This window comes from Dehalobacter restrictus DSM 9455, from assembly GCF_000512895.1.
GTDB lineage: Bacteria > Bacillota > Desulfitobacteriia > Desulfitobacteriales > Syntrophobotulaceae > Dehalobacter > Dehalobacter restrictus.
In genome coordinates, this window is sequence record NZ_CP007033.1 from 57672 (window position 1) to 115342 (window position 57671).

At 45.0% G+C, this 57671-nt stretch carries 58 protein-coding genes (1 of these 58 only partly in view); 15 read left to right on the forward strand and 43 right to left on the reverse strand.

All coding sequences use genetic code 11. From position 1 onward, the window contains the following. A protein-coding gene (locus DEHRE_RS15105; RefSeq protein WP_025204898.1) for a hypothetical protein crosses the window boundary here: on the forward strand, window positions 1–454 show its 3' portion. Its footprint begins 359 nt before the window's first position; only the last 454 of its 813 coding nucleotides appear in the window; its start codon lies beyond the left edge, outside the window; it ends in the stop codon at window positions 452–454. Between the two features lie 50 nt (window positions 455–504). Here DEHRE_RS15105 and DEHRE_RS14225 read toward each other — a convergent pair whose 3' ends face one another. The 16 genes from DEHRE_RS14225 to DEHRE_RS00375 all read right to left on the reverse strand — a co-directional run bounded on the left by DEHRE_RS14225 (window position 505) and on the right by DEHRE_RS00375 (window position 13527). Further along, window positions 505–1035 carry a prepilin peptidase gene (locus tag DEHRE_RS14225; RefSeq protein WP_345787579.1) on the reverse strand — a complete coding sequence of 177 codons (531 nt, stop codon included), beginning with the start codon at window positions 1033–1035 and terminating at the stop codon, window positions 505–507. A 14-nt stretch (window positions 1036–1049) separates the two neighbouring features. Further along, entirely contained in the window at window positions 1050–1574 is a 525-nt protein-coding gene (locus tag DEHRE_RS00310; protein ID WP_025204899.1) for a TadE/TadG family type IV pilus assembly protein, read from the reverse strand. 11 nt (window positions 1575–1585) lie between these two features. Further along, complete coding sequence (locus DEHRE_RS00315; RefSeq protein WP_242836991.1) at window positions 1586–1996, reverse strand: TadE/TadG family type IV pilus assembly protein; 411 nt, start codon at window positions 1994–1996, stop codon at window positions 1586–1588. Window positions 1997–2097: 101 nt separating this feature from the next. Beyond that, window positions 2098–2274: a hypothetical protein gene (locus DEHRE_RS14935; RefSeq protein ID WP_015042108.1), complete on the reverse strand. Its 177-nt coding sequence runs from the start codon at window positions 2272–2274 to the stop codon at window positions 2098–2100. Window positions 2275–2294: 20 nt separating this feature from the next. Then, complete coding sequence (locus DEHRE_RS00320) at window positions 2295–2474, reverse strand: hypothetical protein (RefSeq protein ID WP_025204900.1); 180 nt, start codon at window positions 2472–2474, stop codon at window positions 2295–2297. Between the two features lie 14 nt (window positions 2475–2488). Beyond that, the gene (locus DEHRE_RS00325; protein WP_025204901.1) at window positions 2489–3391 is read right to left on the reverse strand and encodes a hypothetical protein; all 903 of its coding nucleotides are present in this window, start codon (window positions 3389–3391) and stop codon (window positions 2489–2491) included. A gap of 6 nt (window positions 3392–3397) precedes the next feature. Then, window positions 3398–3964: a type II secretion system F family protein gene (locus tag DEHRE_RS15110; protein WP_242836993.1), complete on the reverse strand. Its 567-nt coding sequence runs from the start codon at window positions 3962–3964 to the stop codon at window positions 3398–3400. A 386-nt stretch (window positions 3965–4350) separates the two neighbouring features. Then, window positions 4351–5775: an ATPase, T2SS/T4P/T4SS family gene (locus DEHRE_RS00335; RefSeq protein ID WP_025204903.1), complete on the reverse strand. Its 1425-nt coding sequence runs from the start codon at window positions 5773–5775 to the stop codon at window positions 4351–4353. Continuing rightward, a complete protein-coding gene (locus DEHRE_RS00340) occupies window positions 5772–6599 on the reverse strand; it encodes a CpaE/TadZ family protein (protein ID WP_025204904.1) in 828 nt (275 codons plus the stop codon). Before DEHRE_RS00340 ends, DEHRE_RS00335 begins: the two co-directional genes overlap by 4 nt. A gap of 20 nt (window positions 6600–6619) precedes the next feature. Further along, a complete protein-coding gene (locus tag DEHRE_RS00345) occupies window positions 6620–7381 on the reverse strand; it encodes an SAF domain-containing protein (RefSeq protein WP_025204905.1) in 762 nt (253 codons plus the stop codon). A gap of 25 nt (window positions 7382–7406) precedes the next feature. After that, window positions 7407–8042, reverse strand: coding sequence for an EAL domain-containing protein (locus tag DEHRE_RS00350; protein ID WP_242836995.1), 636 nt, complete (start codon window positions 8040–8042; stop codon window positions 7407–7409). 81 nt (window positions 8043–8123) lie between these two features. Further along, window positions 8124–10052 (reverse strand): C40 family peptidase, encoded by a 1929-nt coding sequence (locus tag DEHRE_RS00355; protein ID WP_025204907.1) that lies wholly within the window; start codon window positions 10050–10052, stop codon window positions 8124–8126. Window positions 10053–10097: 45 nt separating this feature from the next. After that, complete coding sequence (locus DEHRE_RS00360) at window positions 10098–10505, reverse strand: DUF6075 family protein (RefSeq protein ID WP_025204908.1); 408 nt, start codon at window positions 10503–10505, stop codon at window positions 10098–10100. Between the two features lie 70 nt (window positions 10506–10575). Next, window positions 10576–12912: a VirB4-like conjugal transfer ATPase, CD1110 family gene (locus DEHRE_RS00365; RefSeq protein ID WP_025204909.1), complete on the reverse strand. Its 2337-nt coding sequence runs from the start codon at window positions 12910–12912 to the stop codon at window positions 10576–10578. Beyond that, window positions 12905–13270, reverse strand: a complete 366-nt coding sequence (locus DEHRE_RS00370) for a PrgI family protein (RefSeq protein ID WP_025204910.1) — start codon at window positions 13268–13270, stop codon at window positions 12905–12907. Before DEHRE_RS00370 ends, DEHRE_RS00365 begins: the two co-directional genes overlap by 8 nt. A 59-nt stretch (window positions 13271–13329) precedes the next feature. Further along, entirely contained in the window at window positions 13330–13527 is a 198-nt protein-coding gene (locus DEHRE_RS00375) for a hypothetical protein (protein WP_025204911.1), read from the reverse strand. A 240-nt stretch (window positions 13528–13767) separates the two neighbouring features. On the opposite strand from DEHRE_RS00375, the gene DEHRE_RS00380 reads away from it, so the two are divergent. Both DEHRE_RS00380 and DEHRE_RS00385 read left to right on the forward strand, forming a co-directional pair. Continuing rightward, on the forward strand, window positions 13768–14022 hold the full coding sequence (locus DEHRE_RS00380; protein ID WP_015042122.1) for a helix-turn-helix domain-containing protein: 255 nt from the start codon (window positions 13768–13770) through the stop codon (window positions 14020–14022). Between the two features lie 89 nt (window positions 14023–14111). Further along, window positions 14112–14390 carry a hypothetical protein gene (locus DEHRE_RS00385; protein ID WP_015042123.1) on the forward strand — a complete coding sequence of 93 codons (279 nt, stop codon included), beginning with the start codon at window positions 14112–14114 and terminating at the stop codon, window positions 14388–14390. A gap of 11 nt (window positions 14391–14401) precedes the next feature. Here the strand turns inward: DEHRE_RS00385 and DEHRE_RS00390 are convergent, their stop codons facing one another. The 22 genes from DEHRE_RS00390 to DEHRE_RS00500 form a co-directional block, all read right to left on the reverse strand. Continuing rightward, window positions 14402–15241, reverse strand: a complete 840-nt coding sequence (locus tag DEHRE_RS00390) for a VirB6/TrbL-like conjugal transfer protein, CD1112 family (protein WP_015042124.1) — start codon at window positions 15239–15241, stop codon at window positions 14402–14404. A 63-nt stretch (window positions 15242–15304) separates the two neighbouring features. Beyond that, window positions 15305–15532 carry a hypothetical protein gene (locus DEHRE_RS00395; protein ID WP_025204912.1) on the reverse strand — a complete coding sequence of 76 codons (228 nt, stop codon included), beginning with the start codon at window positions 15530–15532 and terminating at the stop codon, window positions 15305–15307. 5 nt (window positions 15533–15537) lie between these two features. Continuing rightward, on the reverse strand, window positions 15538–15789 hold the full coding sequence (locus DEHRE_RS00400; protein WP_427846247.1) for a glutamyl-tRNA amidotransferase: 252 nt from the start codon (window positions 15787–15789) through the stop codon (window positions 15538–15540). Window positions 15790–15873: 84 nt separating this feature from the next. Beyond that, a complete protein-coding gene (locus tag DEHRE_RS00405) occupies window positions 15874–17637 on the reverse strand; it encodes a VirD4-like conjugal transfer protein, CD1115 family (protein ID WP_025204914.1) in 1764 nt (587 codons plus the stop codon). Continuing rightward, window positions 17624–17815, reverse strand: coding sequence for a hypothetical protein (locus DEHRE_RS00410; RefSeq protein WP_025204915.1), 192 nt, complete (start codon window positions 17813–17815; stop codon window positions 17624–17626). The genes DEHRE_RS00405 and DEHRE_RS00410 overlap by 14 nt, the downstream gene beginning before the upstream one ends. Window positions 17816–17827: 12 nt before the next feature. Beyond that, the gene (locus tag DEHRE_RS00415) at window positions 17828–18727 is read right to left on the reverse strand and encodes an ArdC-like ssDNA-binding domain-containing protein (protein WP_025204916.1); all 900 of its coding nucleotides are present in this window, start codon (window positions 18725–18727) and stop codon (window positions 17828–17830) included. A 6-nt stretch (window positions 18728–18733) separates the two neighbouring features. Further along, window positions 18734–19564, reverse strand: a complete 831-nt coding sequence (locus tag DEHRE_RS00420) for a PcfB family protein (RefSeq protein WP_025204917.1) — start codon at window positions 19562–19564, stop codon at window positions 18734–18736. Beyond that, entirely contained in the window at window positions 19515–20912 is a 1398-nt protein-coding gene (locus DEHRE_RS00425) for a relaxase/mobilization nuclease domain-containing protein (protein ID WP_025204918.1), read from the reverse strand. Before DEHRE_RS00425 ends, DEHRE_RS00420 begins: the two co-directional genes overlap by 50 nt. Further along, window positions 20872–21243, reverse strand: a complete 372-nt coding sequence (locus tag DEHRE_RS00430; RefSeq protein ID WP_025204919.1) for a plasmid mobilization protein — start codon at window positions 21241–21243, stop codon at window positions 20872–20874. The genes DEHRE_RS00425 and DEHRE_RS00430 overlap by 41 nt, the downstream gene beginning before the upstream one ends. After that, entirely contained in the window at window positions 21240–21650 is a 411-nt protein-coding gene (locus DEHRE_RS00435; RefSeq protein ID WP_025204920.1) for a DUF3849 domain-containing protein, read from the reverse strand. Before DEHRE_RS00435 ends, DEHRE_RS00430 begins: the two co-directional genes overlap by 4 nt. Window positions 21651–22168: 518 nt before the next feature. Beyond that, window positions 22169–23392 (reverse strand): ATP-binding protein, encoded by a 1224-nt coding sequence (locus DEHRE_RS00440; protein ID WP_025204921.1) that lies wholly within the window; start codon window positions 23390–23392, stop codon window positions 22169–22171. 151 nt (window positions 23393–23543) lie between these two features. Beyond that, the gene (locus DEHRE_RS00445) at window positions 23544–24491 is read right to left on the reverse strand and encodes a DUF3991 and TOPRIM domain-containing protein (RefSeq protein ID WP_025204922.1); all 948 of its coding nucleotides are present in this window, start codon (window positions 24489–24491) and stop codon (window positions 23544–23546) included. A gap of 12 nt (window positions 24492–24503) precedes the next feature. Continuing rightward, complete coding sequence (locus DEHRE_RS15585; RefSeq protein ID WP_025204923.1) at window positions 24504–32372, reverse strand: DEAD/DEAH box helicase family protein; 7869 nt, start codon at window positions 32370–32372, stop codon at window positions 24504–24506. A 205-nt stretch (window positions 32373–32577) separates the two neighbouring features. Continuing rightward, window positions 32578–32877, reverse strand: coding sequence for a hypothetical protein (locus DEHRE_RS00455; protein WP_025204924.1), 300 nt, complete (start codon window positions 32875–32877; stop codon window positions 32578–32580). 12 nt (window positions 32878–32889) lie between these two features. After that, window positions 32890–33498 carry a hypothetical protein gene (locus DEHRE_RS00460; protein WP_025204925.1) on the reverse strand — a complete coding sequence of 203 codons (609 nt, stop codon included), beginning with the start codon at window positions 33496–33498 and terminating at the stop codon, window positions 32890–32892. A gap of 97 nt (window positions 33499–33595) precedes the next feature. Beyond that, window positions 33596–33745 (reverse strand): hypothetical protein, encoded by a 150-nt coding sequence (locus DEHRE_RS14940; protein WP_167539420.1) that lies wholly within the window; start codon window positions 33743–33745, stop codon window positions 33596–33598. A 175-nt stretch (window positions 33746–33920) separates the two neighbouring features. Next, the gene (locus DEHRE_RS00470; protein WP_015042142.1) at window positions 33921–34100 is read right to left on the reverse strand and encodes a hypothetical protein; all 180 of its coding nucleotides are present in this window, start codon (window positions 34098–34100) and stop codon (window positions 33921–33923) included. A 92-nt stretch (window positions 34101–34192) separates the two neighbouring features. Continuing rightward, complete coding sequence (locus tag DEHRE_RS00475; protein ID WP_025204927.1) at window positions 34193–35137, reverse strand: ParB/RepB/Spo0J family partition protein; 945 nt, start codon at window positions 35135–35137, stop codon at window positions 34193–34195. Beyond that, window positions 35088–35912, reverse strand: coding sequence for a ParA family protein (locus tag DEHRE_RS00480; RefSeq protein ID WP_025204928.1), 825 nt, complete (start codon window positions 35910–35912; stop codon window positions 35088–35090). The genes DEHRE_RS00475 and DEHRE_RS00480 overlap by 50 nt, the downstream gene beginning before the upstream one ends. 63 nt (window positions 35913–35975) lie before the next feature. Continuing rightward, on the reverse strand, window positions 35976–36524 hold the full coding sequence (locus DEHRE_RS00485; protein WP_025204929.1) for a helix-turn-helix domain-containing protein: 549 nt from the start codon (window positions 36522–36524) through the stop codon (window positions 35976–35978). Beyond that, a complete protein-coding gene (locus DEHRE_RS00490; RefSeq protein WP_025204930.1) occupies window positions 36517–37095 on the reverse strand; it encodes a hypothetical protein in 579 nt (192 codons plus the stop codon). Before DEHRE_RS00490 ends, DEHRE_RS00485 begins: the two co-directional genes overlap by 8 nt. A gap of 428 nt (window positions 37096–37523) precedes the next feature. Continuing rightward, a complete protein-coding gene (locus tag DEHRE_RS00500; RefSeq protein ID WP_025204932.1) occupies window positions 37524–38930 on the reverse strand; it encodes a sensor domain-containing diguanylate cyclase in 1407 nt (468 codons plus the stop codon). Window positions 38931–39215: 285 nt separating this feature from the next. Here DEHRE_RS00500 and DEHRE_RS00505 point away from each other — a divergent pair, with 285 nt between their 5' ends. Together DEHRE_RS00505 and DEHRE_RS00510 are read left to right on the forward strand one after the other, a co-directional pair. Beyond that, window positions 39216–40490 (forward strand): hypothetical protein, encoded by a 1275-nt coding sequence (locus DEHRE_RS00505; RefSeq protein WP_019224888.1) that lies wholly within the window; start codon window positions 39216–39218, stop codon window positions 40488–40490. 182 nt (window positions 40491–40672) lie between these two features. Further along, the gene (locus DEHRE_RS00510; protein WP_019224887.1) at window positions 40673–42280 is read left to right on the forward strand and encodes an L-lactate permease; all 1608 of its coding nucleotides are present in this window, start codon (window positions 40673–40675) and stop codon (window positions 42278–42280) included. A 158-nt stretch (window positions 42281–42438) separates the two neighbouring features. Here the strand turns inward: DEHRE_RS00510 and DEHRE_RS00515 are convergent, their stop codons facing one another. After that, a complete protein-coding gene (locus DEHRE_RS00515; RefSeq protein WP_019224886.1) occupies window positions 42439–43800 on the reverse strand; it encodes an MATE family efflux transporter in 1362 nt (453 codons plus the stop codon). 263 nt (window positions 43801–44063) lie between these two features. Then, window positions 44064–44267, reverse strand: a complete 204-nt coding sequence (locus tag DEHRE_RS00520; protein ID WP_015042261.1) for a helix-turn-helix domain-containing protein — start codon at window positions 44265–44267, stop codon at window positions 44064–44066. Between the two features lie 220 nt (window positions 44268–44487). Between DEHRE_RS00520 and DEHRE_RS00525 the strand changes: the two genes are divergently transcribed. Then, the gene (locus DEHRE_RS00525) at window positions 44488–44856 is read left to right on the forward strand and encodes a helix-turn-helix domain-containing protein (protein ID WP_019224885.1); all 369 of its coding nucleotides are present in this window, start codon (window positions 44488–44490) and stop codon (window positions 44854–44856) included. 284 nt (window positions 44857–45140) lie between these two features. Next, on the forward strand, window positions 45141–45782 hold the full coding sequence (locus tag DEHRE_RS00530) for a hypothetical protein (RefSeq protein WP_019224884.1): 642 nt from the start codon (window positions 45141–45143) through the stop codon (window positions 45780–45782). A gap of 146 nt (window positions 45783–45928) precedes the next feature. Here the strand turns inward: DEHRE_RS00530 and DEHRE_RS00535 are convergent, their stop codons facing one another. Together DEHRE_RS00535 and DEHRE_RS00540 are read right to left on the reverse strand one after the other, a co-directional pair. Continuing rightward, the gene (locus tag DEHRE_RS00535; protein WP_025204933.1) at window positions 45929–47182 is read right to left on the reverse strand and encodes an ammonium transporter; all 1254 of its coding nucleotides are present in this window, start codon (window positions 47180–47182) and stop codon (window positions 45929–45931) included. 308 nt (window positions 47183–47490) lie between these two features. After that, a complete protein-coding gene (locus DEHRE_RS00540) occupies window positions 47491–48738 on the reverse strand; it encodes a CapA family protein (RefSeq protein ID WP_019224882.1) in 1248 nt (415 codons plus the stop codon). A 116-nt stretch (window positions 48739–48854) separates the two neighbouring features. Here DEHRE_RS00540 and DEHRE_RS00545 point away from each other — a divergent pair, with 116 nt between their 5' ends. The 3 genes from DEHRE_RS00545 (at window position 48855) to DEHRE_RS00555 (ending at window position 52147) form a co-directional block, all read left to right on the forward strand. Further along, window positions 48855–49535: a polyphosphate polymerase domain-containing protein gene (locus DEHRE_RS00545; RefSeq protein WP_019224881.1), complete on the forward strand. Its 681-nt coding sequence runs from the start codon at window positions 48855–48857 to the stop codon at window positions 49533–49535. 98 nt (window positions 49536–49633) lie between these two features. Then, window positions 49634–50359 carry a DUF4956 domain-containing protein gene (locus DEHRE_RS00550; RefSeq protein ID WP_019224880.1) on the forward strand — a complete coding sequence of 242 codons (726 nt, stop codon included), beginning with the start codon at window positions 49634–49636 and terminating at the stop codon, window positions 50357–50359. A gap of 51 nt (window positions 50360–50410) precedes the next feature. Further along, window positions 50411–52147, forward strand: coding sequence for a CotH kinase family protein (locus DEHRE_RS00555; protein WP_019224879.1), 1737 nt, complete (start codon window positions 50411–50413; stop codon window positions 52145–52147). Window positions 52148–52329: 182 nt separating this feature from the next. Here the strand turns inward: DEHRE_RS00555 and DEHRE_RS00560 are convergent, their stop codons facing one another. Beyond that, window positions 52330–52998 carry a hypothetical protein gene (locus DEHRE_RS00560; protein ID WP_019224878.1) on the reverse strand — a complete coding sequence of 223 codons (669 nt, stop codon included), beginning with the start codon at window positions 52996–52998 and terminating at the stop codon, window positions 52330–52332. Between the two features lie 252 nt (window positions 52999–53250). Between DEHRE_RS00560 and DEHRE_RS00565 the strand changes: the two genes are divergently transcribed. The 5 genes from DEHRE_RS00565 to DEHRE_RS00585 are packed head-to-tail and all read left to right on the forward strand — an operon-like array spanning window position 53251 to window position 57645. Next, window positions 53251–54039, forward strand: a complete 789-nt coding sequence (locus DEHRE_RS00565; RefSeq protein WP_019224877.1) for an efflux RND transporter periplasmic adaptor subunit — start codon at window positions 53251–53253, stop codon at window positions 54037–54039. Next, window positions 54032–54946, forward strand: a complete 915-nt coding sequence (locus DEHRE_RS00570; RefSeq protein WP_019224876.1) for an ABC transporter ATP-binding protein — start codon at window positions 54032–54034, stop codon at window positions 54944–54946. The genes DEHRE_RS00565 and DEHRE_RS00570 overlap by 8 nt, the downstream gene beginning before the upstream one ends. Beyond that, window positions 54947–55870: an ABC transporter ATP-binding protein gene (locus DEHRE_RS00575; protein WP_019224875.1), complete on the forward strand. Its 924-nt coding sequence runs from the start codon at window positions 54947–54949 to the stop codon at window positions 55868–55870. It abuts the gene before it with no gap. 15 nt (window positions 55871–55885) lie between these two features. Further along, window positions 55886–57001: an ABC transporter permease gene (locus DEHRE_RS00580; protein WP_019224874.1), complete on the forward strand. Its 1116-nt coding sequence runs from the start codon at window positions 55886–55888 to the stop codon at window positions 56999–57001. Window positions 57002–57018: 17 nt separating this feature from the next. After that, window positions 57019–57645, forward strand: a complete 627-nt coding sequence (locus DEHRE_RS00585; RefSeq protein WP_019224873.1) for a TetR/AcrR family transcriptional regulator — start codon at window positions 57019–57021, stop codon at window positions 57643–57645. Window positions 57646–57671: the final 26 nt, after the last annotated feature.

Here is a 57671-nt window from a genome sequence, read left to right on the forward strand (position 1 = left end):
AGTTGACCCAGTATCGTATGCAATTTCGTTTTTGGTTGAAGCATTTGATGAAGTAATAATAAGCAAAGATCACGTGCCGTCGTATGATGGCCCACTTTATGCATTTTCTAAATCTGGAACAGCGGAAATAATAACATTTAAAGTTCTAAAAAGTGAATATGAAAAAGAAAATTATGAGATTGCTGACGAAATAAAAGAAAAACTATCTGGAAAGCGTTTAGCCTTATTAAATATAAAGTCATGTGATGATGTGCGTGTATGGCCTAAGGAGGTAATAACTAAGGCTGTTAAACGCGCTTCTGGAAATATGCTTTATGCTTCTTGGTGTTCTTTATTTGGTCAAAGCATTGGTAAAAGAACATGGGTAACAGTTATTGTTTCAGATTTAGATAATAAGGATAATAGCTATAATGGCCCCAAAAATAGGACTTTTTTTCAAGGTGGACACTTATGATAACAAAACCTTCATTTCTTTCCTTATAGGAATACTCGTAAAAAATAATTTTAATATTTAAACAATAATGAAGTAACTATATAGCATAAAGAGATCAAAGTGGCACCGCCACCGGGAAAAAATCTGCTTTTTACGCCATTAGCAAAGAAATTGTTATTTTCTCCGATAGCGATCAAAACAAGTGAATCTGTTTTTATATCATTAATAGTTTGGGTTAAGCCTTTAACCCGTACAGTTTGAAAAAAGAAATAAAAGAAAGCTGAAAACATGAAGAGAGCTGAATTAAAGAAGAAGGCTCCGGGTGTTAAAAACAGGCTCAGAGCCAATAACAATTTAACATCACCTCCCCTCATCGCCCCGTGGGAATAGACGAATAAGAGAATTAAGAAAAGGAAAAAGAAAGAAACGCCATAGCTTACGGAATATGTTTTGGCGTATATGACATAAATTATCCCGAGAATAAACCCGGGTATTGTCACCCAATTATATATTTTCCGCTTCTGCCAATCCGTCAGAACACAAATTGACAGCATCACTAAAGGTATCAGCAATGCTAAATAATTGACCATACATTTAATCATTCCTTACATTCAAATTATGGTGAGATTTTTAAAGCAGCGTCTTTCCCTATTTTAATTGTCCAATAAGGGGTTGGATTTACGATTTGGGTAAGGCCTCGCCTTACTCTGACTTCGATATAAACCACATAGGACGGCTCAGTGATAGCGTGATTGTCAATCGGGCTTACTGCCGGCAAAACATCAGAATTATAGGTTTTATAATAAAGCGTTGCTTTATTGACATAAATAACCGGCGAGCCCGGTAGCGGATTGAGGTTATTGTCTAAAGATAAATTTTTCTTTACCATTTCTAAAAAAACAACATCCGCTTGCGCTGGGTCTATAGCTAAAATACCTTGATTTAATTTGGCCTGGTCGGTTTGCTGGCTGGCTGCTAAAGCGGCAAATTTTACACTGTCCGTTATTCCCCGTTTTATGTTTATGGCGTGGTAGTAATCCGTCCCCCAGCCAATAAGGGCAAGAGAAATGCCCAAAAAAATCAGCAGTTCAATTAAAGATGAACCCCGATCGTCTTTTATTATTTTATATAGCTTCTTCATAAACACCTCATTTAAGGCAAATATTGACTCATGATCGTTTTGGTTACCGTAACCGTCTCCGATTTAGAAACCGGGTGTCCGCTTGACCAATCGGTAAATTTCCGGGGTCCGGTTATGGAAATTGTTATATATTGTCCGTAAGTAACGCGGCTAGCATCACTGCCCGATCCGGTAACCACAAATAAACCGGTATCGACGCCGGTGTGTTTCAGCTGATCTTTCATCAGATTTCGGACCTCTGTCGTAGTTCCTCCGACAACGGCAGCCCTTTCCAACCCGAGATTCACGGCGTTAACCATGGATCCCTGCAAGTTATTAAGGAAAAACATCGATATGAATGTGAAGAATATCGCCATCCATAATGCAAAGACAATTAAGAATTCAATCAAGGTAGATCCGCGTTCATTATCAGGGTTTTTCATTAGTTTTTTTGTAAATTCAGCATAATTTTAAGCGGATAGCATACGTCTGAACATATACTATCCGCCATCTCCCTTCCTCCTCACGGTGAGGAATATTTTCATTAAGGAGTGGTGATATTAGTTATACTGGTATTCATATCCGTCAATTTGCCGCGGATTGTAACAAACAACACCGATACGGCTGCAACCGTAGCCAGAACACCGCCGAAGATCCAAATAATATTTTGAACAAGATCTCCGCCTTCATCTTTGTAAAGGTTTTTTAGAAAATTTCCCATAAAAAAATAACCCCCCCTTCTTAATTAAGTTTGCTCATTCCGGCTGAGTCATTTGCTATTTTGGCTGTTATTGTATTGTAAAGAATCACAGCAATGCCTATTGTTGCCAGAATACCACCAAACAGCAAAACAATATTTTGAACAAGATCCCCCCTTTCATCATGCAACAATGTTGCCAGATAGCGGACAATTTTTTTCACATATTGCTACCTCCCTACATTATTTGACCAAGGCTTTGATTAGCCTGGTATAGCAGCGGGACAAGAATGATTACCGGGATCATAATAAAAGGAATTGCGGTTAATGCTTCGACAAGCATTTTTTTGTTTTTATACCGCCTTATTTCTTTTAATCCCTCAATATATTCAATATCCCGGGACCGGCTTGCCATATACGCAACCATATTAGAACTATCAATGGTGATAGATTGCATTAGAATATCCGCTAAGTTTTTCAATTCATCGATATCCGTTTCTTTACTCAATTTAGCAAGTGCCGGTTTTGGCCCTGTTATGGACATATCCTGCAGGAGTCTTTCTAAGTGAGGCCGTAATTTATTTGTCGCGAATAAAGCCCCGCGAATAGAATCGGCTATGGTTTGCCCCGCTTTTCTTAAATCAACAATATAGGTCATGATTTCCGACAACTCATTGATGAGAGCATTTTTGTACTGGTTGTAAAAATACGCAAGAATGGCTGTGGGCGCTATGGTCCCCACAAAAAAGCCTACGCAGATTAACCCTATTGCCATCAGCAAGTCTTTTGTGGAAAAACCCGCAAAGCCAAAAAGAATGGCGAATATGAATGGGGATAATTTTTTAAAAATCATATATTCCGCATATCCCATCGGCATTGTTCCAGGCTGTCTGAGTATTTCCAGCATGTAAGCCGAACGGTCATGCCTTCGGGTTTTGCTTAATAATTTAGAGATATATTTTGCTGTCTTTTTGCGAAGTTTTTCTAAAGGAGTCTCCTGAGCTTGTCTATAAGAAAGCTTGGTAGTGCCAAGAGAATTTATTCTCTTGAACTCCTTGCGGTTAGTCTTAATAAAAAACGCTGCTATAAGCAGCATCAACCCCAGTGATAATCCTATAGAACAAATCAAGCGTATACTCATACTTACCTAATCCTCCATTGATAAAAATTTCAGCAACAGCGCAGCCTCAATTAAGACAGAAATAATGATGGCATTCGTATAAAGGTGCCCAAATGAAGATTGTTTTACCAGGGCCAATGAATCCGGCCAAAAAAGACTTACGCCTAGATACGTAAGAATCATTACCAGCGTAAAAGCCACAGCTTTGGAGATTAGCGGATTAAGATCCTCTTTAATTGATTGCGCCCTGTTTTTTCTTGATCTGATTTTGTCCGTAAGCCTGTATAAAAGCTCTTCTGTGTTGCCCCCTGCCATCCTCGAAGAAACGATAACGTTGTAAAAATCCCTGAAAGACTGCAGTTTCAAAATTATAGATATTTTATATACAACCGCATCGAATTCTTCCCCATTATTCACCCTGGACTGGATTCGGCTAAACAATGAGCGCATTTGAGAAGGCATGGCAGCGATTGAATCCCAGGTTGCAGCTTCAAGATTATTACGGACAATATAATTGTTTAAGATAAGACTGAAAGTGTTCAATGCCTGTTTATTCAGCCTTCTTCGCGTACTGTGATAGATTAGATTTATCATTACCCAAGGAATTAGTAAGCCTATAACCGTAAAAATAATAGTGCCGAGAACATTATGGGTTACGATTACAGCCCCCGGATTCTGATAGGTTGGATTCGGAATTTTTCCCGAAAGGATCACTATTGACAGGAGAAAAGCAATAAAACAAAACCCTATACTAATAAAAAGAAGAGCTTTTAAGCTCAACTTCAAATTTGTAATATAGATTCTTTGATTGTAATATCTTGCGAAATTACTTATCCTGTTGTTATTTTTAACTTTGTCTTGCAAATAGTTTATCCTTTTATTTATGAAACCAGATATTTGCTTCTTTTCTTTTTTCCCGAGAAACCATACAATTACAGACAATAAAAGCCCAATGCTTATTCCATAACAAAGAACAAGCGTCATACCAACCACCTCTTAACATCACTGGCATTTTTTCTGCCTTTGGCAATAAGACGATAAGCAAGTTTTTTGCTTATGGGGTTAAAGATCATTTTCCCGTCGCTATCTCTTTTAAAAATATCTTTAATAACAATATTACACTCCGAATCCAGATCTAATTCAGCGACTTGGGTAATTTCAATTTTTCTATCCACTATCCCTAACTGGATAATAATATCCACTGCCGTGACGATTTCTGTGTTAATTACCTTGTCACTGACATTGGAGATAGATTGAACCTTGGTTCTTAATTCCTGACAGCATGATTCAGCGTCATAGGTATGAATTGAGGCCATTGTATTGGCGTGACCGGATCGCATGGCCCTAAGCGTATACATTGCCTCAATCGGAAAACGGATTTCACCAACCAAAATTACATCCGGGTCCATTCTCATAACCTGCGGGTAGATTTCCTCTACCCCTAAAGGATTGTATTTTGTGTCGCGTTCAAGCATTTCAACTACCTCAAGACCAGGGTAGTATTTTACCAGCTGCAGCTCCGGGCCATTTTCGATAGTTATTATCCGCAAACCGCTTTCGGGATCGCCCGGATCGTTTTCATCCGGAATAAGATCTTGAAAAATTGAGGCCAAGGTACGAATCAAAGTTGTTTTTCCGGTGTGAGTCCCGCCGCTGACTATGATTGTAGCCCCCGCTCTTACAACATCCCGAATAAAATCAACCTGTCGATAAGAATGTTCTTTGCTTGGAATACTTTTGATCACGTCACGCTCTTTATTTAGAGAATTTAGAGATCTGCTTTTTTCAGCTATTTTTAACGTCCCGATCTTTTCAAGTTCTTCCAAGGAAAAGTTTTTATCCCTAAATCTCCGGATATTTAATGTAATTCCGTGGCTAGGGACTATCGAGCTTTTATTAATTACAACCCTGCTTCGATCCGGAAGCCAAGCATTATCCACCATAGGGCTGCCCTCATTAGCTTCTGAGTGGCAGGTGAGCAATATGCGTTCTGTTATTTTTTCAAGATGAGCCAGATCTGTAAACTTAATATCCTTTGCTAAATACCTGATTCCATTCTTTTTATACGTGATTTGATACGGACCATTTACGCATATTTCTGTTATCTCAGCATCAAGAAGAAGGTCATGGATAACATCATACCCAATGATGTATTTATATACCTCCCAAGCAATTTCATCGATACTCATATCGGGTACATCTAGTTTCTCATGACGAATAATATCTTTTATAACATTGCGGATTTGTTCTTGACATTCACCTACCCCATAAATAGCATCGTTAAGCAATTTAGGGTGGTTTTCAGTTAATATTGTCTGAATAATACTTGTTGTTTGATATAGATGATTTTTGCTTTCTGTGTCATACGCTTTTTGTTCAACAGCTTTAACTGAACTGATTCTCATTTAAATATCCTCCAATTCGAATCCCGCAATATACGTCGTTTTTTTACGGCTTTAGTTAAATGAAGCCGCAGCAGAATATTTTCAATTGCTTTATCAAATTTACCGTATTTTAATAAGGGAACCAGCGAGACAGTGGAGTTATCATAATTCACCTTGGAAACGCCCGGTACTGTTCCAAGCAGGGGCAGCGAAAGATTGCCCTCAATTTTATTTTTCGTGTACACTGCTTTATTGGAATATTGGTTGATGATTAATTGGAATTTATTCATATCCATATTTCGGGCATGTAAATTATTAAGCCATTTAGCAGTGTTCTCAATCGTGTTTCTGTTCTGGTCTACAACGACCAACACATCTGTTGCTGTTTTCAGCGCTGCGTCGGTGGAAATAAGCAGCGTATCGCTTTGGACGTCAATAAAAAGAATATCTACGAGATCGAATAACTCGTATATTATTGTACGGGTTTGAATATCTCCCAGCTTATCAATTAATTGGGGGTTTTTAATTAATCCCGTCCAACATAATAAATTTGGAAGGTTCTTCGTTATGTGGGCGTTTTCCTTAAGCAAATCGTGATAAGAATAATTATCCTGCCAGGACTTAAGGATATATTCAATTGAGCTTTCTTTATCTTCCAGATCTAAAAATAAGTGGAGGCAGGGCGTTATTAGCGAAAAATCCAACAACCCTATTTTTAAGTTTGTTTCCTTTGCCAGTTTCCGGGCCAAATTGCATGCAAGCGTCGACTTTCCTACACTGCAGACACTCCATAAGGCGATTATTTTCTTCGCCTGCTCATTAACCGCTTTATTTTCATCAACCATAAGATTTCCTCCAATAACTCTTACTTTTGAAGCTGAAGCAATGAAACAATAAAATCTTTGCCAATATTCATCTGTGAATTTTCGATAACATCGTTTATATTGTATAGATTCTTGGCATTCTTATCGCGCTGCCCCAACGAAATAGTTCCCATTGTTTCGGCCTGTTTTATTACTAAAAACTGTTTAGGAGTAACCTTTGCAATAATTTCTACCGGGATACCGGTTGTTTGTTCACTGCCTGATAAACTCACAACAGATGATGAACCATTCAAATACGGGATATCTGCAGAAGATAATATCCTGCCCGATGAATCAGCAGTCGCTTCAATAAATAAATCAGTGACAATATATCCGGCAAGCGATAAATTACCCGTTTGTTTTGGGTCAAGAGTTAAAACAAGGTCAACGGTTTGTCCGTATTTAGCAAGGCCGGCAATGGATCCGTTGTAATCTGTTTTGAAGGCGATTAATCTCGAATTTTCAACCTCCGCCTTTGTGTTTTGTTCTATTTTATCCAACCGCACCGGATCGCCTTCTTTTAAAGGCCAATTCAGAGACTTGTTTGCTACCTGGTTGATACTTGCTGCAACTCCCGAAGGCACACTTTCCCTTGGAACACTCTTAACTTTCAATTGCTGTGCCCTTATTACGGTATCTTCAGGAATATTTGTGGCGGCATAAACCACAGGAATTAAACCCTTTGCATTATCCATATAAAAATAAAGGCCTATGCCGCTCCCAAAAGCGATAACCAAACCTAAGATAAAAAAAACTTTTCTCAAAAAAAACACTCCTCAATTTATTATTTTAGAAACCGGGAAATAAAATTTCAGGTTTTCCGAGGAAGTAACCTTGTCCATAGTGAGAACCATTTATCCTTGCCGCCCGCAATTGTTCATGGTTTTCTATGCCTTCAACAATTACCTTGGTATTCAGTCTTGTCGCATGTCCAACAAAAGCCATTACCAAACTGTCACGGCTTGCAACATTCTTTGATTGAATAAGACTTTTATCAAGCTTAATATATTCAGGCTCAACAAGGCACAAAGATTCCAATGTAGCCGAGCCGGTACCAAAATCATCTAAAGCCAAAATAAAACCTAAGTCTCTTAGGACATTTAAAGACGGAAAGCAAATTCTATCCGATTCAGTTATTTCCAATACTACATTTTGACCTTTTAAACATTCCCAAAAATAAGGATCGGGCAAGCTTGGATGAACGTTAATAAACGTCTTTTTTTTTGTGCTTTTTCCGATCCGGCATATTTCCGCCAAAATTAAAGTTTCCAATTCCAGCACTAAATTTTTTTTGGCAGCCTCTAAAAAAACTTTGTCAGGCCTAAAATTTTCCCATCGGGCTAAAGCTTCAAAGCCGAATACCTTCATTTTCTGTAAATCCCAAATTGGCTGAAAAGCTATTTCTGTTTTTAATCTTCCGGACAAAATATTGTCCAGAAAACAGGATGAGCTTTTTGATTGGCTATTCGTGATAATCACCTGCCGTTACTTTCAAGATGGAGACAGCTATTCAAAAAACTTAGGTCTGCCAATCGTATAGAAGCCTGATGAACTTGAGCCGGAAACACTGGTTACCGCTACATTGTTTTCTCCGGCATTGCAATTGGCAATCAACAGATCTCCGTTTTGCTTACCTACAACTATGCCTACATGGCTTAAATTGGAATAAAACGCCAGATCTCCCGGCTGTGCCTGATTCCAACTTACCGCAGTACAGGCAGTATACTGACTGGAGGTACCAAATCCGATTCTATCCGCGACATCTGAATTTTCCGTAGCATTAGCAAACACCCATGCCACATAGCCCGAGCAGTCCAATCCGAAAGGCCGTACTGTTCCGGTGGTAGGACTTCCCTCGGCTGTTACCTTGGTAAGTGTTCCCCACCGGCTGTCCCAGCCGATAATTGTGGATTTGCCGCCCCAAAAATAGTTTACTTTGCCGAGAAGGGAATAAGCAGCCAGCACAGTATTTTTCCGTTGTTCATCCAAATCTTCCGGCAGGTTTTGCGTAATAACCGCGATTTCCTGCGGGGAAAGGGTAATATCCATATAGCTGCCGATAAGCCTCATAAATAGCTGCTGGTATTTGTCCTGCATAAGCTCGTTCAACATTCCCACTTGCTGCGGATTGAAATGGTATTCGACGATTATGTTCGAATAAAATTTAGAGGTGACATGAATATGCAAGACTGTCTCGGTGCTGGTAACCGTTTCTTCGCTTGTGTTGCCGTCCTTATCCGTGGTGATTGCCGTTCCCTCATGCTCAATTGTTTCCAGCCAGTAGTCGATTTTGTTCATATCCCAAAAAATATTCCGCAGGATCCCAACTTTTGTGTCGTCAAGGGTGGCAACTTCAATGCCGTTTTCCGGATCAGAGGCCACTTTTACCGCGTAAACCGCCAGGATGTCCCGCCAGTTACTGACCATATTGCTACTATCGTTGTTGGATAAATCCAGCGTGTCATGCGGGTTTTCCTTCTCTATCTGATCAAGTTTTGTCGCAAATTCTCCGTTCAGCTGGCTAACGGCCTCTGTCATAACCGGCGTATTCTTACCGGTGTCTTCATTGGAAAAGAAAACCCCGAAAACTGACTCTGACATGAGCCCTACCAGGCATACCAGCAGGATGATAACAACCGCTGCCCAGCCGCCTGCGGCAATCATTGCAAGCAGGCTCTTCAACGCCGCAATGATTGTTTTAATTGTGATCTGCATTGCTTTTACCGCCGCTTTTGCTGAGACAGCCGCCACTCTTGTTGCCGCCTGCGTAGCCCTTTTAGCGGTTTGGGCGGTCTTAACGGTGTTTTGGGCTGCTGACCGTGAGATCTTAATGGCTGTCTTAGCACTGCGTTCGATGGTCTTAACTCTTCTTTGCGCCGTTTTTACCGTGCCTTTAGCCGCTTGCTTTACGGTTATACTACTCTCTCTGGCAGATTGTTTGATCCTGCGTCCTGTTTGGCCGTGAATTTTACCGCCCTGCAATGCTGCTTTTTCTGCGGACTGAAAAACTGAATTTTGGAAGGTCTGTGCAGCTTTTCTTTCAGCCGCTTGCTTCGCCGTTAAAGTTGCTTTGCCCTGAACATATCTCTGTTTTGATTTTGGGACTTTAGCGCCGGGATAGGAGGTATGCCCCGACTGATCCCCGCGAGTAATAGTGTTAGAAGTACCCGTCCCGCCTGCCCGCCGTTCCTTGATTTCCCACACCGCGTTTTTACCGTGTTCTCCCACAGTTAGCGCTTTTTGAGCAACTGTTTCCGTACCGTCTTTTACTCCACTCACTGCCTTATCCACATAGTTACTGTCTTCGTTATGCCCATTTTGCTCCGTCTGCTCCTTTGTACGGATATAGGCGTTTTTCATCCTATGAGATACATCCGAAGCCTTATCCAGTACCTTAATATCTCTGATAACAGATTTTGTCCTTATTTCTCTCATCAACCCACACCTCCTCCCCGACTGGACATAATCTATCTGAAAGGTTTACAGTTCCTTTGCAGAGAGCTGCCGATCAGGATGCTCCGTACCCCGGCAATACTCGGGATAGCGCAGCCGGATAGCTTCAAAAAAGTAAGGAGCAAAACGGCAGTCAAACAGTTCATACGGCGCGGAGTACCTCTCTTTCCCCCCCTCTGTCCACCCGTTCCAAAGGTTAAAAGCCAAGCGGCATAGACGGATGGTTCCTCCCGTCTGCCAGGCTGCCGCAAGATTTTGCGTCTCGATGCAATTCTCTTCAAAATCAAATAAGGAATGAATATTCTCCCTTGTTTCCTTACTAATCCCCATCGTGTAAAAAAACGCCCTGTGATACACGTCGGTATTACCTGCCGCTTTAAGCATATTGTAATAAAAGGCCTCATGCTCTTTGCCTGCAAATCGGATATTTTCCATTGAATTTCCTCCTTCAATATGATGAAAAAGCCGTCATTACGTACCGGCTTTCCCCAATGAACATATAGGATTAGATTTCAGCCTGTTCGCCAGGTTTTGTAGTCATCAGGCGATAGAGCCTGGTGTTGCGCGGAAATTGATCGGCAAAGGGGACAAGGGAGCTTCCCACCTTAATCAACCCGTTCCCGGCGTCCACGTTGGTGATGTAGCTGAGCTGAAGGTCAGAAATGTTCAAAAGCCTGGCCAGCTCCATTCTGTCGGTGCTAGCCTGATTGAGCATGACGATAAATTCACTGTTGGCCAGCATGGTCCTGGCTGTGTGACTCTGCAGCAAATCATCAACATTTTGGGTAATGCCTGTGCAGAACGCCCCGTACTTCCGGACGCGCTTCCACAGGGTAAAAAGGAAATTGGCCGAATACTCATGCTGAAACATCAGGTAAATTTCATCAATAATTATAAAAGTATTTCTACCCTTGGCCCGGTTCCGGGTAATCCGGTTCAGGATGCTGTCCAGCACCACCAGCATACCGATGGGCAAAAGCTGCTTGCCCAAGTCCAGAATGTCGTAGCAAATCAGGCGGTTGTTGACGTCCACATTAGTCGGTTTTGCGAAAGTGTTCAGGCTGCCGCTGGTGAACAGCTCAATAGCCAGGGCAATTTCCTGCGCTTCCGATTCATCCTGTTTTAAAAGCTCCGCATGAAAATCCTGCAAGGTGGGCGTTATCCCCTGAAAGTTGCTTTGCAGATACTTCCGGTAAACACTTGCGGTGCAGCGATCGATCAGGGACTTTTGTTTAGCCCCCAGGTTTTGGCCACCGATCAGCTGCTCACATAAGGAAAGGACAAATTCGGATTTTAGGATGACCGGATTAGCCCCGTCGCCGTAATCGCGGTTCATGTCCATGGCATTGATATGGTTCGGTGAAGTTGCGGAAATATGGATGATCTCACCGCCCATGGCTTTGACAAGGGAAGAATATTCTCGCTCCGGGTCGATCAGTATTATGTCGTCATCGCTGGACAGGATCTGGTTGACAATCTCCCGCTTGGCTGTAAAGCTCTTGCCGGAACCGGATACGCCCAGGATGAAGCTGTTACCGTTTAAGAGCAGCTTGCGGTTGGCGATTATCATGTTCTTGGATATGACATTCTGGCCATAATAGATGCCGCCGCTGTGGGAAATTTCCTGCGCCCGGAAAGGAATAAACACCGCCGTACTCTCGGTGGTTAGCGTCCGGATAGCTTCGATTTTCCTTAGCCCATAGGGCAGCACGGTATTTAATCCGTCCATCTGCTGGAATGTCAGGGTGGAAAACTGACAGAGATGCTTCCGCGCAGTGGTCAGCAGGGTTTCGGTATCGCTGTCCAGCTGCTCCTTACTGTCCGCAACATGCACCATGGTCAGCACCGCAAACATCATCCGCTGGTCGCGGGTTGTCAGGTCGTCGAGGAATTCCTTACTTTCTTTGCGTTGCTGTTCCATGTCGTAGGGAACAACGGCGGAAAAGTTATTGTTCTGGTTTTGCCGTCTCTGCCAGTTTGTGATGTTGGTTTCCACCCCAAGCAGTCTATTTTCCACCTCCCGTACCGCTTCATCCGTGGGGATGGGGATAATATCCAACGACAACATCATGCTGCGGTTAAAATCGCAGAGTTCGGATATCATGCTGTCTTTGATATAGCTGGCGTATTCCCTTAAGAAAATGACGCGCCCGTACTTGTTTCCCATGCAGAAGTGGTCTTTTTCAAATTCAAAGGTGTCTGGAGAAATATAATCCTTGAAGTCGTGCCCCTTTTGCATTGTTTCGGATAGATCGAACCGGAAATCCGTTTCTTCGCAGGGACGAAAAAAATCATGCAGGATGCGCAGGCGGTCCATAGTATCCAGTTCCACACACTTGGAGCCAAGATGGGAAAAGTGGGTGATCAGGTCGGCTCCAATGCGAGAGAAGTAGTTCCGTGATTCCTCAATATTCTTTTTCAGCACCGATACGGTTACATATTTATCCTGGACAATCCCGTTAGCGCCGGTGGCCTTGTCCAAAAGCATCCGGTTGTATTCCCCACGGTAATCGTCCAGCCCGTCCCCTTTATGCGGGATGAGAATAGAGCTTTCAAAGTCCGTTTTGTTCAAGCGGCGGTTGTTGATGGTGATTTTGGTGGTCGCTCCGCTGTCCAAAGAATTGAGCAGCTCCGAATAAGACAGGAACATTGCTTCCTTGTCTTCTTTGGAGGCCACCGCGTAATTAATATCTGTAAAACGAAAGGACTTGGAAAATTTGTTGCCCACCTTAAAAATCCCGTCAGACCAAATGGCCTTAATCGGGATAACCTGCTGGACGCCTTTGGGGACAACAAACTTCTCCTTATCCTGCTTCACGATTTTCTGCAGGGTCTTAATCATGTCGTTTCCATTCCTCCTTTTCCTTGTTTTGAATGCTCTGCTTCAACGCTTCGAAATACACGTTTGTCGGATAAAACATCAGTTTTTTGGGCAGGATAAACTCCGATTTGAGATACGCCCAGAAAAACTGTTCCGCTGTCATGCCGTGATAGCGGATAAACCCCATGACGGCAAAGGGGAACGCACCCAAAATGCACACCCAGCTCACTGTTTCCGTGCCTAAGACATTCCGCAGGCCGAAGTAGATTCCGACGGCAACGCCAACAGCCAGGAGAGAAAAAACAAACTGTCGCATTGACAGTCCAAAGAACAAGCTTTCCGTGTAATCCCGGATTTCCCGGTTGATTTTAACTTCCAAAGTACATCCACCTCCGTAAAAAAACAGCGCCCCTCAACGAAGCGCCATCAAGATTTTTTTTACCGTTCCTGCCGGTTTTTTTTATGCTTTTCTTTTTCGATTTGGATCTTGACCACCAATTCGTCAACCTTACGGTTCTGTTCCATAAATGCCTCATCCTCTATAATGCGAATACCGTTTTTTAAAGCTTTATTACCAAGTCTGTTAAGTTTTTTCTTCTCTCTTTCAAACTCGTCATAGAGAGACCCCTTTTTCATTCTCTAATCTCCTTTGTCTGATTTTAAGCCGGATGACAAAAGAGTGTTCTTCATCATCCTCATAATGCAGCTTGATGTGTTTACGTACCATGAAACAGCAGATTTCTGTCTCATCTTTTAGAAGGACTCCTTTCGGTTTTTACTGCGATTATCGACTTATTTTTATATTTTACTGCGATTATCGCATTAAAACCATTGTCCCTTCACATAAAATTGAGAAGAATAGTGAGGTGCAAGGGTATGAAACCACGACAGAACCCGCCCGGCAATAAAAACATGATTGGAGCCAAGGTTGTTGCCCTTAGGAAAGCAAAGAAAATTAAGCAGAAAGATTTTTTAGCGAAACTGCAAACCGTGGGCTTGGACATCAGTGCGACAAGTCTTTCACGTCTTGAAGGGCAATACCGCCTTGTTCAGGATTATGAGATTGTTGCGATTGCGAAAGCATTGGATATTTCTATTGAAGATTTGCTGGGGAAAAGACGGAATGATTAATAAAGGTACGCCGCTAAAATAGTCCGTGCACAGCCTTCCATTTCCTTCCTTGATACTTAATAATAGGGATAGGAAAGGAGGGTTCGTTTGTGTTGTATACATCCATTTTCTTATTTTTACTGATGCTGGCTCTAAACTTCATCTTTAAGATTGCGTCGGTTTTTCGCTTGGGCGTGCCGTTGCTTTATGTTCTTTTGGTGGGCGCTTTGTTCCCAAACTTTGTACAGGAACATGAAATGCTGACAACTCTAATCTTTTTAGCCCTGCTTGGCCTTGTGGCTCTGAGTTGGGTTGCGGCCATCCGTCGAAAAATCCGGCACAGGCGGGAGCAGAAGGAAAACCAATATTATGAGGACATAAACACCTGAGAGTATTAAATTTACAACCCCATCATTTCCCGCACCACCCGGTCAGCCATTTTTACAGCCCCGACCAGCACCAGCATATTGAAAATCGACTCCCCGATATAGGACCATACCATTGTGACGGCGCTGGCACCGGTGTCCACCATCGGTGGGGAGGACGCAAAGACGGAAAAGATTACGCAGGCCAGGACGATAATGGCTCCTTCCAGACACACGGCGGCGTAGCCTTTCAGAAAGGCTTTGCCGATGCTTTGGCTCGGCTCTCCGGCGAAGGAGGCCAGAGGCACGGGGGCAATGGCGGTGTATAAAAATATTTTAAAAAAACGGGCGTACACCGTAAGGATCATAATGAAGGAAAGCACCGTAATAAATAATCCGCCGATAAGCGTCACCGCCCACAGTGGAATACTCGCCCAGAAACCGCAATTCTCAATGGCCTGCACAATGGTGTCGGGCAGTACGGTCTGGGTGGTCGTCCCAAAGCCTGCAGCGCTCATGATGGTGGAGATAATCCCCTGCACGATATTGAACAGAGCCATCATTAGGTCCAGTCCATAAGTCACGACGCCTTTGGCCAGGGCAAAACGGATGAAAAGCTTCAAGGCGTGCTCCGGCTTTTTTACTTCGGCGAAGCTGCCGCAGGTTTTCACTACGCCAATGACAAAAAACAACACCAACAGGGCCATGCCAACGGCCTGCAATGCGCCATGAATATTAACGATAACATTCCAAATACCGCCGCCTTTAAATTCAGTTGGCGATTGGGTAATAATTTGCAAAATCTCCGCCAGCTTTGCATTCCAGGTTGCCAGGGCGTTATTGAGATTGTCGATGACCCAGTTGCCGTTTGACAAATAAACTCACCTCATTTCCGAGACAAAGCCCGCGTACGAAACGAGGGCTTATCTTTGTAATCGTTACCGGCATGGTTCATCCCTGCTGGGCATTTTGTCCCTGATGACGGCATATTTGTTATCCACGTAGAATTTATTGACAAACGGGTTATAGATCGCATGGCACTTGACTCCGTTATATTCGGCAAGATAATCGTTGTCACCCAGCCTCTTGAGGATGGTAGCTTTCCGCAGTTCGCCGTTCAGTGAATGAATGTGCATTTCTTCATTGATCGGAAATGTATTAAACATGGTGATCAACCTCCTGTAATCAGAGTAAGGATCTCTTTGGCAAAGGTAATAATCACTCCGCCCGCCAGTGTCAGGAAGCCGTTGGCCCGCTGGGAAGGGTCGTGGGATTTAAGGGAAAGGCCGATTTGCACAATGCCGAAGCCTAAGAGAATCATCCCAATGGCGCGGATCAGTCCAAAGATGAAGTCGGACAGATTGTTGACCACCTGGAGGGGATCGCCTGCCGCGTAAGCAGGGGCGGCCAAGAAGGAAAGCATTAGTACCAGTGTGCAGTAAACTGCAATAGTCCTTTTGATTTTCCTGGACATTTTCATAGAATCATGCCTCCAATGTATTGTTTTTCAGGATTGCATCTGGGTTTCGAGTTCTTCCTCGGAGAGAAGCTCGTAATCGCTGTTTTCGTTTAGAACCACAGCTTTCCAGTCCAGGGCAGTTTCCGTACCGCCGTGCCGGAAAGGTTGGCCGCTGCCGTCAACAGTCAGTTTCAGATTGGAGTGTTTAAGGATATCATACTTGTCGTCCATAATGGCTCGTTCACCGCGGATAAAGAGCAAGGCATAGCGGTTGTCCAGCATCCGCACCTCGTCGGGCGTCAGAAGCTCGCGCCCTGACAACTGATAATTGACGGAGTAGCTTCCATTACGGCCCTTGCTCTGACCGTAGGTGTTCATGTCAATGGTTTCCTTGCCTAAAAGCTCGGATACATACTTATGGGTTGACTGCTCATTGCCGCCCAAATACAAAAATTCGTCGCAGTTGCCGACAATAGATTCCCAGGTATCTTTAAACAAGGCTTTGAGCTGTGCCAGGTTTTGTAGGATGATGGACACGGATATTTCCCTGGAACGTATGGTGGACAGCAGCTTGTCAAACTCATCAGGCAGAGCGACATTGGCAAATTCATCCATGACAAAGTGGACATGAACGGGCAACCTGCCTCCGTACTTATAGTCGGCAAGGTACATGAGGCTTTGGAATAGCTGGGTGTAAAGCATCCCGACTATAAAATTAAAGGATGAATCGTTGTCGGGTATCACGGCAAAGAGCGCTGTCTTTTTTTCCCCGACTGAGGACAGTTCCATTTCATCCACCGTGGTGATTCCCGAGAGGGTGGACAGGTTGAACTTTTCCAGCCGGACACCCAAACCGATGAGAATAGATTTGGCGGTTTTGCCCGCCGCCAGTTTGAAGATGTTATATTGCTTGACTGCTAGGTGCTCCGATTCCCGCATTTCCAGCCTTTCGAACAGCTCGTCAAGGGGGCTTTGATAGGATTCGTCATCCTCATGGACCTCGGCGGCGGCGATCATCTCCATGACCATCGGAAAATTCTGCTCTTCCTTAGGCGCTTCATAAAGAAGATAGAGGATTAATGCCTCCAGTAAAGCGGTTTCAGCGCGTTCCCAAAAGGGGTCGTTGGTGTTGGAACCTTTGGGCGTAGTGTTGCGGATCAGGTTGGTGACGAGCTTTAACACGTCTTTGTCGTCCTTGAGGTAAGCGAAGGGATTGTAGCAATGGGACAGGTGCATGTTAATTAAATCCAGAACCTTGATGTCATAACCTTTTGCTTTTAACAGGTTTCCCGTGTCCCGCAGAATTTCCCCTTTGGGGTCGAGAACGATAAAAGAGGTGTTAGCCTGCATGACGTTGGGTTTGGCGTAAAACCTTGTCTTTCCGGAGCCAGAGCCGCCCACCACCATGACATTCAAATTCCGTTTGTGCTTATGGCCGTCCAGGCCGATACGAACGTTTTGCGTCAGGATTTTGTTTTTTTGAGGCTCTTTGTCCCGATATTTCTTGCAGACAGTCGCCGCGCCTCCCCAGCTCGCGCTGCCGTGCTCCTCTCGTCTACGGTAATTGTGCTTGGTGGAGAGGTAAATCCCTGTGCCCATGCCGTAGGCGGCAACAAAGAGCAGGATGCACTTGAGCGAATCGTTTACCCACCGAATATCAAAAGGATTGTTTATCGCTACCGTGAGATTGGCAAGGATTTCAGGAAGTCCCCCGGAAAGGGAAGGGGCGGTCAGCAAGGCCGCCCATACCACAGGGATTAAAAAAACCGCAAAGAGTATCAGGTTGCTCCTTGCGATTTCAGCGCGCTTCATCGTGACTCCTGCGCTTCTGCTTTTTGGTCGGGGCGTCGATGGTTTTGAGAAGCAGCTCGTCTACGGCATCGGTGGGGCGTTGTTCTTCAATCAGGCCGTTTCTGAGTTCGTTCAAGGCGTTTACCATAACGCCGTATTCGTAGTCGTCCAGGGTAAGCACCCTTTCTTCTTCCTTCATAGGCAATTCCTCCTAACGTTCCCGTTCCGGTCTCTTTTCCTGCCGCTGCTGTGCAAGCATCCGGTTCATCCTGCCGGAAATTTCACCGGCAGTTTCTCGAATGGTTGAAAGCTCGGCACGAATCTCCTGTGGATTCATGCTTTCCAGCATTTCCGGAGCGTGGTCGAAACGGTAGCCGCTTGTATCCCCACCGTATTGCTTGCATAGCATATATGACGCGCAGTAGGCATGGAAGCCATTCTCGGAACGGCTATAATCCCCATCGCTTTTGTCCATTTCGGCATGGGCCAGTTCCTGGGATAGGGCGCGGAAAATATTTTCCGCGTCCATGCCGCGCCGGATTTGAATTTCCCGCGTGTCCGGCTGATACAGCGCGTTTGTGCCTTCCGGCAGCGTATCACTGATACGAATAGGAACAGGGGCGTGATCCATCAGCGCCTTGATACGGGTGCGGTCGTCGGGATAGGCCGAAGTCTCGTGTTTTAGGGCTTTCCCGGTCTGGGAAATGTCGAACATCTTTTTGGGGTTATAGCTAATGCCGCTGGTGCCGTCGTCACGCTGGTATTCCTCACCCGGTTCCAGGATGTAAAAACCGCTTTCCTTTTTGCGGATATAGATGCCTTGCTCTTTCCAAGTATCGAAATCCGCAATACGGGTAGCATTCGGTTTTTGGGCAAGGATTAAGAGGGCGTTGGAAACGCTGTAACGGTCAAAGCGGCTTTGTACATCCAGATAGCTTTGAAACTTGCTGCTTTCCCGCGCCACTGCTTCCGCTGTGTCGTCGATCAGTGAGTATACCATTTCCCGTTGCTCCTGCTTCTGCTGCTTCCATGTCTCTTTGTCAAAAGGTCGATCGTTTCGGGGGGCAGGTGCTTCTTTTTCCTGCCGGAAAAGATCATCGAAACTGCTCATAGCGTCTTACCTCTCTTTTGGTTTTTTGGATTTGGACTTTGATTTCTGCCTGTTTGATTTAGCTGTCTGTTTTGTAGTTTTCTGCATTTCTTTAGCAGGCTCGCGCTTGGCTTCCGCCTGCTCCCTTTGAGCCTCCCGGATTTCTTTCAATTCCTGACGGACGGATTTCCGTTCCGGCTCAACTGTACCCTCGGCGGTTTTCCCGCTGTGCTCTGAGGTAGGCTCGGACGGAAGGGGTTTCTCCGCCGTCGCCGTCGTAGGGTTTTGGTTGTCAGGCTGTTTGGTGGCAGGCTCCGGCTGTGTGGGTTTTGCCATGAGTTCGTCCAGAAAAGCATCCGTGCTTTTTTCGGCGGGCGTTCCCATTATGGGAGGCGCTTTTTCGTCCGGGCCTTTTTTATCCGGTGCAATTTTCTTTTGCTTGGCCGCCCTGGATTTTTCGATCTCGCTTTTGATGCTTGCGGTGTCCACGGTAGCCAGCTTGAAACGTTCCACGATGCGGTTGATTTTGGAGGCGTCTTCGGCCCGTACCATGATGTCGCACATCTCGTCCAGATTCTTTTTGTCCCGCAGGGCGCAGTATAAAATGCCGTAGCGTCTGGCTTCCTGGGTAAATTTCTGCAAGTCCTCGTTTCTGACTGTAAAGACTTTCAGTTCCTTGCCGCTGCGCAAAAGCGTTTCAAGACGGGTTTTACCTCTAGTTTTCTTCTGATCTCTCAACACAGCGTACAGGTAGGTGGCAAGGTTTTTCGCGCCCTCGCCGGAAATTCTGGCTAGTACCTCAATTCCTTTAAAGGTCATATTGACGATCTGATCCGCTGCGTCGGCTCCGTTGTTCATAGGTCTTTTCCTCCTTCCTTTGCTGGATTTCCTCCTGCTTAATCCGGGAAAGCTTTTTCTGCATCTCCCCAGAACGGGACAGGATGTCCGCACAGAGCTTTACTTCCTTACGGAGCAGGCTGATTTGTTGGGAAAGCCCGGCAATCTGCCCCTTGTATGCCGAAACTTGCTTATCGTTCTTGCACCGGCGTATCCGGTTGTAAAGAGCTTTGCGGGAGTCAAACAAAGTAGTCATTTCCTGCTGTAATCCCTGCTTAAAAGTGAGAAGCTGCTCTTTGCTCGAAATATGGCGGGCGCAGAGTAGCTTTGTTTGGGCGGTAAGTTCCTTCATGTGCCGGAGATCCTCGCGCAATAAAAAATGCGTCCTTTTGCTGGACGCGGATTTTTTTGGCAAAATGCCCATTTTATAGAGGTAGTGAAGGTAAAGTGCCTGCATACCGGTAAGCTTTTTTGTGGTTTTCAAGTTCTTACTACCCCGTATGGCATAACGTTTTCGCTTTAGCTCCGGAAATAAATGTGGCCGTTTCGGAGCGCGGTTTCGAAGAATCCGCTGCTTAATAGCTTCCTCGGCATAATCGTCGCCCAAAGTTTTCAACCGAACAAAACGTTCTTTTCCCGGGGGACGCACCGCCATATATTTTACACCCGTTTTTACCTCGTAGCCCTGTTGACGCAGGGTGACAATAAATTGCGTGAAGGTAATGGATGCGGCAACGGCTTTGTCCACATCCTTGCGGATGAGGCCCCGCCAGGTGGGTTTTCCTTCCTGTTCGGACTGCCACTCGGCGTGGTGCTTGGATTTGCCCCACTGCGGGTTTTCGATGACGGACAGGGCGTATTCCCGACACAGCCGGTCAGAAGTCTCCCGCATGAGGGCATAGGTAGCGTTGTTGTCGTAGTACCGCTTGCCGTCCACGAAGGATACGGAGTTGAGAACAAAATGATTATGAAGGTGATGTTTGTCAATATGGGTGGAAACCACCACCTCAAAGCGGTCACCCCAAAGTTCTTTTGCCAGCTTTACACCGATGTGATGGGCGGCTTCGGGAGTAGCTTCTCCCGGCATAAAGGATTGATAGCCGTGGAAGGCAAGGATGCCGTCGGTTTTTTGGAATTGCAGCTTTGTCTGGGTCATCTGCTCACAGGCAATAACCGGATCACAATTGATGCCGGTTACGTAAAACTGTTTTTCAGTCTTATCGTCCTTTACGGTATATTCCAGAACGTTGCGAAGCCCCTGGAAATCCGGATTTGAGAAATTGAGGTTCTCTGTTTTTTGGGGATTGACGACATAGTCGATTACCCGATCAAGGCGGTCTTTTACATCCCATATTGCTGTGGTCGCCATCTTCATTTCTCCTTTCCGGCGACGTGACCGCCGCCTGGATGTCCAGTACGGTCTTTCTCAGCAGGGTGGCTTCATATTGGAATAGAGTCCGGTCAATGTGCCCCGTGGCATTGGCCTTGGCCGTGATTTGGTTTAAGTTGACGCCAATGACGCGAAGCTCGCGCATCATGGCGTAGTAATCGGGTGGAGGAAGTTCTTTGGGTACATAACCGTTAATGAGAGTACGGATAAAGGTTTCCTGGGACAGACCCGATTTCTTTACCTGCTTGGCAAGGTTCTGCCGTTCTTTGGTGTCCAGTCGCACAAGAATTGGAATATTGCGTTTTCTCATCGCGCCTGCTCCTTAGGCTTAGACTGGGAGAGTTCCTTTTCCTTTTGCATGGCAATCCGCGCAGCCTGATTGAGGATGGCGGGATGTTCATATAAGTTTAGGGCGAAAATACGCAGAGGCTCTTTTTCTTCCGCAGATGCCGGTTGGATTTCCGGATAGCGGTTCGCCCAAGCTTTGACTTTACTGGAGTAACGTTTGTCCCAAGGAGCTTCCCGGATAGTGTTGGATAGCAAAAGGGACACATTCTCCAAGCCATGCGTCCCAATAAGCTGTTCCATAAACTTCTTTAATGTGTTGCTATTGTACGCCTGCGATAAGGCACAGTCATCCATCATGGCTTTTTTACAGTCCCGCAATTTGTAGTAGTATTCATTACGCCATTGGTCTATAGTGTCATGATTTCCCATTCATTTCCTCCCTTTCGTATTACTTATAAAAATGCATAAAGGCGGAGCCAATGGCATCGCCTAAAAATAATCATTCATTTATAATCAAAAGGCCGCGGTACGAGGAGTGTCACCACTCAGCGTACGGCGGACCGGTCCCCACGAGCGCTTTGATGTGCCATCATTCATGATTCAGTGCATGGGTACATGAAAGCGGGAGTAAGACGGAATAGGAATACCTATGAGACCTGTATTTTTTGGGGTTTTAGGGGGGCATCCCCCTAACAAGCGAATTTGGCTAGCCAAATTCAGTGCTTGCTGCAACACAAGACATCAGTCTTGTGTTGTAAAAAAGTCACGATTGGTCTCAATAGATACCTGCCGAAAGAAAAGTCTGCCAGTCATCGTTCGCACTCGCAACCCCAAAATATTTATTGCAAATACTAATTATAAGAAGGAAATAAAAACCTGGTTAACATATTTGTCAATCAGGTATTTGTAAGCGTAATTGTCTTATTTTTAAGGTTATGCTTGTGTGCTTAATACGCGTCCATCAACAGGAATTCCGCAAGATGCTTGTGCTTAACGCCCTCCACGTTGTCATTCCAAAAATCATCCATTGTAACGACGTATTTCGGATAATGGTCTTTGATAGCCAGTAACGGAGCAAACTCGCGGTTAATGGTTTCCTGGGCGACAGCAGGTGTATAGGATACTTGAACGTAAACTTTTTCATTTTTTCTCTCGGCAATGAAGTCAACCTCTTTGGTATCGAGCTTTCCTACAAAAACACGGTAGCCCCTTCGCTCAAGCTCCAGCATAACGATGTTTTCCAGTATCCCGGCAATCAGCCTGTCTTTGTAGCCCATGACTGCATAGGCCAAGGACTGATCCCCGATATAATATTTTTCGTTGGTTTGTAGAATCTCTTTGCCCTTGATGTCATAACGGGGAATCTTTCTGATTATATAGGCGCTTTCGAGGGCGCTTAAATAGTTGTAGACGGTATTTAAGTCAATCTTACGTTGCTGGCTCTTAAAATAGTCGGCTACATTTTTTGCGGAAAAGGTATTGCCGATGTTGTCAAACACAAACTTGACCACCCGCTCCAAAAGTTCGATATTGCGGATGTTATGCCGCTGTACGGTGTCGCGGAGAATAGCCGAGGAATAGATGTCGTTCACAATACGGTAAGCCGTATCTTCTTCGTAATCACCGATGTGGACGGCGGGGAACCCGCCAAGACGGATATAGTCCCTGACTTCTTTCCGAATATTAACCGGCTTCGCGCCCGTACGCACTTCTTTAAACAGCAGATATTCCGTGAAAGAGAGGGTGTTGATTTTAATCTCGATATAACGGCCTGCGATGTAGGTCGCAAGTTCGGATGACAGCAGACGCGAATTTGAGCCTGTGATATACAAGTCGGAGTTAGCGCCTGTCAGCAGAGAGTTGACCGCTTTCTCCCAGCGCTTGACTTCTTGGATCTCATCTAAAAGGATATAATATCGGCCTTCACCAGTCATGCGCGCTTTCACATAACTGTGCAGCTTCTCCGCCGTATTCAGGTCGGAGAAATCAAGGTTTTCAAAATTGATATACAGGATGTTTTCCGGTGCAACACCATTTTTGCTCTGAAGCTCATCCCGCAGCATCATTAGAATGGAGGATTTCCCGCAGCGTCGGATGCCTGTCAGCACCTTAACAAACGGTTTCCCGATGAACGGCCTGATTTGCTTCATGTATAAATCTCTTTGGATCATGATAACCACCGCCTTATTGGTATTATACCACAAAACGGTGCAGATATACATAAAGAGTTTAGGGTTATAACCATATAAATTTATAAAATTATTTTTGTTTTTTGCATCCTATCATTGCTTTTTAGGTGATAACAGGCAAATAATAAAAAGATTATCGTTCCTGTCCCCGTTGTTTTTCCAATACATTTCTCAGATAATCGTTCATATCCTTCCCGCGCTTCGGCGGCTCGTCGGAAATAGTGTAAGCAGGGGGGAGGATGGTTTGAAGGGTTTCTGCCGCCAGCCGTCCCGCCGTATCGTTGTCTAGGTGTAACGCAATTTCCTTGATCTGCGGGAAGTCTTTTAAGTATTGGACGAGCGCGGCGGGCGGGGTGCTTTGTTCGATAATCTTTTTCGGCTTATAGATTCCCGCAAGGGACAAGTAGTTTTCTTTCTGCCAGTCCCTGCCAAAAAGGAGCTCCAATGTACCGTGGGAAAGGAGGTCAATGGCGCTTTCAAAAAGATGGAGCTTACGGCTTTCCTGCCGTGCCGGAATGGAAAAGGAAAAATGCTTGTCGCTTCCTTCGGCTTCCCCTAAAAACCGCTTACCGGTTGTTCCACGAAACGTCGCATATTTGGGAACACCCTGGCGGTTAAAACCGACAAATACAGCATTATGATGTTCGCGGCCTTCGTATAGCCGTCCGGTCCGGATGCTGTATTCAATTAAAGTCCTGTGGATGCCGCGCCCGGAGAGATAAGCAATCACACAGTTGTTGTTTTTGTTTTTTTCCGGTAAAAGCAAGTTTCTCTGGTTGGTGGGTTCTTGTGCTTTTGACGGGACCGGCGGCATGATAGCCGCCCGTCCGTCTATCTGAATTACTGCTTCAGGGAGCGTCATACCTCGAACCTTGATGAGATAGTCCAATGCAGAGCGCCCTCCGATACTGCGCGACCACCAGCACCATTTTCCGTTACTGATTTTCAGGCTGTCATGAGTGCGGGTGGTATAGACGTTGCCGGAAAAGTGCACCAGCTCATGCGGCTCGTAATATTGCAAATAAGTCAGCAGATCCATTTGCTTGGCCCGTTCAATCTGCTCTGGTGTTACATAAGGCATTTCTTTATCACCTCACCTTTCATAGCCCACAGCTTTCTTTTCCGGAACATTTATATCCTCGTCAGGCTCGCAGTCGATCACCTCGTTTTCATGTTTATCCATATTGAGCAAAATGTTCAGCTCTGCCAGTCGCGCAGACTTGGTTTGCAGCTCCTGTTCCTTTTCAAAGGGTATGTCAATCTGTTCTTTAGCTGTTTCCATCTGCTGGCGAAGAGTGTTTAATTGCTCCCGGCAATACTCCAGTTTTTTAGGCATTTCAGCAAGGGCATTGTTAAGTCGGGTAATATTCCCGTAAATGTCCGTGCCCAGTGACACTGTATGGCTTAGAGCGCCTTGCAGAGTGATTTGATATTGCTTATGGAAGCTGTCAAAGGAAAACAGCATTGGAAAACCCATGTAGCTGCCCAGCTCCTGCGGTTCGGGAGAAGTCATTAGCTTACATGCTTCCAGAATTGCCGCGCCTGCCTTGGCTTTTTCAGTGTAGGCAACGTTTTTCACCGTCATGCCTGCAAATTGGCTGTCTTCTGTGTTGCCTTCGGTGGGTTCCAATACGCCGTGCAGCTCATACAGGGCAAGATCTTTTTCATAGCCCGCAATGCGTTCCTCGGTGGTTTTGATCTGCTGCGGATAGTGCTTGAGCAATCTGTCTTCCAAAGCATAACGCTGGCTTAAGTGGTTGGCTTTCAGTAATTTCAGCTTGGAAACCTGAATGTCTAAATCCATCTTCTCTTTTATAAACGGGTTACCTGTCGCCAGTGCCTTGACTTCGGCATAGGAAAGGGCCGTTTCATCAATGTCCTCGGCGCTTCGCACGGGGGATTTGCTGGTCATAATCTGGGAAATAAACCGCTGTTTATTCTCCAAAACCTGATAGAGATAGGCGTCAAAGGTGTTTTCCGTCACATAGCGGAAGATATGCACCTCGCCGTTTTTGTTTCCCTGGCGGACAATCCTGCCGCTTCGCTGTTCCAGATCACGGGGACGCCAAGGACAGTCCAGGTCGTGAAGGGCAATCAGTTTATCCTGCACGTTGGTCCCGGCCCCCATTTTAAATGTGGAGCCTAACAGGATTCGTACCTGTCCCTTGCGCACCTTGGCAAACAGTTCTTTTTTCTTCGTTTCCGTGTCGGCATTATGGATGAAAGCAAGCTCATCGGCGGGAACACCTTGAAAAACGAGCTTTTGGCGTACATCATCGTATACGTTGAAATTCCCATCGCCTTTGGGTGTGGACAGGTCGCAGAACACAAGCTGAGTGAGACTCTTATCTCTGTTTTCCCGCCAGAAACGGAACACATTTTCCACGCAGGCGTTTACCTTGCTGTCCTCGTGATCGGGAAGCATGGAGCTCATCAGCCGTTGGTCAAGAGCCAGCTTGCGGCCATCGTTGGTTATTTTCAGCATGTTGTCCTCATTAGGCTCTACCATCCGGTTGCGCACCCGTTCGGCGCGCTCCGCAAGCTCGGCCACCATATCCTGCTGAAATTCACTCGGCTTGACCGCAACATTATGGTAGTTGGCTTTCGGCACGGGAAGGTTAAGCATGTCCGCGGTCTTGATGTCAGCGATTTCCTTGAACATGTTCATCAGTTCCGGTAGGTTATAGAAGCGGGCGAACCTGGTTTTGGCCCGGTAGCCCGTTCCCTCCGGTGCAAGTTCGATAGCGGTAACGGTTTCCCCAAAGGTAGATGCCCAACAATCGAAATGCTGGAGTCCGTTTATGCACAGGGCCTTGTATTGGAGATACCGCTGCATAGTATACATCTCGGTGATGGAGTTGGAAATGGGTGTTCCTGTGGCGAAGATGATGCCACGTTCCTCTGTCAGCTCATCTAGGTAACGGCACTTGGCAAACATGTCGGAGGACTTCTGTGCCTCAGTCTGGGACAGGCCTGCCACGTTGCGCATTTTGGTGTATAAGAACAGGTTCTTGTAAAAATCGGCCTCGTCCACAAATAAGCGGTCAACGCCTAATTCTTCAAAAGTGACGACATCATCCTTGCGGCTGGTGTCATTGAGCTTATCCAACTTCAGCTTTAAGGTTTTCTTTGTTTTTTCAAGCTGTTTGATGGCGTAACGCTCGCCCCGCTCCTCCTTAAGTTCCTGGATACCGTTGGTAATCTCCGCAATTTGCTCCTGCAGCTGCCGTTTTTGGCGATCAGCGGAAATGGGAATTTTCTCAAACTGGCTGTGGCCGATAATTACCGCGTCGTAGTCGCCGGTGGCGATTCTGGCGCAGAATTTCTTACGGTTTTTGGTTTCAAAGTCCTTTTTCGTCGCTACAAGAATGTTGGCTGATGGGTAGAGCTGTAAAAATTCCCCGGCCCACTGCTCGGTCAGGTGGTTGGGAACGACGAACATGCTTTTGTTGCAAAGCCCCAAATGCTTGCTTTCCATGGCAGCCGCCGTCATCTCGTAGGTTTTGCCCGCGCCGACACAGTGTGCCAATAAAGTATTGCCGCCGTACAGGATGTGAGCGACCGCATCCACCTGGTGCTTACGCAGAGCTATTTCTGGATTCATACCGGTAAACCGGATATGGCTGCCGTCGTACTCGCGGGGACGGATGGAGTTAAAACGGTCGTTATAGAGTCTTGTCAGCCGTTCCCGGCGCTGGGGGTCTTTCCATATCCAGCTTTGGAACGCTTCCTTGATAGCCTCCTGTTTCTGCTGGGCGATGGCGGTTTCTTTTTTGTTCAGTACACGCTTCTCAGCGCCGTCCTCATAAACCGTGTCGAAAATACGCACATCCCGGAGATTCAGGGTTTCCTCGATAATTTTGTAGGCATTGATGCGTTTGGTCCCGTAGGTGACGTTGGCTTTGATATTGTCGCTGCGGTCGTCGCCTTTACCCTTAACATTCCAGTTGGCGGTATAGGAGGAATAAAAAACGTCGATATAGCGTCTGAACATATGCGGGGTTTCCAGAAGTTCAAAAATGAAATCCTTGACCACCTCAGGAGGCAGCCAGGTCGCGCCCAGCCGAACGTCAATTTCCGAGGCGTCCAAATCTTTCGGCTGTACCGATTCCAGCGCCGTGATGTTAGGGGCGATCTGCGCTGCAAAGTCAGGCCGTATCTGGGCAAGTCCTCTGGCAAGGCAAAGCTTATTCCTGACATTGCCGGAAAGATATTCGTCGGCTGTAACAAAGGGGAAACGGGATATATCAAAAAAATCTTTCGGTACATGCGCCGGGTCTTGTTCTCCAAGGCTGCGGAAGATGACGCCTTCCAGGTCTTTTACAAGCTGTTCCTCGGAAAGCCCTGTGAGACCTTGCATGAAAACCATATCCACGCAGGCTTTTTCCGCAATGGAAATGGCCAAGGCTTCGGTGGCGGTATCCACATGGGTGACGACGGTGCGCTGTTTGATGGTGCGCTTGGTGAACATATCCGCCTTGCGCTCCAATTCGCCGTTCTCGTCCAGAATCTCCAGAGAGCAGAGCAGGCAGTAGGAGCTGTCGTCGGAGAAGGCCATGTTGTTGCCGCGGCTGCTCAAAAGTCCATACTTTGCGACAAAGTCGTCATACAGGCGGTTCAGCTTGCGTTGCTGTTCCCGGATAATTTCGTCTGAGTAATCCTCGGTTTGGTATTCGATGAGTTCACGGACACAGTTCCGGATGGCGATCATGCCCTTGATTCGGTTGGCCGCCGTGACGGAAACTTCTACCTTGTTCATCCGGCTGTTTTCGCGGTAATAGATTTCGCTGTCCACCAGGCAAAAGCTGAAATTTCGTACATTAGGATCTGCCGGGATGGAAGTATCTGCTTGTTCGGTGACATCATCAAGTTCATATTCCGTGATTTCCGCATGGATGTTTTCCAGCGCCTCGCGCAAAAGCTCAGCAAGGTCAGCACCCTCATAAGGGATACAGGTGGTTTCGCTTTGATTGCCGTACATCCGGTCGTCAAAGGCCATCGTGCCCAGCACCATGTCCGGGTTGGTGGCGAAATACTGATTGATTGGCACGCCATCCTCAGTCATGGAAAGATGCACCCAATCCGGTTCAATGTCGATAACCCGGTCGCGCTTTTGCAGTAAAAGGATGTCTGTCGTAACCTCGGTTCCGGCGTTGGCAAGGAAAGCATTGTTGGGAAGCCTGACGGCTCCCAATAGTTCGGCCCGCTGGGCGATGTACCTGCGGACTTCGGGGTTCTGCTTATCCATCGTGCCTTTGGAAGAGATAAAGGCGATTATGCCTCCGGGCCGCACCTTGTCTAAAGTTTTGGCAAAAAAATAATCGTGGATGTAAAACTTGTACTTGTCATACTTTTTGTCCGCCACCCCGTAGCTGCCGAAAGGCACGTTGCCTATAGCCAGGTCGAAAAAGCTCTCAGGCAGGTTGGTTTCCTCAAAGCCCTGCACCGCGATACTGGCTTGCTGGTAAAGCTGTTTGGCCATACGCCCCGTGATGCTGTCTAGTTCGATGCCATACAGTTTGGAGTTTTTCATGCTCTCCGGTACAAGGCCGAAAAAGTTACCGATACCGCAGGCGGGCTCCAAAATATTGCCTGTCTTAAAACCCATGTTTTCCAGACAGGCGTACATGGCCTTGATGATGGTGGGGGAGGTATAATGGGCATTTAAGGTGGAGGCCCGGGCGGACGTATATTCCTCCTCAGTGAGCAGTTCCTTCAATTCGGTGTATTCCTTCGCCCACTGGCTGTTCTGCTCGTCAAACACCTGCGAGATGCCGCCCCATCCGACGTATTTCGAAAGGATCTCCTGTTCCTTCGGGGTGGCAAGGCGGTTTTGTTCCTCCAGTTCGTTCAATAGCCGGATAGCGGCGACATTCCAGCCATATTTGGTTTTTTGGCCGCCAGCGCCCAGGTTGTCGTCGATGATTTGGAAATCGACGCGTAGTTGTTTTGGCGTTTCCGGCTTAAGGTCAATGATGACTTTTGATACTTGGCCATTCCGAGTTTTTTGCCACACGGGTTCTTTCGCCTGCTCTAAAACGCCGCGGACGAACTCAATGCTCTCCCTGCGGAAAATGGGGAAGCCGGTGTTTTGTTGGAAGGTAATATCCCGTAGGCTGACCGTTCCGGCTCCCTCATTAATGCTGTCTATGGAATAGTGCCGGTCCTCAATGGCAAATTCTGTACCTACAGCCATTTCTTTTTCGGGCGGTTGCTTTTTCGTTTCTCCGGCTTGAACATCTGAAAGATCTTCATCCAACCCCGTCTTGAGTTTTTCACTCTCGCCGCCGCTGTCAATGGTGTCGCCTTCGTGGGTAATCGCCGGATCGCCAGTTACCCGCACCCAGGCAGGGGCGTCGAGGTCATCGGCATGAAGGGTAACGCTGTCCCTTTTTTCTGTTAGATAATCTTCATAAGTTCGCTGGAATACATCCTCGGCAAGCCATTCCTTAAACTGGGGCAGGGTGGTATAGGCTTCATAAAAAGCCGGGTGTTCCTCCCGCATGGAAAGGACAATGCGATCGATGACCTCGCCTAACTCCCGTTCGGCGCGGTCTGGATCGGTATCCCTGTCCCGGAGGTATGGGTAGATCTGGTCAGTTCGTATCTTATTGACGATTTGAGGCAGATACGCCTGGAAAAGCGCACGGGGGGATGCGGATTCTGTTTTTTCTTCGGCTGGTTGCTCCGGTGCCTTCTCGTGTGCAATAAGATGGTCGTTTAAGGGATTTTCCCGCAGCATCCGGTCAAAGTCATCCCGTGCCAGCTCTTTGCTGAACAGCGGAAAGCTTATGTCCCGGAGAATGACCTTGCCTCCGTCAAAGAAAAAAATCTCATATTCATCCGCGCCAAGATACAAAGTGTCGCCAAGAGAGAAGGAGTAATGGGCATTTTTCCTTGACGGAGGCTCTGGTTTTTTGAAGGGGGCTGGTTCCCGGTTCAGGATTTCACGGGCGTAGGCTTGCTCGGCAAGCTGTTGCTGGCGTTCCTCCATCTGTTGCTCATAAACAGGCAGGTATTCCTTTTCCTTGCTGTTTAAGTAGCGGTCGGCGGCAATCAGTTCGCCAAGGCGTTTTTGCACCTTTGCCCAGGGTAGAATTATTTTTATGTCAGGTTCGGTGTGCTTTCCTCTGCTAAGGGTGATGCCCTTGGCGTCGTGCCATTCGTCGATATCGGAACCGATCAGAACGGGTGCGCGCCCGCCTATGCCGTATTCTTTTTTTAAGAAGTCAATTGTTTCTTTTGCAGAAACATTCTGCTGAAAGTGCAGACAAATCCGGTATTTGCCGTCCTGGATACCGCTTCCTTGCTGTAAAACCATATCAATAACTTCCTGGGGAATAGAAAAAGCGGAGGATTTTTCTTCCTCCGCCTGTTCGATCAGAGTTATTTGCTGCTGCACCGAGGGCAATGCCGGTTGATCAAGGAATTCGTTCAGCAATATCATGCTGCCGAAGTGTCCGGCAATGACGCCCCAGTCGTAATACCCTTGGGATGTTCTTGAGGTGTAACTGCCTTCCCAAAGATGAAGAACGTTTTGATAGGTCTTGTACCCTACATGTTGATCTTCACCGATAATCAACTCTGTATTATCGTTATTAAAGATGCTTTGAATGTATTGGGTACGCTCGCTACTGTCCTCGTGGACAGTATAAAAATCCATAATTTCCTGCTTTGTCGCTTTCAGATGGGGTGTGGAGCGGAGTATTTGATTGATAAGCGGCGTGGAATGGAAAAACGGAAGACTTTTGTCCTCCGTTTCCCTGTCATACCATGCTAATTGTAAATCAGCTCCGCCAGGACTGTTTCCTCCGCCGAATGCCGCAGGCTGTTCATGTGTCCCGTCCAGCCCAGCGGGTCGGTCGACTTGTCCGGCGCGGGACTTCTCTGCAAGAGCTTCGCCATGATCTGTTCGATGTGCTCCTTCGCCGTCCGGTCGATCTCCGTCAGGTGGTTGTTCAGCTGGCCAGACAGCATCAGGCTGGCGTACATCCCTTTCCTGTGGTTCTTCAGATATGTTTTGCGCAACATCCCATACTTGCCTATGGGCGTTGCTTCCTCCGGCAGCGTCAGGTCGGGTATCAGATAATCGCCGTGCAACGTGTAAGTCAGTTCCATATTCATCAATCCTTTCAGACTTTTGAGCTTGCTTTACGCTTTCATTGTGCGGAACATCCTGATTTATTGCAAAGGTGCGGTTTTGTTTTTTCTCCTCGATTTGCAGTTCCTTGACCGTCGTCTCGATTTCCCGCAGGAGCATTTCAGAAATATCGCTCGTGGCGGTTCCCAGGCGGGAAACGGTATCCAGCGTATTGAAATTGGCAACGTCCTGAAAATCCTCTAAAGTCAGGTATTGATCGGCATTGCAGCCGCAGCGGACTAAGAGCATGTAGGCTACGGAGCTTTTTAAAGCGTTTCTGAAATAGATTTCGACATTGAGGTCGTCCAGTTCCTCCAAAAAACTGTTCTCCCGAAAGGAAAGCAAGTCAGGCAGATAATCCGTAAAATTGTCCTCCACCGCATTATGAGCGGCTGAAAGCATGGCGGCAAGCAAGCTGCTTTTATCGCCCAGGTTGCCAAAGGCATTCTCCAGCGTTTCCGTTACGGCTTCGACGTACCGGTCCCGCATTGTCCAAAGGATGGAGGGACGGTTATACCGGCTGTTTGTGTCCGACACGTCGAACACATGGCGCAGGCTCAATCGGCCCCCGTTATCATTGATAAGGGCAATGCCCTTTGCCCCGCGGTTGACCCAACGGCCCAATTTTTGATTCCATATTTCGATGGGAGCGCAGGCTGTAGCTTCGGGTCGTTGCGCATAAATCAAAAGCTGGTCCTGAAACGGGTATTTATAGTTCCAGGCAGCCGTTTTTAGAAAGGAGGTCCAGTTGACATAGTTTCTTGTGATGCTGCAGGCTGTTGTCTGCGATAACTCTGTAATTAACTGCAATTTCGTTACCAACGTTTATCCCTCCTTCCTTAAATGAGAATTGGTTGTGGATAGCTTTCCTGTTTGCTCCGAATAACAAGGCCCTTTATCGTTTCAGACTTCGTTTTTCCTTTTTGAGAGCGGGCTGTATTTGTTTGCCCTTACCTTTATCGTGAGCCGTTCTTTTGCCTTTTTATAGCAGTAAGCATAGAAGTTATAGTCGCTCTGCTGTAACCCTCTAACGCTCCGGGACAGACTTTTTCTTCCCGTTCTGCCTCGCCGGGTTCTCGCCGCCGTTTTGTTCCTGCCGTAGACTTTCCAAATGATGGACTTCATCCAGCGCGCGGTTGCACAAATCTTCAAGAGCCGTCAGGCGGTCATTGCAGTAATGGCCCCAATAATAATCCTTTTCATCCTTTTTGACCTTCCAGGTTACAAATTTGGCGGGAGCACTTTCGCTCTGCCCGATGACAAATTCAGCATTGCCCACGCTTAGCCGGTCGGTGATGGTATACCCGGCATTAATCTCCTTCTCCATAGCCCAACCCCCCTAACGCTCCTGTTCGCATTTTTGCTGTTTTGCCTGCCGCTCGCGCTGTATCTGTTTCAGGCGTTCTTTCGCCCAATCGGGCATATATTCTGGCTTGAGCGTACCTAAAATGTTCTCCCGGTTCCAGCGTGATTCCTTGCCGGAATAAAGGTTGACGGTATAGACCGCCCGGCCCCTGGAATTGCCATGAACGCCAAAACCGCCTATGGCCAGCACAAGTTGCTTGTCGGTGGTGCGGTATTCGGGACGCAGGCACTCCGCGCGGATGATTACCACCTTGTTTTCAATGTTCTCTTTGTAATCGCTTGGGATGCAATGCTTCAAAGTAAAAGGCTGTAAAGGCACAGTAATCTTGTTCCGTTCCGCTTTAACCGCTTCAAGCTGTTTTCTTACGCGTTCGGTAAACTCCGTCATCATTTCCAGATAGTCCGCGCTTCCCATAGCATCACTATATTGGTCAACGCCTAAAGGGTTATCCCAGGAACAGTTGCACACAATATACGGGCACGAGGTTATTTTCTCATCTACCAGAAAGAGGATTTCTTTATCGCCGACATGGATGGCGTGTTTTACCTCATAGGTATCAACCATGCGTTTAGAATCATCCATTTTGCTATCACTCTCCAATCAAATGGATGGCGGAATAGGGATGGTATCGCCGTCCCGTTCATAAAAAAAGCTCCCTGCGTTTAAATAGAGAGCACCATTACAGGCCGAAAAAGAAGGGCGGTTGATGTTTTCGCTCCTTCTCGGTAGCCTGAACTTTGTTATCCTTCTGTATCTCCTTATTACCCGTATGAACATGGCGAATAAGGGTACGAAAGACTTTCAGCTTCTTTTCTGCTGTCTGTTTCATAAAAAGATTCCTTTCTGGGATGAATTTAGTGGTTTACCAGACGAAGAGTATTTCTTTTTCGGCTGGTAAATTTTGAGGGGAGGGGTGTGGGGAGGGGGAAGCAGCAAGTCCCCAATTCGATGACTGCAAACAAATGGACATACCACCCCCTTGGCATACAATTTCTATAAGGTTGTTACTCTTCAAACAAAACGCACTTTTTCTTGCTGCATTTACTGTGATGCTTGACAAAGTAAAGACAGTGCTTGCAATCCCGTTCTTCTACCGTTTTAGTAATAATACTTTTGCGGTCAAATTCCGGTTTTTCCTGCATGATGCGTTCGTATTTGCGCAACTGTCCTTCTGTAAAGTACATGGAGGCACCTCCTTTTAAAAAAGGACAATAAGAAATGCTCCTGCTGATTTGAGAGCAAAATGATTATTTTTATGCAGCTATATTGACCTGTTTCATCGCTCCTGCTGCTCCCGCTGGCGCTTCTTGTACCAGCTTTCCAGAAGCTGGACAACTAACTCCTCCTTTTGTTTTTCGGTAAAGTTTTTAGGAAAATAGCGGTCGATACGGTCACGCTGAATATGGAATCTTTCTTTTTGATTGGGCTTTTCTTCCGTGAGAATGGAATATATGACATCTGCGTTCAGCCTGCCTTCCTGGCTGAACTTCTTTATCCGCTGTGCTTGTGATAGGGAAGGGGTGCAGTCCTCCGACTGTATGGTATTGTAAAGATCCTGCTGTTCATTTTCGGATAGGTAGGAGATTTCCACCGCTGGATTAAAAGCAATCTCTTTTTCGTCTACCATTTCAAGAATAGAGGGGAGCAGGGAGGTAAGGCGGATATAGCGGGAAATTTGATTCCGGCTTTCTCCAGCTTGTTCTGCAAGAATTTCTCTGGATTCTTTACCGAAAGAATTACTCCCAACTTGGGCGGAATTTTTACTCGGCCTGCCTGCTTGCCGTTTCATGGCTTCCAGTTTCATCTTATATGCAAAAGCTTTTTCGCTCGGCAGAATGCTTTCCCGTTGCAAGTTGCTGTCAACCATAATAATTGTAGCGGCATCGTCGTCCAATTCACGGACAATACAGGGCATTGTTTCCTTGCCCGCAAGTTCGCTTGCTTTTTTTCGCCTGTGTCCGGCCACCATTTCATAGCCGCCCTCCGATTTAGGGCGTACAAGGCTGGGAACCAAAACCCCATACTGCTTTACGCTGTCTGCCATTTCCAGCATAGCTTCATCCGTTTTTACGTTAAAAGGATGGCTTGGAAAATCACTGATTTCCGAAAGGGGAATATCCAGAACCTTTTCCCGCTGACTATCTGCGCGGTTTTCCTCCGTGGTAAATAATTCATCTACCGAGGTCAGCTTGATGCTGTTTCGCACGTCGTTTTTCGCCAATGTCCTGCACCTCCTTTGTAAAGGCTTGATAGGCCTTGGCGGCTATTCCGTTCGGATCGAACGCATAAATGCTTTTTCCCTGCGCGCTTGTTTCAGCCGCCCGGATGGACAGGGGAATTTCCGCTTGAAAAACTCGCAGCTTGTCGCCGTAGTCCCGCCGCAGGACAAAGGAAATATCCTTTGCGAAATTGGTGCGGTTATCCACCATTGTTAGCAACACACCGTCAATGGTAAGTCTGGGATTGATTTGCCTTCTCACCCTGGCAATGGTCTGTAAAAGCTGTGTCATTCCTTTAGCGGGCAAATAGTGGGCCTGGACGGGAATGATTACGCTGTCTGCGGCTGCAAGGGCGTTGATGGTCATCATGCCAAGAGAGGGCATGCAATCTATTAGCACATAATCATACCTGTCTTTGACCGTGTTGATATATGTGCGGAGTATCGTTTCCCGGCTCATGGTATTGACCAGCGACACCTCAATAGCAGACAGTTCAATGTTTCCCGGCATCAGGTCTACGCCTTCTGCATGGTGAAGAATTCCTTCGTTGGCTTCATACGGTTCCTCCGTCATGATTTTGGTCAGGACGCTGGCCAATGAAACAGGAAGATTGTCTGGCTCTTGATAGCCTAAAGAATCCGTCAGATTGCCCTGTGCGTCCGAGTCCACCAGTAATACTTTTTTTCCTTGCCTGGCAAGTCCGATGCCCAGATTGACTGCTGTCGTCGTTTTTCCAGTGCCACCTTTTTGATTGGCTAAGGCGATTACTTTCGACATTGAATTTTCCTCCTTTCACGCAAAAAAGCCGCTTGCTCTATAACAGAACAAACGGCTCGATCCTCATTGTTGCAACTCTCTATTAAACAAATATTCAATGACACTCTTTTTCTGAAGAAGGTATGCATTACGGCGTCTAATATACTTTACCTTGCCGGACTTGCACCATGAAATTATTGTACTTTTTGAATGACCGGTGACTTGTTGTATCTGTATACCTGTTAACATATCTGGATAATCTGCGAATTGCAGTTCAAGATATTGCTTGTAATTTCTAACCTCATTTATGGCTTTTAGCTTGTAATAATTTTTATAGAGATCAGGCCGGAGTTTGAAATTATACCGCCTGATTTTGCCCGGCAAAAATGGGTTGTTATAATGATTGGGCAGATAGTATTTTTCAGGATTTTTGTCTCTATCTTCTAAAAAGAAAATAATATCTTTCAACGCAATTTTATATCTGCGTGTCTTTTTGCCAGAATCAATGCAAGGAATAAGGCCATTTTTCAGATAATGACGCGCTGTATTTTTGCTAATATGGCATATCTTATAGAATTGATCTTTCGTTATAAATTCGGGATACCTATCTATTAGAAAGCTATAGTCAGACACTCACAGCACCTCGCTTTGACATGAAAGTATCAAAGAGTTGCTCATATTGTCTGGCTTGCTCTTTATGCACGTCTGATTTCCTTGTTATGTTCCTATAATACGGGCCGGTTAAAAAATCAAGGAAAGTATCTTTTGTTATAACGGACCCCTTACCTCTACGAAATAATTGTATTCGCTTGTTTTTAAAGCTCAGAGGCTTCAATTCATTGCGCAGTATCCAATTGTTTACTGTTGTTTTTGAATATCCGGTAAAACGCATTACATCAGAAACTAAAAGCAGTTTAGGGAATTTACGCAATTGTTTTTGGTAATAACGGCGCAAACCTTCAATAAACTCATTTTCTGATTCAGCGAAGCACATCGTTTCGTATTGGTATCGCAGAATGTCGGTAATCTTTATCCGTTGTCTTCTTCCTTCTGATGTGTTTATATATTCAAATGGAATCATGCCTTTTTTTTGGATGGAGTAGGCCGTGGATGTGCAAATACCCAAGATGACACACATTTCTTTCTGTGTAACATATTCAGGATAACGATCAATTACTGAAGAACAATATTCATCAAAATTCATTTGCTTCACTCACTTTTCTCGAATTTGTCAACGGCAAGTGGTGAAAGCGAATCTAAGAGTTAAAAATGATAGTTTTTTCTAGTTCTATCCGAGTTCTATCCAAAACAGGTTTTGGATCAACTTTTTCGTTATTTTTTTACTATGTTCTACTTTCCTTGTAAATAAGAAAAAATTCTCTGGAAACCTGATCCTATAAGGGTTTTGTTGGTTTTTATCTACATGCATTTACCGCTAACTTCCACTATTTTCTCTTTTAATTTGACCACTCGAAATGCGGTTGTCCGCAAGGGCACGTGGGTTCGAATCCCACCTTCTCCGCCACTGAAGATAAAGCTTCATCGCAAGATGAAGCTTATTTTAATAAAGAAGAAGGTGGGATTCGAACGGGCGGCCGCTCCGGCAGTACCATGGCCTGACGGCAAAGTAAATTAGTTATTAAATAGTTTGTCCCCATACTTAGCATATAACGAGTTGAACCAAAGCTTGTATTGCTCTCGCTTTTCTTGTTTATTTTTATACATCTCATTATCAGCATTCCTATAAATGTGGTCTAAGCTGTCATTATGAGCATCCCCTAATGCAGCACCAATGGAAAAACTCACAGGCAAATAAGAGTTTTCTTTGTTATGTTTTTCGAGTTCAAATTCGATTCTCTGACAGACCTCTTTTAATGAGCCAGGTGAGCAATTTGGTAAAACAATTGTAAATTCATCACCACCTACCCGGGCAGCAACGTCGTTTTCCCGGATAGAACGACGAAGTATTGAAGCAGTGGAAGTAATAAGCAAATCTCCGGCATGATGTCCCAAAGTATCGTTTACCACTTTAAGCCCGTCAACATCACATTCTATAATCGCTACTGGATTAGACCTGCCTGAACACAGTCTTAACAATTCTTCATTAAAGAATGCTCTGTTGTATAATCCTGTAAGATCATCGTGAAAACTGATAAATTTTAACCTGTCCTCAATTTGTTTTCTATATGTTAAATCCGTAAATATGATCACTGTACCTTTATATTTTTCACTTACGTCCAACATGCGGTGAAAGTTTATAACCAGATTCCTGGTTCCTAATTCGAGCATTTTCAAATTCTTTTCAATGGATACTTCAATATCATTTCCGTTGATAAAAGCAGTAAATTCTTCTGCAAGCCAAGGGAATACATGTACTAAATATATTTCATGTTTTTCATTGGAATAATAAGATGTCCCATCAATTCCCGCAGACTTGAGGAACTCTTTAGCTGCATTGTTCATGTTGTCAATCATATTATTACTATCCAAAATGATTGAAGGAGTTGGAATACTTTCAAATATTGTTAAATACTTATTTTTTTCATTCGTCATCATACGATTCGTATTTTGAAGACTTAACGTAAGTACTTCCTTCTTCTCGTTGATCCACTCACTGCTAAAAGCTAATTCTACACGATCAAAAAACCGATTAATAAACAATAAAAAGTAATCACAATCTATATTTTGTTTCCTATAGGTTTCTATTATCAGATCGAGATAGGATTGACGATAATATTTCATCAATCCTAAAAACATTTCCAGGGTAACTCCACGTTTGCGATGAAGCTGTGCCTCAAGTATCCCAAAAGAACCAATTGGATCATTTGCATAATCTTCATCCACATTTAATTCAGGTATAGATTCACAGGACTTGAGAACTGAGATTAAAGCTTCGGATAACCCGTTAATTGATGTACGCCAAGCTTCTTCCAGAGTAGAGGTATATTTTGTATAATTATGCATTTTTGCATATTCTAAGGTACGTCTAATTAAAAATGTTTGATTTGATTGGATCAACTCAACCGGTTCTTTCATCATATTCCCTCCTCTCCTTTAGAAAAATTAATTAAGTTTATTTAGAATCAATGATTCGACATTAAATGACATACTCCTTTCCATCGTATCAAACTATACATTTGGGATTATGCAGATCCATATTTCCTAATTTGATGGGACTTAATTCCTAAATATTAAGGAAGAAAAAGGAATTAAATTAATACTGTAGAATTATAGATTTTACATAGTTGATCTTATTTTTTACGTTATTTTTAGTTGAGAGTAAGTTACTCGTATGCAAACGGTGGTATGAAAGGAGAAAAGACCATGAAACCTCGTTTATCCAGAAATATTGCAATCGCGATATGTGCAGTCATTTTTTGTTTAGGCATAGTCACCTATGGTTATGCGCAAAATGCTTCCTGGCCCGGATTAAAAATAGGCGAGGATAAAACTCCTTATGTTGCTGTGGCAGTGAACGGGGAGATTTCTGGCGATAAAATTATCTTACATTGGGATCAGGTTGATCACCCCAAATTTTCCGGCTATAAAGTGGTGATTTCAAAGAGCAATCCGAATCCGAAGTATCCAGATGACGGGTATTTATACTACATTACTGAAAGGACCATGACCAGTGCGGTGATCAATAACAGTGAAGCCTATAAAAACGGAGACTTTGGCGAGAAACTTGTCCCTGGTGAAAAATACTATTTTAGCATCACGGTGCTTTATTCGGATAAGACCGTTCCGGGTGACAGCCTGCAACTGACGTATCCGATCGGTACGGCTGTCTCTTCACCGGAACCTGCCGAGGAAGCTATCGCAACGCCGGCCGAAACAACACAACCCACCAAGGAAACACCGGCTACAGAAACAAAACCTGCTGTCAAACCAGTTGTATCCTCCTCTTCCTCTTCAAAGGCGCCTCAGGTAACCGTTTCTACGGACAACAACCGGCTTATTGTCAAATGGAATCCGATTTACAGTGAAAGCTTCCAGGGCTATAAGGTCATTATTTCCAAAAATAATTCCAGGCCGGCCTATCCCAGCAGCGGTTATTTGACTTACATTACCAATCAAAGCACCAGCCAGTGGGTAATCGACAACAGCACAGCGTATCACGGCGGAGACTTTGGCAGTTATCTGACTCCCGGACAGGCATATTACGTTAGTGTGACGGCTTTATACAGCGATGGCAGGGTTGCCGGAAATGCCGTCCATGTCACGTATCCGGCCGATGGATACGATTCACTAGCTGAGAAGGAAGGTGTCCGACAGAGCCTAGATCCGATTGCCATATCGGCAACAGCCAGCGGCAGTAATTTGATTTTAAGCTGGACAGCTTCAGAAGCAGCAAATTTTGAAGGCTACAAAGTGGTCATTTCAAAGAGTAATCCTAACCCAAAATATCCAAATGACGGTTATCTGGAATGGATTACAGACCGGAACAGGACTTCGGTGACAATAAACGCCGACACTTATTATCAGGGTGATATCCAGGGTAATTTAGTTTCCGGTGAGTACTACTATTTCAGTATCAGCATCATTTACGACGGATGGATCATTGTTCCGGGACCCGCGCAATATGTCATGATCCCTTAGTTGAGGAAATCTTCAGTTTCGGCCCGTTTTTCATGGTGAAAAGCGGGCCTTTCTATTGGCTCGAAACATATAATGCAAAAAGTAAAAAGCTAAAAAAGTGCTTTTTTTTTGAGCAAAATCATATATTATAAAGTAGGTAGTTATAAAAAATTTATACTTGTAGAATGGAAGGATGGGAGAGAATGTTGCCACTGCTGCTTGCACTGCTGCCGATAGCAGTCATTGTTGTTATGCTTATTGTGTTTAAAAAGCCAGCCCATACCAGCGGAATTGTGGGTTGGCTTGCTGTTTCTCTTGTGGCGTTTTTGTTTTTTCAGACGTCGGGAGAAGTCATTGTACGCTCGACGCTGGCCGGTCTGATTAAATCTTTTTCAGTATCACTGATCGTAGCCACATCGCTGCTGCAAATGGCCTATATGGAAAAGACAGGGGCCTTAAAACGAATTATTATATTTATTAAGACCTTAGCCAGTGAAAACAGAGCCGTTCAGATCATGATGATCAACATTGGATTTGGAACGCTGATGGTTGCCGTCGGGGCAACTCCTGTATCTCTTCTGCCGCCTATCTTGATTGCGATGGGATACTCTACGTATGTGGCCATAGCTTTACCGGCGATCGGATATGACTCCCTGTGTACGTATGCTTTACTCGGCGCCCCGATCGTGGTGTTTGTGGATATCGCGAACAGCTTTTTAGGAAAAGGCAATGAAATTACCCTTTCTCAAGCCGGAAGCATCTTCTTTATGTTTTTGCCGGTTGTATCTACCCTGATCGGCTTTTCGATGCTTTGGATTGTCGGAAAGTGGAAAGCCGTCAAAGAAGGGATCGTCCCGGTATTGGTTACGGGCATTACCATTTCGATTGTCGCTTATTTTACCAATCATTATGACAATCTGGTTGTCCTCACAGGAGTCTTAAGTGGTTTTGCAGTCATTCTTGTAATGATCCTGTACCTTAAGCTAACGGGTAAAAAAATTATTGATCGAAGCCGGCTGACGCCAGAAGAACTTGCCTATGAAAAAGAATATCCTTTGTGGAAAGCCATTATGCCCTGGCTGCTTTTGATCGTTCTGATTCTGGCACTTAACCTGCCGAAGGAATCTTTCGATTATTTATACCGGACACTGACGCTCAGCATTCCCGGCTTATCTGCAGACGGCAAGCCGATAGCAACCCGAGCTTTATGGAATGCCTACACCTGGATTCTGGTCAGCATCTTGATTTCGATCCCGATTATGCGCCCAAAAGCCGCCCAAATTAAAGATTCGATAAAAGTTTGGTGGCGAAGGGCACCAAAACCTGTTTTCTCAGCAGCGATCTTCTTTGCGATTGGTGAAGTCATGAATATGTCTGGATTTAATATGGCTTCCAATCTCAATGCCGCACTGCCGAAAACACTGTGCCCAAGTATGGTGAAAGTACTCGCAGACTATTCCGCGCAGGCTTTTCATGGAGCCTACGGAGCTATTGTAAGCTTTATTGGATTATTCGGAGGATTCATTACCGGAAGTGAAGCTTCGACGATTGCGATGTTTGCGAAATATACCATGTCAACAGCAACGAATCTTGACTGGGGACTTAAGGGTATTATCATCGTTACAGCCGGGTTAGCCTTTGGTGGAGGACTAGCCAGCGTAATTTCCCCGGCAAAACTCCAAAATGCGGCCGCATCTATTGATAAACTTGGTGAAGAAAACAAAGTGATGCGCGTTGCCTTTATTTTTGCGCTCATCATGTCAGCAGTGACTGCTGCTGTGGTGGTCGCCTTGCTTAAGTTCCTGGTGTAATCGGGAGATCATATCGTAAATAAGAGTCTATGCTAAAATATGATCCTTCAGTGTCCCGATCTCTGAGAAAGAACGGGTCATCTAAATACGAACAAGGACTTCACAGTTGTGAAGTCCTTGTTCGTATTTTAGATATATCAGTTTTATATCAGCCTGAATTATCCTACGCTGACAGCGGGCTGATTTTTGCTAAGCCGTTTCATTTCCAGCGTTATCAACGTTGCTGTGATCAGAACGGATAAGATATCTGCAATCGGGGTAGCCCGCCAGACACCCTCAATTCCCCAAAAATGAGGCAGGACCAAAAGAAGCGGTATATAGAGCAGTACCTGCCGTGAAAGGCTCAAAACAGATGATTGAAGCGGTTTGCCGACTGCCTGAAAGTAACTTGAGCAAATAATTTGAAAACCAATCAGTGGGAACATGGTAAAAAATACCAGTATCACGTGAGTTGCCAGTTCTGTAAGCGCCTTATCGTTGTCACTGAACAAGCCAATGATTTGTTCGGGCCAGAAATGTATGACCAGATAGCCGGCAACAGCAATACAGGTGCTCGCGATGATGGCCTTCTTCAATGCTGCCTTAACTCTTTCAAACTGCCCGGCTCCATAGTTAAAGCCTATGATAGGCTGAGCACCCTGGCTGACACCGATAATCGGCATAAAGAACAATGTTGAAATACTCATAATGACGCCGATGGCAGACAGCGCTAGGTCGCCGCCATAAAGCATGACACTCTTATTCAGAAGCATATTCTGCAAACTGTTGGCAAGTTGCATCGCAAACGGAGCAAAGCCAATAGACAATATGGCCAGATAGATCGGAAAATCCGGTTTTAAGTTTTTCAGGCGGAGCTTAAGCGTGCTGTGGCCGAGAAGAAAATAGCCCAATACCCAAAGCGTCGTAATGAATTGGCCCGAGACCGTTGCGAGTGCGGAACCCGCTATACCTAATCCCAAATGGAAAATAAAAATGTAATTCAATACCCCGTTAATCACAGCACCGAGAATTTGCGTCAGCATCGCAATTCTGGGGTTTCCTTCAGCTCTGATAAAATTGTTCATGCCAAAACCGATTGTGCTAAAAACGGATCCTGCAACAATAATATTGGTAAAATCAAGTGCATTGGGCAATACTTCCTGATTAGCACCAAAAAAGACTAAGAGCTGTTCTGCAAAGGAGAAATAGAAAGCCATAAAAAGGAGCGGAAGCATAATCAAGAGAGTAAGTGCATTACCTACAATTTTTTCGGCTTCTTCTTTTTTCTGTTCTCCGAGCCGGATGGAGATTAATGCTGTTGCACCAATACCAACTAGCATCGCGAGTGCCATAAACAGAAGCATAATTGGGAAGGCCACTGTCGTTGCAGCAATCGCAAGTGTACCGACGCCGCGGCCCACAAAAATCCGGTCAACAATATTATATAAGGCATTCACCAACATACCGACAATCGCCGGCCAGGAAAATTGCCATAATAGCTTCCCAATGCTTTTATTACCGAATTCAAAACTTTTATCCATGTACAGTCTCCTTCTACAGTTTCTTCATAAACTGGGCTACATTTTTACCTAAAGAACTCAGGTAAATAAAGATTTCCGCTTGTCGTTTTTATCCTCTGAACAGATTATCGGAAAAACGATAATTATTCATACTAGCATTTTTGTTTGAATATTTCAAGGAGTTTTTTTAAAATATTCTTGTATGCATTTGTCAAAAAAATAAAAGGACTTCATTCTATAGAAAAATCCTTTTCATTTTGAAAAATACTAATATTATTCTGTTCCTAATATTCCTGATCGCCGAGGAGCGTCGATAGACGGACCCCAAGGGCTTGAGTGAGATGGAAAAGTGTTTTAATAGATGGATTTGTTTTATCTCTTTCGATCTCACATAGATAAGAAACGGAAATACCGGCAATCTCAGCCAGTTCCTTTTGTTTTAAATGCTTTTTCTTCCGAATCTCCCGGATTTTTGAACCAAGGGACATAACACCACCTCCGTCTAATAATTACGCATATAGCGTAATTATGCAATGATTAAATTTAGCCGTCTGCTAAAAATAGGTTCCAATCCCAAGAAAATATAGGATATTCTTCCACATTGCGCGTGTTTACGTCAAAAATGTATAGCAGCTCAGTAGACCTGGCGTTTTTCAGCGATTATACTAGTATTAATTCGCTATTATCGAAAATTTGGAGGAAATTGCGTTGACTGTCGGGGATAGGATTAAAGAACAAAGAAAAGAAAAAAAGTTTACACTTCGTAAGCTTTCTGAAAGAAGCGGTATCTCCATCTCTTATTTGAGTGATATTGAACAAAACAGAAGAAGGCCTTCTTTAGACCGGCTGACAGATATTGCCCTGGGTCTAGGAGTATCGGTATCCTACCTTTTAGGTGAACAAACGATGGATGCGGGCTCAGAACCTGAGTATTATTCCCTGGCGGATAAAAGCGTTCATTTCAGGGAAGTTTTAGAGAAATTGGACGACTTTGATTTCTGGGAAGAAAAAGATCAGGAAGAACTGCTGACGTATCTGCAAATAAAAAAGAAGATCAGGGATTCCGACCTCTCCTGAGCTGCAGACCGGCCTTTAAACGGATACGAGGCGTTCTAAAGACACCTTTAATCAAAAAATAACCGCATATATAATGGTAAAAGAGGGAATTAATGGTCCTCTTTTTTTGCGTTTTTTGATTTGATGTGGTAAAATCGGTTAAAGTAAAAAAATGTAGAATTTTGTCACCTTGAGATACAGGACAAAGATTATGGGAGGATCTCAAGCATAGAAAGATTTTATTCTGACAAAATAACAAAAGATGATGGCGAAAAGCTGTCAAAAGTCCTTAAGGAGGAAAGACCGTGTTTCAACAGAAAAGGATTGGCCGTTTTCTGGCTATGTTCCTGGTAGCATTTACGATTGCTGCACAGGTGATGTTTGTCGGGACAGCCGCCTTTGCCGAAGACAGGGAAAAAGTAAGCCAAGAAGAATGTAACGTCGTTAGTGCAAAAGAAGATCAAACATACAGACAAGAGAATTTAGCACGAATTGCCAGAGACTATCAGGTCGACCCCGAATATCTAGCGTATATTGCGAGCGTTGAAGAGACCTTTCAGCTGGAACCTTATGAACTGTTTGCCTTAATTGCCCAAGAATCAAAATATGTGCCTGCCACCAATATGGATGGCGGATCCTTATCCTACAATACGACCCAAATGAAATTGGCTACAGCTAAAACGGCCTACATGGCCATCACCGAATATTATCATAAAGAGATCCCTTATCCGAACGGGGAACTCCTGTCGGCAGACAAATATTATGCGACCTACTTAGCCGGTGGATATCTGAAGTATTTAGAGGATGTCTATATGAATAAATATGAATCGTACACGGCATATCGATTGGGGATCAACGGCAGGTTAACCTTTTACGAGAATAATGGGCATTACAAATCGGCTTATGCAGTTCAAGTCGAATCTTTAAGCCGTTCCTTTGCCCAATAATTGTTACAATTAAAAATTCAAGTATACTTTTTCCTGGCAAAATTGAAAAGGGATTTTCACCGTGAACGCGGTGAAAATCCTTTTTTAATGGTTTAGTGGCTTATATAGAAGAATTTCTATCTGGTATATTTCGTTACAGCCATTTATTAATTCACCATATTCCAGGCGGAATCCGAAGTCATTCCTTCAATGTCTGGATAGGCGCTTTCGCCATGTTGGCTGATATCAAGGCCTGTTTCCTGTTCTTCAGTCGTTGCTGCAAGAGGAGTAATGAGACTGATGACTTTAAGGATCAAGAAGGTCATGACGCCGCAGTAAGCATAAGTTGCGAGGATGGCCAAAAGTTGTATCCCAACCTGGGAAAATGACCCGGAATAGAAAAGTCCATCCGCACCATTGGGGTTTAGAGCCGTGGTGCAAAAAATGCCGACAGCCAGGGTTCCCCAGGTCCCGCCAATACCATGAATACCAAAAGCATCATCGTAACCCAGTTTAACTTTCAGCCAAGCGACTGCAAAGTAGCACAAACCTGAAGAAACCAGTCCGATCAAGACCGCAGCAAGCGGAGTCACGTAAGCGCAGGCAGGTGTGATGGCGCCGAGCCCTGCAACCATGCCTGAGACAGCACCGAGTACGGTTGGTTTGCCATGAAGCAGTTTTTCAATAATTATCCATCCCAGTAGTCCGGCACAGGCAGACAGGTGCGTAGTAGTCGAGGCAAGCACAGCAATACCGTCTGCAGCCAGTTCACTACCGCCATTAAACCCGAACCAGCCAAACCACAGGAGACCTCCGCCAAGAATCACATATGGAATGTTATGTGGGATAGCCTGTTCTGAGTCTTTATGGTAGCGTTTGCCAATATACAAAGCGGCAATCAAGGCTGAAAAGCCCGAACTAATATGGACAACAATCCCTCCGGCAAAATCCAAGACGCCCAGATCAGCCAGCCAGCCTCCGCCCCATACCCAATGGGTAAGAGGCACATAAATCAAAAGGCTCCACAGGGAGATTAAAAGGATATAGGCTGGAAAGCGCAGTCTCTCCGCTGTTGCTCCGGTCATAATAGCTGGAGTAATGATTGCAAACATCATTTGATAGAGCATAAACAACATATGAGGAATTGTTGCACTTTCTGTTTTGGGATTCAGACCAACACCTCTTAAGCCTGCATAGTCCAATCCGCCAATCAAATGCCCGATATCCGGCCCAAAAGCCAGGGTATAACCGATAACAATCCAGAGAATCGAGATAATTCCGATTGCAGCGATGCTTTGCATCATGATCGACAGGACATGGCGTCTTTTGACGAGCCCTCCATAAAAAAAAGCGAGTCCGGGTATCATTAAAAAAACTAGGGCGGTGCTGAAAAGCATAAAGGCAATATCGCCATAATTCATTACAATCTCTCCTTTTTATCCTTGCCATCCTTGCCAGCAGATTTTTGACATTCATGGCATCGCGACATTGGTCCAGTCGAATTACTTTATCGTCCGTGACGTATTCAACACCGTGAAGGCTATTTAGACGCCTCCACGCTTCCTGTTCCGCCGTCCATAGACATCAAAAAAAGAAGCCCCCAAAAAACCGGCCTGCAGGCTGGCTTTTTTTGTGGCTCCTTTGCCTAAGAAAAATATAATGAACACTCAGCAGGCTGTAAAGAGATAATAATGATAAATAATGTATACAGACAAATATACTGTATACATTATTTGTTGGCGAAACGAATCTTATTTTCAGAAGGGATAGTTTGCTTAATTTGAGATACATAGGCCAGCATCTCTGCATAATCTGCACTGTCCAGCAGCGGATCCTGCCCTGACTGATAATTGGCCAGGGCCTTTGTCACATTTAAGACGCGATATGTCTTCGGACCGGCTCTTGGAGTTTCATCAATCCAGGTCGGATAGTATGCAACATGTGTGATAACTGGTTTTTCAGCAGAACGGATATCCAGAAAAATATCAACCATGATGCCCATATTCGCCGTATCTGTTTTTTGATCGGAAATAAAATTTCCCTGGGCATAGATCACCAATCCTTCTTTTTCTTTACCAGTGGACTTGCTTTTTACTTGGAGAAAGGTGATCGGCTGGACAGCATGGACATGATTGCCGGCGATGATATCAACCTCCGTATTTTCAAAGATCCAGGTGGCCAGATTAATCTGTTCAGCGGAGGGTTTTACGGCATACTCCGTTCCCCAGTGCAAAGAGGCAATAACTAAGTCTGCTCCCAGAGCGCGCGCCTTCTCAGCATCCCTAAGGATTTTTTCCCGATCCAGATAATTCACAGCAAAAGCTTTATCTTCAGGAAGGGTAACCCCATTGGTGCCATAGGTATAGCTTAAGAAAGCGATACGCAGGCCGGAAATTTCCTGGATCAGAATTTTCTGACTGTCTTCGGCGGTCTGATAGGTTCCCGTATGTTTCAGACCAGATTGATCCAGAAAATCGATCATCCGGCTTAGGCCCGAAAAATTCCGGTCTAAAGAGTGATTATTAGCGGTAGAGACAACATCTACACCAAGTGTTTTCCGGACAGCGTCAGCCACTTGTTCCGGGGTATTAAAAGAAGGATAACCGCTATAAGTCATTTCCTTCCCGGCCAGGGTCGTTTCAAGATTGGCAAGAGTCAGGTCGGCGAGCCTTGTATCCTCCCCGATTTCTTCAAAAGAAGGTCTAAAATCATAGCCTCCGCTTATCTTGGCTGCCTCGTATTGCGTTGGATGGCACATGATATCCCCAAGCAGCGTAAGTTTAATTTGCGTAGATTCAGCAGCCTCAGGTTCAGAAGCAGCGGTCTCTGACGAATTACTTTCAGAAACGGCATCATTGGCGGCAGGCATCAGTTCTGTGGATTCGGAAGCCAGCGGTGTCTTGGCTTTTTCCCAAACGGTAACACTAAGAAGTAAGATCACCGCTGCAAATATAGGAAGCCAACGTTTTCTTAACATAGCCATCACCTAAATTCTTCACAAATTTGTTAACCAGCGTTCACATTAATGACACATAGAGTGGATAAAATAGCATCATCAAAAGATCGTTGGAATATGCGACAGGGGGTGAGCATGTGAGCAAATATCGCCAGGAAATTAAAATGAGCATCAATAACTTCGACAGAGCAGTACTGGTCAACCGTTTAAATAGGGTGCTTCCCAAGGACAAACATACCGGGCCGGAAGGCTTTAATACCGTCAGAAGTCTTTACTTTGATGATATTAATGATACGGCATTATTGGAGAAGTTGATAGGGGCTAAATATCGGGAAAAATTTAGAATCAGAACATATGATCATTCTACAGCAATCATCCGGCTTGAGAAAAAAGTCAAGAACGATGGGTCAGGCTTTAAAGAGAGTGCGATTTTGACCGAAGAGGAATGTCAAGACTTAATCAACGGCAACTATCAATTTTTGAAAAATTGTCCGGAAGCTGTATGCCGGCATCTTTATACGAAAATGAGAACTGGCCTGTTTAAGCCAAAGACAATTGTAGAGTATCAACGGCAGGCCTACATATGGGAACCGGGTAGGGTAAGAATCACGATCGACGGTGATGTAAAAACCGGACTCGCTGCAACCAGCTTTTTGGATTTTACCACCCCACTGGCCTATGCTTTAGCGAGTGATACAGCGATTCTGGAAATTAAATATGACTGTTACCTGCCAAGTCATATTGCCAACCTGATTCAATTAGACAGCAGACAGAAGGCAGCAATCTCAAAATATGTTTTATGCCGGAAATACGGATAAAAACGCAAAAGATAAATAAATACAAAGAATGCGGATTAAATGCGCAAAATTGAACCTCAACATCAAAATAATTTAGAATCTTAATGGAGGATAGTATTATGGATGCAACAACGACTGCCGTTACAACGGCGGCTACAGATCAAACATTTACCTTTGCAGATATTTTTAAAAACAATTTTCTTGAAAACGCAGTCACAAATTTTTCTATTGTTGATGTGGCGATTACGTTACTGATTTCTTTTCTACTCGGACTGTTTATCTATGCGGTGTATAAGAAGACGTTCAATGGGGTCATGTATTCCAGGAACTTTAACGTTTCTCTTGTAGGGATGGCAATGATTACCACACTCATCATCATGGGTGTCACGTCTAACATCGTTCTTTCTCTCGGCATGGTTGGAGCTTTAAGTATCGTACGTTTCAGATCAGCAATCAAAGATCCAATGGACATTGTCTTTATCTTCTGGGCCATCGCAGCGGGAATCGTCAGCGGGGCAGGGCAGTATCTGCTGGCCATTAGCGGGTCGATTGTCGTCGGAATCATGCTGATTATTTTTACAAGTAAGACAACCAATGAAATTCCTTATATGGTGGTTGCAAACTGCAATAACGGCGAGGCAGAAAGAATGCTGCTGATAAAGCTGGCGGAGCATGTCAAAAGAATGAAAATTAAATCAAAAGCAGTTCGCGGTGGACAGGGAATCGAGCTTACCGTTGAAGTGCGATTAAGAGTTGATAACACAGATTTTGTCAATACCTTGGCAGCTATAGAAGGAGTAAACGATGTTGTCCTGGTAAGTTATAACGGAGAGCTTGCAGTGTAATCATCCTTTAAGCAGCATTGCATCCGACGCCTGAAAAAGAGGGGTTAAAACATGGACAAAAAAATTACAGGGATTGTTGCGGCCCTGCTTGCAGTATGCACCTTAACGACCGCCTATTCAGTACTGTCTTCCAAGCAGGGAGACAGTGCCGTCCATTTGAACACTGGAAGAACAGGAACAGGCAGCTCCTCCACAGGGTCAGTTTATTCTGCTTATATGGAACGTTTCTTCGATCCTGACAAAGTCATCGAAATTCGCATTTCAATCCCTGAGGCGGATTATCAGGACATGCTGCAAAATCCCGCAGAGGAAGAATATAAAGAGGCTCAGGTTGTGATTGATGGCTTGAAGACAAAAAGTGTCGGAATCCGCACCAAAGGCAATTCCAGCCTTAATTCAGTCCTGAAAAGCAATTCCGACCGCTACAGCTTTAAAATTGATTTTGATCATTATATTGAAGGGCAAAGCCTTTCGGGTCTGACCAAACTGAATTTGAACAATGGCTGGGGTGATGCGTCCTGTATGCGGGAATACCTATCCTACTCGCTGCTGAAAGAGATGAACGTTCCTGTTCCTGCTTATTGCTACGCGAACCTTTATATCAATAATCATCCAGCAGGTTTGTATCTGGCAGTTGAGGGCGTTGAAGAAGCATATGCGGAAAGGTACTTTGGCCAGGACCATGGGACACTCTATAAACCGTATGGCGATCGGGGTAAAGGAAACGATTTGGTTTACAGTGATGACAATATTGAATCCTACAGCGGCCTGCAAGCTGTGACCGCCTTGAAAGAAGGCAGCAATGAGGCTTTAGTTAAGATGATCAAAGCACTAGATGAGGGCGGGGATTTAGAAACGTACCTGAATATTGACGAGATCCTACGATATTTTGCAGTTAATACCGTACTTGTCAATATGGACAGCTATCAGGGACAGTTTACCCACAATTATTATTTATATGAGGAGAACGGAGTATTCAGTTTCCTCCCCTGGGATTATAATTTGTCCTTTGGTGGATTTGGCGGAGGTACTGCGCTGTCTATTGATCAGCCGGTTTCCGGAACGTCATTAGACCAGCGCCCACTGCTGGGCAAACTACTCGAAGTACAGGCGTATAAGGACGTCTATCACCAATACATGAAAGCTTTTATCCAAGGGCCTTTTGCTTTGGAGAAAATAACGGCTAAAATCGAGAAAACCGCTGATCTGATTAGACCTTATGTCGCAAGTGACCCAACCAAGTTCTATACGCTGGAACAATTTGAACAAGCAATCGGCGAAGGCTCTTCTCAGGAACCTATAACAGACAGTAAGACCACATCCCGAGGCGGCTTTGGGGCTGGAAAGAATATGCCGGGAAGCGGAGATTTGATAGGATTGGTTGCATTTATCCGGGACCGGATTGATAATGTCTCCAAACAGCTAAGCGGGGAACTACCTTCATCGGGAACAACAGAGGATGCGGCCGGTGAAAATGCAGGTGGGCTACAGCCGCCGCTGACAAGACAGGGACAACAGGCGCAATGGGGACAACGGGCAGAGCAAGGGCTGCAGGGAATACATCCCGATATAAGACAGGATCAAGGCATGCAGCCACCGGGAAATATGCCAGAAGGAATGGATTATAAGCAAAAGATACCGGGCATAAATTGGCAGGAAGCGCCCGGTCAGAATTCTAATAATAGATGGATAAACCGTCGAGAAGATTATCTTATTGGCGGTGCGGCATTCGTGCTTATAATTTTAAGTCTGGCTATCCTGAAAAAAAGGAACAAGCATTCGATTTAAGTATAAAGAGGGTTTGCTGTTTGAACATTGATTCAGAGCAAACCCTCTTTATTTAGTATCATGCCTATCCTAAATCTACATATCCCTACTGGTAAAATTTCAGTATACGGCGTTGTCTTGCAGCTCCTTGCCATACAGAGTTTTCCTCGGTGGTTTACATGAATTAGAGGGTTGACAAGGCACTAGTGCTGGACATCATATTCTTTAAGCTGCGAGACTACTTTTTCGTTTTCCGGCATCACATACTCAGATTTGATTAGACCGACGTCTTTCTTATAGTAATATAAGCTGTAATTTCCGCTTTCAGGATACGTGATTTTTACAGTCAGGCAATTTTCAAAAATCCCGGCTGGCACTTCTACCGTGGCGGCCGTGTCAATGATCTCATATGAATTTCCTTCACTGGTCCACGAATTGCCTGAGGTAAGCGGTGATTGCAGAAGGATAGCCTCAATATTTGATGGTTGATCCAAGATATTTTTATCTTCATAGAATTCAGACTGTCTAAAGGTATTAACAATACGGTCTGCTGCAACTTCATATCTGTTAGCTGTAACAGTGCCGCCATTGTCAATTATGACCTGGTATTGATTACGCTGCTGGTACGTAACTTTTTCTGTATAAGAAGCATATTCGTTACCGATTCCTTCATAGAACCAGTAATTGCCGACACTCAACGGAATGTACGCGGCAATATTTTCAGTCTGCTCGCTGGAGGGAGAAGGGGCCGGTTTCGGTTCCGGTTTGGCGAGAGAGCATCCGTTAAAAAACAAGAGAGCCAGAACGATAATGCTCCAGAGGGCATGCTTTTTCTTTAATACATGTGTAATAGGTTCGGGGACAATTTTCATTGAATTAGCCTCCTTTGCAGTCTAAAAAATGATACAACACTATTTTCAGTATGCCAAAAAAATAATAATATAGCCAACTTTTCATTCTGTTTGATTTTCTATCTTGCAAAACAATGTTGTCATGCTACAATGTCACTATAGTCATAAATTCGTGACTTCCGTATAAAATATAAATGGATAAACTGTATCACATCCTGTATGATATTGCTGAAACGGCAGAGAAAAAAGCATATTTGAAAAGGGGACGCGAAAATGGCGAAAAAAAAGAAAATCGTGGCAGCCATTATTGCTGCAGCTGTATTGCTTTCAGGCTATCTGGGGTGGGAATATTTTTATTCTTCTGATGACGAGACGGTTGAGGCATCCGGTACAATTGAAGCTACCACCGTGGACTTGCGTGTGATGATCGCCGGCAAGGTTCAGAATTTTCAGGTAAAATCCGGGGATAAGGTCAAGAAAGCAGATATCATTGCCGAGATACAGCGTAATGATTTGGCAGCCCAGCTGGAAAGGGATAAACTAAATGTAGCAATTGCTCAAAACAATCTGGATGCTTTGCCGTCGGGAAGCAGTGACCATACAATTACAGCTGCCCAAGATCAGGTAATGCTGATGCAGGCTGTCGTCAAAACAACGGAGGCGCAGCTGGCTGATCTGCAGATAAAATCTCCGATTGACGGGACCATTCAAGCCAAAGATTATGAAATTGGTGAATATGTCACGGCCGGATCCACGTTGGCCACGGTTGTCAATCTGGACCAGGTCTGGATTAACGTATATATACCGACAGATGACCTGCCTTTTTTAGAATTGGGAAGGGAAGCGAATTTCACGATCAGTGGTCTGGACAGGGTGTTTACAGGCACGATTGCTGAAATTGCCAGCCAGGGAGAATTTACGCCCAAAACGATTCAAACCAAAAGAGAAAGGGCCAATATTGTCTACAAAGTCAAAATTGCAGTGGATAATCCCGAAGGATTATTGAAACCAGGCATGCCGGCAGATGTTGTGATCAAAATGGTAGAGACGGCCAATGATTAAGGTAAATCAGCTGTCTAAAAAATTTGGATCTCTGCTGGCCGTTAACGATGTAAGTCTGAACGTCAGCGAGGGAGAGATTTTTGGTTTGATTGGTCCGGATGGAGCAGGTAAAACGACGCTCATTCGGGTTATCTGCGGGCTGTTGACCCCAGATGCCGGTGAAGTAAGGGTTTTGGGGCTCACGGACAGAGAACGGGAAAAAGGAAAAGACGCCGGTGCCAGAAATTTTGGTTATATGCCGCAGCGTTTCAGCCTCTATGGCGACCTTACGGTCATGGAGAACTTACTCTTTTTCGGGGAGATGTACAGCCTTAAAAAAGAAGTCATTATCCATCGTTCGGAAGAGATTCTGGAAATCACCAACCTGGTTGCGTTTAAAAAAAGATTTGCGGATCAACTTTCCGGCGGAATGAAGCAAAAACTGGCGCTGACCTGCGCGCTTGTCACCAGGCCGAAACTGTTGATTCTCGATGAACCGACCTATGGTGTTGATCCGGAATTCCGGAAGGAGTTCTGGAAGATTCTATACCAGTTGAACCGGGAAGGAATGACCATGCTGGTGTCTACCCCATATATGGATGAGGCGGAACTTTGTACCTGGGTAGCGTTCATGAATGAAGGAAGCGTTCATGTGCTGGATACGCCAGTGGGCCTGAAAGAAAAATTCCCTTATCAGGTCTGGGAGGTTATGGCTGATACAAAAGAACCCTGGCTGTTCGGGAAAACAGATGGAATCCTGGATTATTCCCTATTTGGAGACAAGTACCGTTTGATCATGGACAAGAACGTCGAGGCAGAAGCCTTTATTGAACAGACCCTTACGACAAAGGGCTGCACCTTTAGCCAGCTGCAAAAAGTGGCCCCTTCCATTGAAGATGTCTTTGTCATCATGGCAGGAGGAAAATAGATGGAAAATGTGATTATTACCGAAGGCCTGATAAAAAAATTTGGTGACTTTACCGCAGTTGACAACGTTTCGCTTCGGGTCGGAAGAGGGGAGATTTTTGGTTTTTTAGGACCGAATGGCGCGGGTAAATCGACGACAATCCGAATGCTCTGCGGCATTTTGGAACCAACCGGGGGCTCTGCGGTAGTTCTGGGCTATGATCTCCGAAAGGAAGCTGAAAAAATTAAACAAAGTATCGGCTATATGTCTCAAAAATTTAGCCTCTATGATGACCTTACAGTGAAAGAGAATTTAAAATTCTATGCAGGTCTGTATGGAATTCCGCGCAAAAATTTATCCGGGAGAATGGATGAAATGATTGCGATGGCCGATCTGACAGGAAGGGAAAATGAACTTGCCGGTAACTTAAGCGGGGGCTGGAAACAACGGCTTGCCTTGGGTTGCGCTATCATTGCCAAACCACCGCTGCTTTTCCTAGATGAGCCGACCAGCGGAGTTAGTCCGACCAGCCGCAGAATGTTCTTTCAGATCATCAAAAAAATGACGAATGAGGGAACCACGGTCATGGTAACAACCCACTTTATGGATGAAGCAGAACGCTGTCATCGGGCCGCGTTTATATCCGGCGGGAAACTGATGGCGGTGGATAGTCCGGACCAACTCAAGAAAAAATCAATTCAAGGTTGCATGGTTGAGCTAAAGCTCAAGGATGGCATGCAACGCGTGAAGGAAATCGAAAAACTGCCTTATGTTAAGGAGTGTACGATCCACGGGGCGCTCCTTCACGTCCTGCTGACAGGAGAGGATGATGTTTCGCAGCTGGAGCAGGACTTGGCCTGCGAACCTCAAATTATTATGCCTTCTCTGGAAGATGTTTTTGTAGCTTTGGCCAAACAGCAAAGAACCTCGGGATACGCCGAATAGACGAGGAGGATACGAATGGGAAGAATTCAGGCTGTTCTTTATAAGGAGTTTCTGCATATCCGCAGAGACAGACTGACACTGGGACTGGTGTTTATGCTTCCTCTGATTCAGCTGCTTCTATTTGGTTATGCGATCCAAACGGAAGTCAAACATATCCCGACGGTAGTATTTGATCAGTCTCTTAGCGAGGAGAGCAGAGATCTACTGGAGGCTTTCAGTGCTTCCGGATATTATGACGTCCTTTATGCGGCCAATAGCTTTCAGGAAGTCAATGATATGATTGACAGCGGTAACGCGAAGGTCGGGATCGTTTTTCCGCCAGGTTTTGCCAATAACGTGCAAAAAGGCGAATCTGCCCCTGTCCAGGTGATTGTCGATGCGAGCGACAATATGGTAGCGAACCAGGCCATGGCGACAGCTAATTCCATCGGCCTGCTGAAATCACAGGAAGTCATCACTCAGAAACTGCATATCGATCTGACTAATCCGCCGTACGACATCCGAGTACGGGCCTGGTATAATCCGGACGGAATTACCGCTTATTATATGGTGCCCGGGATCCTGGGAATTGTTGTGACACTTTCTATGGTGATGATGACATCGATGTCCCTGGTCCGGGAGAGGGAAAAGGGAACGCTCGAGCAGCTTATTGTTACGCCGATCAAGTCGTATGAGCTAATGATCGGAAAAATTATTCCTTATATCTTTCTGGGTTATATCCAGATTACCGTTGCCCTGCTGGTCGGGGTCCTGGTGTTTGGAGTTCCGATCAAAGGAAGTCTGCTGGAACTGTATGGCTTGACGCTTTTCTTTATCACAGCGTCCTTAGGTCTGGGTATCATGATATCCAATATTGCCAGAAATCAAATGCAGGCTTTCCAGATGTCCTTTTTTATCATGCTTCCGAGTATTATGCTTTCGGGTTTTCTTTTCCCGCGAGACGCCATGCCCAGGATCATTTACTATCTCAGCGATGTGATTCCGCTGACATATTACCTGGACATCATCAGAGGAATCGTTCTGAAAGGAATTGGTTTTTCCTACCTGGTCAGCCAGGTCATCTGCCTGATTTTATTTTCAGTGTTGTTTCTTACGATCAGTATTCTGAAGTTTAAGAAGAAAATAGCCTAAAAAGAGGAGTTAACATCGTGGATACGAGAGAAAAAATTATTCTGGCCTGTGAACAGCTTGCTATAAAGAATGCTCTGGGTTTTTCCCGTCTTTCCATGGAAGAACTGGCCAAAGCGGCCGGATTAAGTAAAAGAACGATCTATCGTCATTTTGCCAGCAAAGAAGACTTGTTTGAAGCAACAATTGATAAGGTAACGGATGAAATTATTGCCAGGAATTTGAGACTTTCCGATTCAAAAGATATCAACACGATCATTGCCGGGGTTCTTCAGAATATTTCTTATCTGATCAATCCTCAGTTTTTAGCTGACTTAAGCCATCATTATCCGATGCTCTGGCAAAAAATTGACCAGATCCGTCAGAAAAAGATTGACAGGCTGATCGATCACCTTCTGGTCAGCAGTAAACTGCGTTTACGAGTAGATTCCGGGATTTTTAAGACATCACTGTTAACAGCGATGTCAGAGATTCTCAGTCCTGAGTTTATCCTGAAGAGCGGCATGTCTTTTGAACAGGTCGGATTGGAATTCCTGAATATGTTCATTTTCGGGGCCGTTGAACCGTTAAGCAATACAAAGCAGGAAGCAAGTTTAGCTAATTTGACAGAACTGAAAGTAAATTTGGCTGATGAGCAGAACGGGTAAAAGCTGTAGAAACATTAATATTGAAT

Excerpts from the sequence above, each read along its gene's own strand:
- DEHRE_RS00395 (WP_025204912.1), bottom strand. The coding sequence starts at position 15,532 with ATGTTTAATACATTTCCGATCAATGAAGAAATGCACATTCATTCACTG.
- DEHRE_RS14225 (WP_345787579.1), bottom strand. The coding sequence starts at position 1,035 with ATGATTAAATGTATGGTCAATTATTTAGCATTGCTGATACCTTTAGTG.
- DEHRE_RS14935 (WP_015042108.1), bottom strand. The coding sequence starts at position 2,274 with ATGGGAAATTTTCTAAAAAACCTTTACAAAGATGAAGGCGGAGATCTT.
- DEHRE_RS14940 (WP_167539420.1), bottom strand. The coding sequence starts at position 33,745 with ATGAAACAGACAGCAGAAAAGAAGCTGAAAGTCTTTCGTACCCTTATT.
- DEHRE_RS00500 (WP_025204932.1), bottom strand. The coding sequence starts at position 38,930 with ATGATGAAAGAACCGGTTGAGTTGATCCAATCAAATCAAACATTTTTA.
- DEHRE_RS00435 (WP_025204920.1), bottom strand. The coding sequence starts at position 21,650 with ATGGGAAATCATGACACTATAGACCAATGGCGTAATGAATACTACTAC.
- DEHRE_RS00325 (WP_025204901.1), bottom strand. The coding sequence starts at position 3,391 with ATGAGTATACGCTTGATTTGTTCTATAGGATTATCACTGGGGTTGATG.
- DEHRE_RS00510 (WP_019224887.1), top strand. The coding sequence starts at position 40,673 with ATGTTGCCACTGCTGCTTGCACTGCTGCCGATAGCAGTCATTGTTGTT.
- DEHRE_RS00535 (WP_025204933.1), bottom strand. The coding sequence starts at position 47,182 with ATGAATTATGGCGATATTGCCTTTATGCTTTTCAGCACCGCCCTAGTT.
- DEHRE_RS00310 (WP_025204899.1), bottom strand. The coding sequence starts at position 1,574 with ATGAAGAAGCTATATAAAATAATAAAAGACGATCGGGGTTCATCTTTA.
- DEHRE_RS00440 (WP_025204921.1), bottom strand. The coding sequence starts at position 23,392 with ATGATCCAAAGAGATTTATACATGAAGCAAATCAGGCCGTTCATCGGG.
- DEHRE_RS00470 (WP_015042142.1), bottom strand. The coding sequence starts at position 34,100 with ATGTACTTTACAGAAGGACAGTTGCGCAAATACGAACGCATCATGCAG.
- DEHRE_RS00570 (WP_019224876.1), top strand. The coding sequence starts at position 54,032 with ATGATTAAGGTAAATCAGCTGTCTAAAAAATTTGGATCTCTGCTGGCC.
- DEHRE_RS00340 (WP_025204904.1), bottom strand. The coding sequence starts at position 6,599 with ATGGTTGATGAAAATAAAGCGGTTAATGAGCAGGCGAAGAAAATAATC.
- DEHRE_RS00550 (WP_019224880.1), top strand. The coding sequence starts at position 49,634 with ATGGATGCAACAACGACTGCCGTTACAACGGCGGCTACAGATCAAACA.
- DEHRE_RS00455 (WP_025204924.1), bottom strand. The coding sequence starts at position 32,877 with ATGGAGAAGGAGATTAATGCCGGGTATACCATCACCGACCGGCTAAGC.
- DEHRE_RS00410 (WP_025204915.1), bottom strand. The coding sequence starts at position 17,815 with ATGAAGGAAGAAGAAAGGGTGCTTACCCTGGACGACTACGAATACGGC.
- DEHRE_RS15110 (WP_242836993.1), bottom strand. The coding sequence starts at position 3,964 with ATGATAAATCTAATCTATCACAGTACGCGAAGAAGGCTGAATAAACAG.
- DEHRE_RS00415 (WP_025204916.1), bottom strand. The coding sequence starts at position 18,727 with ATGAGCAGTTTCGATGATCTTTTCCGGCAGGAAAAAGAAGCACCTGCC.
- DEHRE_RS00355 (WP_025204907.1), bottom strand. The coding sequence starts at position 10,052 with ATGAGAGAAATAAGGACAAAATCTGTTATCAGAGATATTAAGGTACTG.
- DEHRE_RS00405 (WP_025204914.1), bottom strand. The coding sequence starts at position 17,637 with ATGAAGCGCGCTGAAATCGCAAGGAGCAACCTGATACTCTTTGCGGTT.
- DEHRE_RS00425 (WP_025204918.1), bottom strand. The coding sequence starts at position 20,912 with ATGGCGACCACAGCAATATGGGATGTAAAAGACCGCCTTGATCGGGTA.
- DEHRE_RS00580 (WP_019224874.1), top strand. The coding sequence starts at position 55,886 with ATGGGAAGAATTCAGGCTGTTCTTTATAAGGAGTTTCTGCATATCCGC.
- DEHRE_RS00365 (WP_025204909.1), bottom strand. The coding sequence starts at position 12,912 with ATGATTAAGACCCTGCAGAAAATCGTGAAGCAGGATAAGGAGAAGTTT.
- DEHRE_RS00560 (WP_019224878.1), bottom strand. The coding sequence starts at position 52,998 with ATGAAAATTGTCCCCGAACCTATTACACATGTATTAAAGAAAAAGCAT.
- DEHRE_RS00505 (WP_019224888.1), top strand. The coding sequence starts at position 39,216 with ATGAAACCTCGTTTATCCAGAAATATTGCAATCGCGATATGTGCAGTC.
- DEHRE_RS00420 (WP_025204917.1), bottom strand. The coding sequence starts at position 19,564 with ATGAACAACGGAGCCGACGCAGCGGATCAGATCGTCAATATGACCTTT.
- DEHRE_RS00360 (WP_025204908.1), bottom strand. The coding sequence starts at position 10,505 with ATGGAAAATATCCGATTTGCAGGCAAAGAGCATGAGGCCTTTTATTAC.
- DEHRE_RS00460 (WP_025204925.1), bottom strand. The coding sequence starts at position 33,498 with ATGGATGATTCTAAACGCATGGTTGATACCTATGAGGTAAAACACGCC.
- DEHRE_RS00400 (WP_427846247.1), bottom strand. The coding sequence starts at position 15,789 with ATGCTTTCCTTCTTGGCCGCCCCTGCTTACGCGGCAGGCGATCCCCTC.
- DEHRE_RS00520 (WP_015042261.1), bottom strand. The coding sequence starts at position 44,267 with ATGTCCCTTGGTTCAAAAATCCGGGAGATTCGGAAGAAAAAGCATTTA.
- DEHRE_RS00575 (WP_019224875.1), top strand. The coding sequence starts at position 54,947 with ATGGAAAATGTGATTATTACCGAAGGCCTGATAAAAAAATTTGGTGAC.
- DEHRE_RS00565 (WP_019224877.1), top strand. The coding sequence starts at position 53,251 with ATGGCGAAAAAAAAGAAAATCGTGGCAGCCATTATTGCTGCAGCTGTA.
- DEHRE_RS00380 (WP_015042122.1), top strand. The coding sequence starts at position 13,768 with ATGAAACCACGACAGAACCCGCCCGGCAATAAAAACATGATTGGAGCC.
- DEHRE_RS00315 (WP_242836991.1), bottom strand. The coding sequence starts at position 1,996 with ATGAAAAACCCTGATAATGAACGCGGATCTACCTTGATTGAATTCTTA.
- DEHRE_RS00480 (WP_025204928.1), bottom strand. The coding sequence starts at position 35,912 with ATGTCGAAAGTAATCGCCTTAGCCAATCAAAAAGGTGGCACTGGAAAA.
- DEHRE_RS00490 (WP_025204930.1), bottom strand. The coding sequence starts at position 37,095 with ATGAATTTTGATGAATATTGTTCTTCAGTAATTGATCGTTATCCTGAA.
- DEHRE_RS00540 (WP_019224882.1), bottom strand. The coding sequence starts at position 48,738 with ATGTTAAGAAAACGTTGGCTTCCTATATTTGCAGCGGTGATCTTACTT.
- DEHRE_RS00515 (WP_019224886.1), bottom strand. The coding sequence starts at position 43,800 with ATGGATAAAAGTTTTGAATTCGGTAATAAAAGCATTGGGAAGCTATTA.
- DEHRE_RS00335 (WP_025204903.1), bottom strand. The coding sequence starts at position 5,775 with ATGAGAATCAGTTCAGTTAAAGCTGTTGAACAAAAAGCGTATGACACA.
- DEHRE_RS00445 (WP_025204922.1), bottom strand. The coding sequence starts at position 24,491 with ATGCCTTATGTAACACCAGAGCAGATTGAACGGGCCAAGCAAATGGAT.
- DEHRE_RS00430 (WP_025204919.1), bottom strand. The coding sequence starts at position 21,243 with ATGAGAAAACGCAATATTCCAATTCTTGTGCGACTGGACACCAAAGAA.
- DEHRE_RS00375 (WP_025204911.1), bottom strand. The coding sequence starts at position 13,527 with ATGAAAAAGGGGTCTCTCTATGACGAGTTTGAAAGAGAGAAGAAAAAA.
- DEHRE_RS00555 (WP_019224879.1), top strand. The coding sequence starts at position 50,411 with ATGGACAAAAAAATTACAGGGATTGTTGCGGCCCTGCTTGCAGTATGC.